Consider the following 57,671-nt stretch of genomic DNA (forward strand, 5'->3'; position numbering starts at 1 on the left):
AATGACAAACTATTTCCAATTATCCCAGTTTTCGTTAAAAATAGATGTATCTGGGAAGGCTGTAGGGTTGCCATTTTGTTGCAAAAGCCGTTTGAGTGCTTCTAGTTGTGGCTCTTGTTTAGGTAAATCATCAACTAGTTGGTAAGGTGCGATCGCATTTTTGAGTGCAAAACTAGCTACAGTTCCCGCAGCTGCGCCGGCCGACCATTCAAATGAGTGTACTCGATAGGCAGCAGCAGCAATATGACTAGTTGCAATACTTTTGCCACCTACGAGCAAATTATCAATTTTCTGGGGAATCATTGCCCTCAAAGCAATTTGGAAGGGGTAAGCTTGACCTGCGCCACGTCTTTCGCCGGGACGTTCTGTGTTTCCAGGGGCTTCTGCGGGACTATTCACCATGCAAGGATGGAAATCTATGGCGTAGTGACCAATACCCACAGCATCGGGGAAAATGGTAGAACGAGTCCGTCGCATTGCTTTGTCTGGTGGAATTTTACCGTCAATTACTGATATTGCTTCTAAACCTGCAACTGCTGCTCGTAGCCGACGATACATATCTGCTGGCAGAGTCTTTGAGTAATACTCATCATTATAATCTCGGCGGGAAATATCAATTTCCCCAATCCCAAAGCCTTCGGCTTGTCCCCAACTGGGGCGGCCAATAATCCGCCGTCCTTCTCGCATATAGGGATATTTTGATAAACCATGCGCTGTCCCCATTGGTGAATTTAAACCGGAAACAAAGCGGTTATTAGTTTGCGGCTTCTTAACACTATCCCCTAGTTGAGAATCTGTAGTCCCAGCTACCAGCCAGTAATAAAAAGATAAAGCATTTTCCTCAGCCTTGCGGAGAGTTTCTGTCCGCAGTCCTCCCATCCAACCCCCTGGTTCTAACTGTCCGGTACTTTGTAATTGTTGGCGGGTATAAATTAGGTTATCCTGGGCTGTTCCGGGGCGGTAGTCATTACCCCAAGTCCAGTTTTGCATCGAGATATCCCCTGGTGTAGGAGCATCAAAACTTACACCGCCGAATTTTTCTGGTTTCCCTTTATTTGGACTCCAGATGCGACGATAGGTAAAAACTAAATCAAAGCTAGCCAGTCGCGTTAATTCATAGCTGAAATATGGCGCATATTGGGGATAAAATGCAGGCATTGTCTGCGGTTGCGGTTCCTTGGTGGACTCCATTGCAAAGGTGTAGGTAAAACCTTGAGGGCAATAGGGGTCATTATTAGCGCTGGAAGCAGAAGGTTCTAGGTAAGAACGAGCATCAATACCTAATCGGTAAGGAACATCAGCAAGGGCGATAATTTCTCCGGTTTCGCTAGCGTCTACTACATACCATTTAGGAGCATTCTCTTCCGTTGCTTTGGGGATGAAACGGACAATCGTTTTAGTAAACCGAGACGAGTTTTCGTAGCTATAAGAATCTTCAATACTTTGAGATAACGTAAAAGTATTGAGAGGTGGTGCGCCTTTTGGTGGTTGATGTTGAATTGCGATCGCACTATTAATTATTTTGCCATCAGCAGCGATTTCCAAATCCTTAATTACTGTGTTGGGAAACCATTGCAATTTCCCTTTGCCCTGCTTTTCGGCATCTTTAAGCATCTGGGTCAAAATGGCGTGAGCATCATGCGGAAGAAAACACGATTCACTTACCCAGCAGTCACCTGGGTTAAGCTTACCGTATTTACGTCCAATCCGATTTCGTAATTCCAGATAGCCGCGAGAATAGAATTTTAAAGCTCGTTGAGTTGGGCGTTCGTCTAACGCAGATGTTCCTTGAGCAGAAATTTGTCCTCCCAGCCAGTCTGTAATTTCCGTCAGACAAACTGTTCGCCCTGCTAGCAAACCCTCATAAGCTGTGGCTACACCAGAAAGTCCACCACCCACAACTAAAATCTCACAATTTACACTTTTGTCTGGGGTTCTTGGTGGTGCAGCGTTCGCCTCATCAAATACAACTAAGCTAGAGATTAAATTAAGACCAATCAGCGATGTTAAGCTAAAAGCTACTTTATGTCTATGTTTCATAGTTAAAAAAACGCTCCAAATCCTGTGTCACCTGTAGACGTTAGCATTTAGGAAATGTCTAGCTCAAGAAATTTTTCTAGAGCAAAAGACGCGATGAATCGCCGTTTTGATATACAGACGCGATGAATCGCCGTCTCTACAATACGCGATGAATCGTGTCTTTGTGATGATTTATCACATTTTTGCGATCTATAATTTTCATCAAAAAACCTTAATCGAATCGTATTATAATCATTTCCCCTAACAGGGATGAAAACGAAAGTTGGCATAATAAAATCCCCCCTTCCTACACCCCTGAAAAGGGAGAATTGGTTTAGAGGAGAATGGCACTAATAAATATACAGCCCTTGCTCTAACTGGTTAAGAGCCTCTAGGCTCTTAACCCATTCTGTGAGGCTCCGCCTCTAGTAGGTTGACAAGAGGCAGAAGCCCACTTTAGATACATTCTCAAGCCTCTAGGCTGGGAACAAGACGACATAAGCTTTTGGGCTTTTGTTAGTGCCATTCGGGTTAGAGGAGATAACTCAAGGTAATAAACTGTTCCACATTTAACTTGCATATATTGGGCGGGCGAGACGCCCACCCCACAATAAATGTACAATTTCAGATTATGCAAACTAGATGTGGTTTAGCTTATTAGCTTTCGGAAGTTTCCTGAGAGAACTTCTTATGAATAGTTCTTGTGGATTCCCCATCAGCAGCTACCGTTATGAGATAGTCCATTAAACCATCTGAAAAGGGAAGACGTAGGTGGAAAGTACCATCAGGTTTGATTTTGATGGCATGGCCGCCAATGTTTACGTTGGTATTTGGTTGAGTTGCTCCGTGAATAATTAACTCAGCATCAGCCACGAACCAAAAATCTCCGTGGGGACGACTGAAAACCCGGACGTTAGCGGAACGGGCGATGAGTAACCAACGTAGTTCACCGCCGTAGGCATCGCCATCAGCAATATAGCCAATTTCAACCATGTAATCGCGATCGCTCACCGGAATCGCCACAAAGCGATCGCGTGCTACTTCTTCAGATTCATACTGCTGGACAAGTTGAGGACTTTGATAACTCAAGTCAATGCCAGTCACATCATAGAGCCGCACTGCTAATTGAGAACCGCCCTGTTGTTGTAGTGCTTCAGACTGAGCTTTGGAAATGTGCCAAGAGACATAAGCCCACTTGGGAGTGCGGGGTGTGAGGACAATACTACTTTCTTCTGGGGTAGTTTCTGCTTCTACATTTGCCGAGCCAATAGCGGTTTCGCTGACTAATGGTACAACATTTTCAACAGTGGAATCTGTTGTCGGCTCTGTAGGCACCGGACTAAAGACACGAACGATCGCAGAACGGGCAATAAATAACCAGCAATCGCCATCAGCGACATAGCCAATTTCAGCTATGTAATCGCGATCGCTGATGGGAATTTCTACAAAGCGATCGTGTGCTGTCTCTTCACATTCATACTGCTGGACAAACTCAGGATTTTGATAACTCAAGTCTATTCCAGTCACATCATACAGTCGCACTACCAATTGAGAGCCGCCCTGTTGTCTCAGTGCTGCTTTTTTAGCTTCGGAAATCTCCCAAGAGACTTCAGCCCATTGGAAAGTGCGGGGTGTGAGGACAATACTGCTTTCTTCTTCGACATCTACCAAATCAACATCTGTTTTATCAGCGATTGCGACATCATCAACTACGGGATCTGGATTCACAGGGCCGAAGACATGAAGGATCGCAGAACGGGCGATGAATAACCAGCGATCGCCATCAGCAAGATAGCCAATTTCAGCTATGTAGTCGCGATCGCTCTGGGGAATGTCCACCAATCCGTCGTTTTCTGTTTCTTCAGATTCATACAGCTTTACCAGCTGCGGAGTTTGATAACTCAAGTCAATGCCAGTTACATCATACAGTCGCACGATTAATTGAGAGCCGCCTTGTTGCCGCAGGGCTGCTTTCTTGGCTTCGGGAATCTTCCAAGCGACATGAGCCGATCCATCAGTATCTGGTGTGAGGACAATACTGCTTTCTTCTTGAGTATCTGCCAAACCAATAGCTGTTTCGCCTGCCATTGCCACATCATCAACTATGGGTTCTGGATTCACAGGACTGAAGACACGAACAATTGCAGAACGGGCGATGAGTAACCAGTGTTCGCCATAAGCGAGATAGCCAATTTCAGCTATGTAGTCGCGATCGCTCTGGGGAATTTCGACAACGCGATCGTGTGCTGTCTCTGCACATTCATACTGCTTCACCAGCTGCGGAGTTTGATAACTCAAATCAATGCCAGTCACATCATACAGCCGCACTGCCAATTGAGTACCGCCTTGTTGCCACAGTTCTGCTTTCTTGGCTGGGGAAATCTCCCAAGAGACATGAGCCGATGTATAAGTATGCGGTGTAAGCACAATACTACTTTCTTCATCAGCATCAATTGCAATCGTCTCATTTGGAGCATCCGCTCCAAAAGTGCTAGCCCAAGCGCCAACTCCCGCGCCTGCTGCTAAAGCTGCGGCTGCGGCCAAATCTGTGGAGTTAGCTTCTTCAACAGTCGGCTCGGCAGGAAGTTCTGACTCTGGCCAACTTAAAGTGGGTTCGGCTGCGTCCGCTACCACATTCAATGCATCTTTACTCAATACATCTTCTGGAAATTCTGGTAAATCGAGCAGTGAAGATGTATCTGTCTCTGATGCTTCCACATCGGCTGTCGTTTCGTCAGATTCCACTAAAGGCAATTCATCAACTGAGGCTGTATCTTCAGTTGAGGTGATACTCTCTAGCCAGTTCAATTCTGCCTGAAGTTCCTCGTCTGCCCGATCTTCACTAATTGCTGTGTCCCAGTATCCAAAATCAGATGATGCTTGTGGCACATCTGGTAATTCCGGGAGTGGGGCTGTCACCTCAGATGAAGGCAGTTCCACATCAGACAACTCTTCTGGAATATTACCTGGGTAAGGATATGAAGTATTTACTACAGCCGCCGGAGCTTCTATATCCCATGCAATTTCATCAGACTCAGGAGTGTATGTCTCCGTATAATTACTTAGTTCGGATGTCTCATCAGTTGCATTTGGTTCTCTTTCTTTGTTGTTAAAGGTAGACCAGGTAGCCGCCCCGATACCTGTTGCTATAGCCGCACCACCTAAAGCTGCGGCTCCCAAATTGTTATTTTCTGAGCCATTCGCTACGCTCGATGTCGCACCTTCATAGAGGTTAGAAGTACCATTACTTGTCTCTTGGACTAAATTTGCTGTCTCCTGAGTAGCATTTTGATCCAGATCGGATTGTGTTTGAGCGTAGATGTTGAAAGGAGTGCGATCGGGGTTTTCTTGCTCTTGAAAGTCCGGTACTGCTTGTTCCTCCAGCGTCGTTCCATTCAGGGAGGAAACTGTGCTGGGATCGAGCGCCGCCGTTTCTCCATTGGGTGGATGAGGATTTGATTCTGGTAAATTGTCTGTTTCCTCAGGGGGCAATGGGGGTTTTTTGAGAATCCACCATAGTACAGAGCCACCTACAGTTATAAAAAAGACAGGTAGCAGCAACCACAATGGTGTTTCTTTATTTACAATTGGAGCGCTTTGTGTAGGTGCAGCCACAAAGGGCTGTTCGCCAAATGCAGAACTAGTGGCACTAGGGGAAGGCGTAGGTGCTGGTGTCGTTTGGACACCTGGAGCAGCTGCAACAGGTTGTAAGACGCTGGCTGCGATCGCCTCGGCTTCGGCAGTTCTACCTTTTTCTATAGCCTGCTGTCCTGCGGGTGCTAGGGTAAAGCCAAGAAAATCTACTGTGGTTAAACTCTGATCTTTTTTGTAAACGTAAACTAAAGGTTGCGAGAAGGGATATCTCGCATCAGCTGGCAAGGCTTGATGTAATTGCAGAACTCGCACATCTTTCAACTTCGATACCTGATTAGCTAACACATAGCTGATACCGTCTTTGCCCAGTTGTTTGATGATTTCTGCGGTATTATCGTCACTTACTTGGGTAGCATTAGCACCTGTAGCAAATTCAGCAGTTTTGAAGGCTGGATAAGTACGAAAAGTATTGCGAGTTTCACTCGTGTTCGGGCGATCGATGAACCGAATCTTGGCTGAAGGCCCTCCCAGTTGTGACCAATTTGTAATTTGTCCCCGAAAAATCCGGGCGAATTGCCTACTAGTCAAGCTTCCTTTGAAAGGATTCTCTGCACCAACCACGATCGCAATCTTCTCACGCTGCAAACGAACTTGCTCTAGTCCTTGAGCTTTTTCTGCTGGCGTTAACCCGCGCCCCATTGCGACTATATCGATTTTGCCATCTAGCAAGTCTTTCAGCGCTTTCTCAGTGCCGTTAGCAGCAACTTCAACCTTTTTACCGACAAACTGTTTTTCAAAACTTTCTTTCAGGCTTTGGTTGATTGCACTCAAGCTACTGGAACCGTCAATCCGCACTATCGGTTCATTCTGCACTGTTTGTGGCAGTGGCGAAGAGGTAGCTTCAGGTGTAGATTGTGCCAGCATCGGAGCTGATACCACCAGAGATGCTGCCATCGGGGTTGTAGCTAAGGCAACCCATAATAACAGTCTGACTATCAAAGTATCTTTTTTTTCTTGTTGCCACATAAGCCCCTTAATTAAAGTAAAAAATAGAAAGCCTGCCAGTCCTAAATCGCGATCTTTATAAAGATTATGGAGGAGACGGGCTAATTATACATCTGAGTTATCTTTAGTTCTAATTACTTCAAAGCACTTATGCTGATTTATACTTCGCTCTAGCTTGGATAGCATGATAATTTATACTCTAATTGCCAAAGTCTGTTTACTATAAATTCTTCTAAGTTATATTGCAACTTAGAGGTTGTTTGAAAAGTGGTTGGCTGTGATTAAAATTACCCCCTTAATCCCCCCGATACATTGGGGGAAACCAAAAATCCACTTCCCTCCCCTTTACAAGGGGAGGGTTAGGGTGGGGTAAAAAATATTTAATACATCAATCATGACTTTTCAAACATCCTCTCATACACAAGTTGGTAGTTTATGACCGCGATTATGAATTATTGAATTACTAAAACTGGTAAAGTGTAGCAAATTCAATATTATTTAACAATATTATTTTCAGTAGTGCTGAGTCTGAGTTATGAGTGCTGAGTTATGAGTTATGAGTTATGAGTGCTGAGTTATGAGTTCTATGTGCTAAGTGTTGAGTGCTTTTTCATGCAAGGCTTTTGAAACTCGTTTCACTGAGACTGTCTTAAATGAATACTTATTGTTCAGCACTTATTTGAGATAACAATGACAATCTGGCTTATCTATTAGTGACTCCACCAAAGCATTTAGGGCAGTTGCAGCTAAAGCACCACCTCCCAAAGTCCCTTCAACTGTAATAAAAGGTATCCCTTGTTGCATCAGTTGTCGCTTGGCTGCGGGAGCATGACTAAAGCCAATGGGCATTCCAATTACTAATGCAGGCTGAATTTTTTGGTTAGCAATGGCTTTACAAGTTTCCAGAAGTACTGAGGGAGCATAACCAACTACCAACACACAACCATTACTTACTTGCAGCAATTTTGTTCGCCATTCTCGATCTTGCCAAAAGGCGAGTTCTGCTTCAGTGGCGGTGGTAATATGGGGGTTATCAATCAAGGTTTCGGTGCGGCATCCCAAGTGAAGTAATCGGGTTTGATCCAAAGCAGCAGCAACCGTTTGGGTATCGACAACAATTTCACAACTTGCAGATAAAGCTTCTCGACTAGCTGCGATCGCCTCTCGACTCAATTTCACAAACGATACTAAACTGACATCGCCACAAGCCAAAACCAACTGAGAAATTAAATGCTGTTCAATTTCCGAACGGTGAGACAAATTAGGTAGTAAGCGTTGTAGCGATTCAGTAAAAGCTTCCGAGTGGGTATGAATTTCGGCATCCAAACCACTCCAGAGATTTTCCAATCCTCCCAATCCAGCTTGAGTTTCAACATCGAGTAACTTCAGTTGCGCCAAAACTTCCGCCTGGATAATTTGACAATGGCGATCGCGCCCCAATAATCCTTCTAATGCTGATGCAGTTTGTCGCAGTTGAGAAATTTGTTGCATCACCGCCCGATATTGCTGCTGAAGTTGTCCCATGAGGTTAACCGTTGTGTCGGCTTCTGGTTCCACTTCCAAAATATTGCGGATATGATTTAGCTGAAACCCTTGCTGCTTAAGTGCGACAATCCGTTGCAACCTGAGAACATCTGTTTTGGTGTAGAGACGGTAATTGCTGCGCGATCGCACTGGTTGCGGTAGCAGCCCCAACTGATGGTAATGTCGCACCATTCGCGGAGTTAAACCTCCACCAACTGCATCAGTGAGTTCTTTAATAGTTAAGCTACCAGGGTTCATGATTTACTCCAACAACGGCAAAATTCTTTGTAACTCTTCACAAGCCGCCTGGAGAGATGGCGGTGCATTTTCATCCAAACCTTGATAATACTGATTTACCAAGTTTTCCACGTAGGGTTTACAAGCTGACTCCTTGTTTAATTTTGAATATTCTATTTCTTCATCAACAGTTTCACCTTGTAAATAATGTATCCAAGTTTCAATATTTCTTTTGGGGATAAATATTGCAATCGCTTCTTTAGACTGGCGAATCTGCTGTAAATCTTCTATCAGTGCATCATCTAATTGCTTCAGCCTTTCCTCTACCGTTTTTTTATCAGCATCAATCAAAACCACAAGCATTCCTACGCGATAATTTTTGCTACGGTATGCTTTCACTTCTGGGGTATAATGCGCTCTTACAAACTGTTCTCCTGCCCCTTTTGGACAGATTTTAATTCTGACGTTTCTATCTAAAATAAACCCTAGCTTTTTCAAAAAATGACGAGCAAAAACTTCTTGTTGTCTATCCTCACAGAGAATCACAATCTGTACTCTACGTTGGCTCATAAAGCCATCCCCGTGCAATTAGTTCTGAAATGGTTAATCCAGTATTTTCCGCTACTTCATTACTAATTTTTTTCACCCGTACAGAAGCATTACTTTGACGTTCAAACCAATAACCTATAGATGATGCTAAAAGATAATCAATTAGTTCAGGATGATGAGAAATTAGCAAAGCTTGTAATTTTCCTTCACTGCAAAAATCATATAGTTCAATTAGCCAAGGCTGAATTGCTGATAAGAATAAAAAATTTTCTGGTTCATCTATACATAATGTATAGTCTTCAGATTCAGTATAATACAGCAAAGTATAAAGAGCAAAAAGCGCTTTTTGTCCATTAGATAATTCACTTAAAGGATAATCAATAATTTGTGTTTTATCTTCATAATCTAAAAATTGTAATTTTAAAATTACGCAATCATCATTTATCTGTTCAAACTTAAACCCTATAAATCCATTAAACAACATTTTTAAGACCTTAGTAATTTCGACTAATTTATCTTTTTGATTACTAATATAACGATACCAAGAAACAAAATTATCCATTTTCCAATTTAATTTTACTTCTTCTTTTAGACTAGTATTTTGTATAAAGTTAGGAATAATTTGTACAATAATTAAACGTTCTATTCTATTTTTGAACCACTTCAGTTTTGTATTGGAACTTTCTATAAAAAATAATATTGCAGAATGAGAGGTAGAAAATGGAAAATCAGATAGATATGAATGATCGTCTTTAGCCAGGTTCCCCTTACCGTTTTCAATATTTAATAAAGTCTTATTATTGAAATAGAGACGCTCATATTTTACATGACAATTATGTTGAATATGATGTTCAATAGCAAGTTCATATTTATAATCGCCACCATTTCCAGAAATCTCTAACTCAAAACGTTGAATTCGTGAAGACTGCCAGCGTGTACAGTCAGAAGAATGAAAAACCTTTCCTACATCACAATAAATAGTTAAAAAGTCTTGAATTTTTCTCAAAAACTCAAAAACAGTTGATTTACCTGAACCATTTTCACCGATAAACAAATTAATTGAGTCAAAATTAAGTTCAAAATTTCCTAAGCCACGAAAGTTATCAATATAGATTCGCTTTAGCATCAAGTTTTATCCTTACAATGTATTGCCATAGATTACAAAAATTACAATTTACTAACAGTATGTAAGTTTTCATTCCTAACTCCTACACTATTGACATTAACATCAATGTCAAGGTTTAGCGTGAGAGAGTCCCTGTTAATTCACTTCTCATGCTCTACTCCCAACGTTTGAACCAATTCACCAGAGAACACGGAGATACCGTAGCCGCCCTTTTGTGTGGCTTACTGCTATTTTTCGGATGGTTCGCCTTACATCTCGGCGCTTTGGGATTAGCATTCCTGCTACTACCCGCCGCTTATGTAATTGGTGGTTACGAAAGTGCGCGGGAAGGATTGACTACTCTCTTCAAAGAAAAAGAACTCGATGTAGATTTGCTGATGATTGTCGCCGCCATAGGTGCTGCTAGTCTTGGCTTATGGCGAAGAGAATATCATCTAATTATTGATGGGGCAATTTTGATTCTGATCTTTGCCATCAGTGGCGCATTAGAAGGCTATGCAATGCAGCGAACTGAGCGGAGTATCCGCAGTTTGATGAGTTTAACACCAGATACAGCAAGGGTTTTACTTCAGGGAAGAGAAGAAGAAATTCCGATCGGTCAGTTAAAGGTGGGTGATGAAATTGTTGTCAAACCTGGAGAGCTAATTCCTACTGATGGGATAATTTTATCTGGTTACAGTACCCTCAATCAAGCTGCAATTACAGGCGAGTCTTTACCTGTAGAGAAAACAGTGGGCGCAGAAGTATTTGCCGGCACGCTCAACGGCTATGGTGCATTGCAGATTAAGGTACACAAACCAGCCCAAAGCAGTTTAATCCAGCGTGTAATTCGTTTAGTAGAACAAGCAAAGACTCAAGCACCTCCTTCGCAAGAGTTTATCGATCGCTTTGAGAAAGGATATGCCAAAGTCATTGTAGTAGCTGGGATATTACTGGCAACTTTACCGCCATTTCTTTGGAGTTGGGATTGGGAAACAACAATTTATCGGGCGCTTACTTTCCTTGTGGTGGCTTCTCCCTGTGCGCTGATGGCTGCAATTATGCCTACCCTGCTTTCAGGAATCGCCAACGGTGCAAGACAGGGAATTTTGTTTAAAAATGGGGCGCAGTTAGAGAAGATTGGCCAAGTCCGAGCGATCGCATTTGATAAAACTGGTACTCTGACAACAGGACAGGTGCAGGTATTCCAAGTATTTTCAATTAGTGAATACACGCAACAAGATGTGTTAAAAGCTGCCGCTAGCGTGGAATCCTATTCAGAACATTCCATCGGTAAGGCAATTGTACAAGCGGCTGGTGAAACAGTTCGAGTCTTCTCTGCGAGACGCTCCGCGTTCGCGAAGCGTTCCGTTGGCGCAGCCTCTCGAAGAGAAGGAAAGGCGGTTCCCGTCGAGTCGAAACTGTTGAACCCGAAGGGCGATTTGGATTTGGTTGATGCAATCCAAGTGCAAGCCATACCGGGACAAGGAATTGTGGGAATTGCTCAAGAACAACAAGTGATTGTGGGTAATGCTGTTTTTGTACAGCAGTATGTCACAAATTTACCTGAAGAACTGCGAAAAATGGCTCAATCTTGGGAGCAAGAAGGTAAAACTGTGGTTTGGGTAGCGAAGAACCCCACCCCCAACCCCTCCCCGCAAGCGAGGAGGGGAGCAGAGGTGATGGGTGTAATTGCTCTTGCAGATGAAGTAAGAGCGGAAGCCGCCGCAACCATTACCCGCTTGAAGAAATTGGGAGTTGAACAAATTGTCATGTTAACCGGCGATAATCAGGAAACTGCTCACAGTGTCGCCAAAGCAGTAGGAATCGATCGGGTATATGCCCAACTTCTACCAGAAGATAAGCTGAATATTATCCGCCGTTTACAGCAACAATATCAAACTGTGGCAATGGTAGGCGATGGCATTAATGATGCACCAGCTTTAGCGCAAGCATCTGTGGGTATAGCAATGGGAGTATCCGGTAGTGATGTGGCATTAGAAACCGCAGATATCGTACTGATGGCAGATAGGTTAGAAAAAATTGCTGTAGCGATAGATTTAGGCAGGCGATCGCAAGCCATAGTAAAACAAAATATAGTTGTAGCGTTGAGTTTCATTATGTTGCTTTTAGTCGGCAACTTTCTCGGAAATATTAACCTACCCATCGGCGTCATTGGCCATGAAGGTTCCACAGTATTAGTTACCCTCAGTGGACTAAGATTATTGAAATAAGATAGAACGCAATATAAGCCCAAAAGCCAGTTGTAGAAACGCGATTTATCGCGTCTTCAAAGATCAGAAATACCCAAAATCACTGAAATTGATGAATTATATCATGTCCGCTTGATTGCTTATTAAACCCGAAGAACCCCACCCCGCCAAAGCTGTGCTTTGTCTCCCCTCCCCGCAGGCGGGGAGGGGTTGGGGGTGGGGTTCTTTTATTATGGGTAATTTGGCGGACATGATATTAGAAACTCTCGTCGGTTTAAAAAAAACAAAATTAGAGTATGGAGTGTTACCAATACTTAATTCCTATTAGACGTAAATTATTATTTTGACTTCTTAACTCTTAACTCCTAACTCCTAACCCCTAACTCCTAACTCTTGCTCATGCAAACCGATCCAAAACCAGGAACACTTTACGTTGTCGGCACACCAATTGGCAACCTGGAAGATATCACCTTTCGGGCGGTACGAATTTTGCAAACTGTGGATATCATTGCTGCGGAAGACACGCGTCATACTGGGAAACTACTACAGCATTTTCAAGTTAAAACACCCCAGGTGAGTTACCACGAACACAATCGTACCAGCCGGATTCCAGAATTATTAGAGCATTTAGTTAATAATAAAGCGATCGCTCTGGTGAGTGATGCGGGGATGCCAGGTATTTCCGATCCTGGATATGAACTGGTGAAAGCTTGTATTGAAGCGGGAATTCCTGTAGTTCCCATTCCTGGCGCTAGTGCAGCAATTACCGCTTTGAGTGCAGCTGGATTACCAACAGATCGGTTTGTCTTTGAAGGCTTTCTCCCAGCGAAAACTCAACAGAGACAAGAACATTTAGAATCTCTGCAAACAGAATCTCGCACTTTGATTTTCTATGAATCGCCGCACCGTTTGCGAGATACTTTGCAAGACTTAGCTCTTGTTTGGGGAAGCGATCGCCAAATTGTGCTAGGACGGGAGTTAACTAAATTGTATGAAGAATTTTGGCGGGGGACAATTGCCGAAGCGATCGCTTACTACACTCAACGAGAACCCCAAGGTGAATATACATTAGTTGTAGCCGGAATTCCAGCCAGTCAGCCCCAACTGACAGAAGCAGAATTGATAGCCGAGTTGAAACAGTTAATTAGTCAAGGAATATCGCGATCGCAAGCTAGCCGTCAGTTAGCAAAATTTACTTCCCTTCCCCGTCGCCAACTATATCAACTAGCTCTTTCTATAGTCTCCAGTCCTGAACCTTGAACGGCTGATATCGCTTTTTTGAAAATTAAAAATCTAGATGTTAAATGTTTATATTTATTTATTTTTTCTTCCTTTTCTGTCCTTCTCTACGAAATACTACAGATTCTTGAAAAGTAACTTTTGCTTTCCGGTTGGGGTGCATGTTAAAGGGAAAGTAAAATTCCATACCGTTACCCTTTAACCCACTTCTGTAAGAAGTCCTATGCTTACCCATACAGGGAAGCAAGCTACACTAGTGTCTCATATAGAATGCGGTTAGCTTCCTTATCTACATCTTGTATGATGTCAAATAGGATTACTATATAAATAGTTGAATGTACAGAATGTGACTAATTTGTATATTCATCCTCAAAGATGACTTGGCAAATATTCAAATGATATCTAAAGATTTATGATATTAGTTCTTTAGATAGATCGGAAATTTTAGAAGCAAACTTTAATATGAAATAGTCAAATGCAAATAAAGCAGATTTTTAGTGAAGGAGAAATTCGATGACTAACATTATTGCTTGGTTGGTTTTGGGTTTAATCGCAGGTGCGTTAGCTAAGTTATTTTATCCTGGAACCCAAGGTGGCGGTATTATCTCTACAATTATATTAGGAATCCTTGGAGCCGTATTCGGTGGTTATTTGGGTCAAGTATTACTAGGAAGTGGTTCGGCAGCAGCTGCATCTGCCGGAGCTTTATCTCTAGGAAGTATTTTATTTGCTGTTATTGGTGCAATGATACTGATTTTCCTTTGGGGTTTACTGACTCGTCGCGCTGTGTAATTACCTCAAATTGAGGTAACAATCTTGGGAATCACTTCTAACTGCAATAAACCGATAAAATGACATTAGAGAAAGAGCGAAGAACTATAGGAGTTTTCGCTGGGTATTCCGATGCACAATTGGTACTTCAGGAACTAAAAGCTTCTAATTTTCCAATGGACAAAGTTTCTGTTATTGCACGGAATACAGAAGAAAGTGATATTGCTGGTGTTAGAATCATCGAAAACACTGGCAATACATCCTTAAAAGATGCTGCTGGAGCTGTTGCTAGTGATTATTTAGGAAATATTGCTGATTTATCAGTCGATCTAGTCCTCTTGGTAATTCCTGGTATAGGCCCAGTCATCTTAGCCGGAGCGGAAGTAACAGCGATCGCTACCACTTTAGCAGGTGGTTTATCCAGTTTGTTCCTAAGTTTAGGAATTACTGAAAAACAAGCACAGGGTTATAGCGATCTTGTCTGTAAAGGTTACTATTTGGTGATAGTAACCGGTATAGACATAGAACTTCGTCTTGCCAAGAGGATTTTTAATCGCCGCGATATTCAACAATGGGGAGTCTTTGAGCCATACTCGACCCCAAATAATCGCTACAAATATGCACTCGGTATTTTTTATCGATATCAAGATGCACAAGCAGCGGTTACTGAATTAAGAACCGCTGAATTCCCCATGAGTCAAATATCAATAGTTGTTAAAAATACAAGCAATCTGGGTGATATTTCTGGGGTGAATATCAGCAGTTTCCAAGATAAATATACTACTTTAGGAATTTCTGATGAGCTAACTAAATATTATGAGCATCATCTGACTCTTGGCCATTACTTATTAGTACTAAAAGGCACTGATATCTATGTAGCGGGTGCAAGAGCTATTTTAGAGAGTAACAAAGTTCAACATTTTAGTATTTATAGTCAATCCGAGCTTGATGCAGCTAGAAGCGATCGCCAGGTGATTAATAACTTCTAGTTAAATATTAAGTTGATATCAACAGATTTTTCGACACGCCATGATTGTGCGTGCATGTTCCTAAAATACTTTTGTACTATAAATTATATACTTCTATTGAAACCTTGACTTTGTTGTGGAATGGATGCTGCTGGCGATCGCTAAGGTTACGGTTTGTGTAGATTGATGTATAATGGCATAGATGTTGTATCCAATTGCGAAATACACTATATCTAGTGTCTAGATAAATTACGTTTTAATTAATTGAATTTTACCGATTAGGCTGTTTAATTTTACTATCCAGTCTTTTTATTAATTTCAAAGTTATTGAACCATTACAATATAAATTTAAAGATATCATTTTTTAGCTAATGTTAAATTTAGAATCTAAGCAAAAATTTTTACCTATACCCGGCAATATTAAATTCAAAATATAATCAAGTAATTGCTTCTTTTGAAAGAAGTTATACTATTGAATGGCTTCTTGTCGAAATCTTAGATAAAAATATTAGTATTTAGTTATATACTTATTTAAGTGCCTTACATTTGTAAAAAGTTAGGATACAAATGATAATAGTTGGGGTGCAAAAAATTAGGTATATCCTAGATAAACTAAATATCCCCCATTGATTTTGCACAGCCAAAACATAATCAAAATAGTCTCAAAAACAGAAATAATTTGAATACGTGCCTGGAGTAATGTTAAACCGTTTGAAGATTGGACCCAAGATTGGAGTGAGTTTTGCCTTGAGTTTGGCAACTCTGACCACCATTGGTTTCATCTCCTACCAAAGCACCAATGAGCTTATTCAAACTTCGCGCAAAGAAAGCCATACTTACCAGGTGTTAAGTCAGCTAGAAGACCTCAACTTGCAACTGACAAATGCTGAAACAGGCCAACGCGGTTACATTATTACTGGAGAACAGCGGTATTTAGAACCTTATAACGCTGCTATTCAAGTACTGAATCAAAAAGTTAAAGAACTTCAAAGGTTAACGGCAGATAACCCCAACCAACAAAATCGGCTTGATATTTTACAGCCACTACTAACCGAGAGAATGGCTGTAATGAAAGATGTCATAGAGCTACGGCAAAGCCAGGGCTTAGAAGCTTCTCAAAAAGCTGTTCTGACAGACCAGGGTAAACAACTGATGGATAATATCCAGAAAGTTATCCAGGCGATGAAAAATGAAGAGAATACACTGCTAAAACAGCGCTCTGAGAAGGCACAAGCAGCTGGTCAGCAAACGCTCGCCAGCATTTTCTATAGTATTCCCTTATTTTCTTTGCTCTTAGCTTTGATTGGATTCGCCTTGACCAGACATATCTCAGTACCGCTGAAGCGAGTTTCTGATTTGGCAGAAAAAATGGCGGATGGGGATTTATCGGTAAGTTTACCAGATAGCGATCGCCAAGATGAAATTGGCGTGTTGACGCGCACCTTCAACCAGATGATCGTTAATCTGCGAAACACAACTCAAAAAAATGAGGAGCAAAACTGGCTCAAATCTAACTTAGCTGAATTTACTCAGATGCTCCAAGGGCAGCGAAATCTGGAAAGCGTGTCTAGTATGATATTGTCGAATTTAGCACCACTAGTTGGGGCATCACAGGGCGTTTTTTATGTGATGGACTCCATCAACGACCAGCCTGTGCTGAAGTTGCTGAGTGGTTATGCTTATAAAGAGCGAAAAAACCTAGCAAATCAGTTTCGTTTGGGTGAGGGATTGGTGGGACAATGCGCCCTAGAAAAACAAAGAATCCTCCTCACAGAAGTACCCAGTGACTATATCCGGATCAGTTCCGGCTTGGGAGAAGCACCACCACTAAATATTATTGTATTGCCCATACTATTTGAGGAACAGGTAAATGCTGTAATTGAACTTGCCTCTTTTGGGCCTTTTAACCAGTTGCACCTAACATTTTTAGAACAATTGAGTGAAAATCTGGGTGTATTTTTAAATAACATCGCTTCACAATTGCAAACACAGCAACTACTTGAAGAGTCTGTTGCTTTAACAGAAGAACTGCAAACCCAGCAAGAAGAACTACAGCAAAGCAATCAACGCTTGGAAGAACAGGCGCACGAGTTAGAAGAATCACAATTCCTTGTCAAGCAATCTAACGAAGAATTGCAACAACTAAATGAGGAGCTAGAAGAAAAAGCAGAATTGTTAGAAGTTCAAAATCGGGAAGTGGGCCGCAAGAACCAGGAAGTCGAGCGAGCGAGGAAGTCTTTGGAAGAAAAAGCTGCACAACTGGCTCTGTCTTCCAAATATAAGTCAGAATTTCTGGCGAATATGTCTCACGAATTGCGGACACCGTTAAATAGCCTATTAATTTTAGCAAGGCTACTGGCAGATAACTCTCTTAACAACTTGACCGACAAACAGGTAGAGTACAGTCGGACTATTTACTCGGCTGGGACTGACTTGCTGGAATTGATCAATGACATTCTAGATTTGGCAAAAATTGAGTCGGGTACTATGTCGCTCGATATTGAGCAAATTGCTCTTGCAGATTTAGAGACATCTCTAGAGCAGACTTTCCGCCAAGTTGCCCACAATAAAGAAATCAGTTTTACCATTGAACGGGATGAGAAGTTACCCCCAACAATTTATAACGACTCCAAACGTCTGCAACAAGTGCTGAAAAATCTCCTCGCTAACGCCTTTAAATTTACAGAACAGGGAGGCGTGAAGTTACAAATATTTCAAGTTGATAATTCCACGATCGCTTTTGCCGTCAACGACACGGGCATCGGCATTCCAGCCGAAAAGCAGAAGATTATTTTCGAGGCATTTCAGCAAGCAGATGGTACCACCAGCCGCAAGTATGGCGGAACTGGTTTGGGCTTATCCATTAGCCGGGAATTAGCTCAACTGTTGGGAGGGAGAATTGAACTACTCAGCCATCCAGGACAGGGAAGCACCTTCACCCTTTACTTGCCCAAACAACAGGAAAAGCACGGTCAAAATATCACCACACCAATCCTTGAGCCAACCACCCCAAGCCGCACAGCATCGACCATAAAAGAACTGCCAATGGTGGAAAACAGACCCACAACTGTGGACATCTCTCCATCAGTGAAAGTACTTCCCAGCTTACCCCACGATATTCCAGATGACCGAGAAATAATTCAACCGGGCGATCGCATTTTGCTAATTATCGAAGATGACGATAAATTCGCCCGCATCTTACTAGATATGGCACGTCAGCAGGGTTTTAAAACTATTGTTGCTTTACAAAGCAAACAAGGTCTAGCACTGGCAGAACAGTTTAAACCTAATGCGATTATGCTAGATATCCACATGCCAGAGATGGATGGTTGGACGGTGCTGGATCGTCTCAAACATAAACCAGATACCAGACATATACCAGTACACATACTTTCTGTTGATGAAAGACAACAACGGGGATTACAGCTAGGAGCAATTACCTATCTCCAAAAACCCGTGTCTCCAGAAGCGCTAACTCAGGTATTGACTGAGATTAAAGGCTTTATTGAGCGTCAGGTAAGAAATCTCCTAATTGTAGAAGATGACCCCGTACAAGCCCAAAGTATTATCGAACTAATTGGTAACGGCGATGTCCAGAGTACAGCAGTAGGTACAGGGGCAGAAGCTCTCTCGATTTTGCGATCGCATCACTTTGATTGTATGGTACTCGATCTCGGTCTGCCCGATATGAGCGGGTTTGCCTTAATTGAGCAGATAAAACTTGAACCCAAACTTTTGAAACTGCCGATAATTGTTTACACTGGTAAAGAACTCAGCCGACAAGAAGAAACCCAGCTGCGGGGACTAGCAGAAACAATTATTATTAAAAATGTGCGATCGCCAGAGCGGTTGTTAGACGAAACTGCCCTATTTTTGCATCGGGTGCAAGCAAATTTGCCCACACCAAAGCGGCAAATGTTAGAGCAACTACATCAAACTGACCCGGTGCTGGCTAATCGGAAAATTTTGATTGTAGATGATGACCTCAGAAATATTTTTGCCCTAACCAGCTTTTTAGAAAGCTATCAAATGCAAGTGCTATTTGCCGAAAATGGCAGAGATGGCATAGAGAGGCTGCAAGCTAATCCTGAGATTAATATAGTTTTGATGGATATCATGATGCCAGAAATGGATGGTTACGAAACCACCCGCGCCATCCGCCAACAACAACAGTTTCGCTTACTACCAATCATTGCTTTAACTGCCAAAGCCATGCCAGGTGACAAAGAAAAGTGCATCGAAGCTGGAGCCTCTGACTACATCACCAAACCTGTAGATACCGAGCAGTTGCTTTCACTACTCCGGGTTTGGCTCTACCGTTAAGGAGTCATGTTTTTTATTAGCTTTTTCTAAGAGGGCTTTTCCATACTCATCACATTCTAAAGAATCCTCAAAAATAGGAACTCCCATCTATTCCCTATTTTCCATATTCTCATTTAACTTTTGCATAAATTCTTGATGTTCAGTGGCAGCTAAACCTGCTTGCAGGACAGATAACACTGTTGCCATTTCTCCTGAGAGTAAGGCAGATACGGCCAACCACAACCCCGGAAACACCTGAGAGCGAATAATTCCCTGCTCATCGGTTGGTAGCGAAACATACTCGTCCGCTTGCAGCCTAAACCAATCCAACTGATTATCTAATGTTCGCCAGACAATATACTCCTGTACTCCATTCCGCCGATAGGTGCGTTTTTTATCATGTAAATCGATGGCTGCACTGCTTGCTGCCACTTCTATTACCAGTTCGGGTGCGCCTTGGATATAATCATCCTCACTAATCAATGCCTGTCTGCCGGGAATGAATAGTACCGCGTCAGGCTGTGGTTCATTATCCGCATCTAAACGCACTGTGGGTTCAATTCCCAGAACAACGCCAGGGGTTGCAGTTTTATAGTTCCATAACCACCCGATCAAGTCTCCATGTGGTTCGCCATGACTTTTAATTCTCAGTGGCGATGCCATGATATACACAACTCCCTCAACCAGTTCAGCTTTTCTTAAATGTGGCATTGCCTGATAGCGCCGCTCAAATTCGTAGCGAGATAAGCGATCGCCATTTTCCAAAGGTAAAACTGAAATGACTTTTTTAGGAGTTGTAACCATTCCTTTGTCCTCTTTACCCAAATTGTTCAAACTGAATCAAAGTATTCTAATTTGACACTGCTGCATTTATTTTACTCCACACATGAAAAAGCTCCTTTGGACTGAAACAGGAGCGTAATAACTAAAAGCCCACACTGACCCCCAAACGGGTACAGTGTGGGTAATTTATGCCTATAACACTAATGGCAATCTTAGCGAAACATACTACTAACTGAAGTATCTTCATGAATTCGCCAGATAGTTTCTCCCAACAGATTAGCTACTGACAACACCACAAGTTGTGGAAAACGATTGTTTTCTGGTATGGGAATAGTATTGGTGACAATGACTTCCTCAAACAAGCCACTAGACAACCGCTCCATCGCTGGTGGAGAGAATACCGCATGAGTTGCACAGGCGTATACCTGACGCGCTCCTTCTTCACGCAGTAATCGCGCTCCTTCTGCGATCGTTCCCCCAGTGTCGATCATGTCATCTACTAACACTGCCGTTTTGCCTTTAACATCGCCGATGATATTTAACACTTCAGCAACATTATGTGCCTGACGACGTTTGTCAATAATTGCCAGTGGCGCATCATCCAGTTTTTTGGCAAATGCTCTGGCACGCGCTACACCGCCAACATCGGGGGAAACAACCACAAGATCGGGCAGTTCTTTGCTTGCTAGATAATCCAGCAATACTGGCGAACCGTAAACATGGTCAAAGGGGATATCGAAATAGCCTTGAATTTGAGCCGAGTGTAAATCCATTGCTAGAACGCGGTTGGCACCTGCTTCTACGATCAAGTTAGCAACCAGTTTAGCGGTTATTGACTCTCGTCCTGCCGTTTTGCGATCGGCACGAGCATAACCATAGTAGGGAATTACTGCCGTTACCTGTCGCGCAGAAGCTCGACGACAGGCGTCAACCATAATCAATAATTCCATCAAATGATCGTTGACGGGTTGACAACATGGCTGGATTAAATAAACATCACAACCTCGAATCGATTCTTGGATTTGAACGTAAAGTTCTCCATCCGCAAATCTTTTGCGAATCATTGGCCCCAAGTCCATGCCCAGATAACGAGCGACTTCTTGAGACAGTTGTAAATTGGCAGAGCCAGAAAACAGCCGCAGGCGATGATTATCGTTCAGTCCTGTTGCAGATGGTTGCACTTTGAAAGTTGCAGAACTGAGCACAGCAGATCCTCTATGTGCATTCATAGTAATATTATCATTAGAGATTTAATAGATTTAACCAAGAAATAGCCTAAAAAAACATCTGTAAGTTTTATTGAAGCTTCCATACAAAATTTAAACATTTTTCCATGAAATTATTATTCGCTACTTATCTAGTCTTCTTGGCAAACAAGCTATTCATAGCTTAACTGACATCAAGTCGATGCACTAGGTCTATAGTTCAATTTTTTGGTTGAGGTAAATAAGCCTAATTGCTTAAACATTATTGGTGTGCTAAGTTCTTCTAATTACCTCATTGATAGCTGACAGTAAAGCATTGACAACTTTAGTTGATATTAAAAAGTTTGTTCTCACACAGTATAGCACTTGTAACTAAGTAGTCAAAGAGTAGCTTATTACTCTATAACCTACGCATTGACAAAAGTGACAGTTATTATAAAGCCTAAAAAAAGCTGGCAGTGGACAAAATTTATCCACGCACTAGCAAGTTTTTAGATAAAGATTAAATAAATATGTTTTTTTGATACTTAAATATTTTTTAATAAAAGTAATTTTACTTAAGTTACGTGGTGTAAATATTTTTACTTAAAGATTTGTAGTTGAATATAGAAAAATTGTTCAATATCAATGATATTGAATTTGTCTGCGAACATTCTGTCAAGTATAAGCTACCAATCACATCTGAACTAGTTAGTGGCCGTATTATTGCTGAGATAAAATTAGGACTTTTGGGTATGCCTGATTTTTGAGTGGTTGCGATCGCTCTACTTGGGTGCAGCGAGAACTGCCTCTGCCCTGTGATTCAAACGAATCGTGATTTTGGATGTTGGGGCGATCGCCGAGCGAATAAATTCGGTAAATACCCCAATGGCATAATTTTGAGAACTTTGCAGATGAAAAATTTTAAAATTTTTTGATGCAGTAGCCCAAATTTAGGATCGAAGAGAAACGCCATCTAGCTTAAATAAGAATTGACAAAATCAAGATTTGTAGTGCTAAATAAATCATTATTGAGTGAGATATAGCGATTACCAGTTACGTGAGGTATAGATAATATTTTGAAACGCAAAGGGACGCAAAGTAAAGCGCAGAGGTACTCAGAGATTTGTACCTCAGCAGACTAGGAAACGCTATAACACTATTCTTTATAAAGATGATCGCTAGCTATTTTATTGTGCAGAAGCTTGGCTTACACAGGCACAGTTAGCCGATTGCAATTTTTATTTTTCCACAGGATTGATTGAAAAAGAGATGAGTGATTTGTATAACTTCGATTCTCAAGTTAATTTTGAATATTTCAAAATTTATCGTTTTCTCAGGCAGAGAAATTGAATTGAGGAGTTATGCAGTAGGAAACAACCTTGCTCTGGTAGAGTCTACTTGTTGAGTATAGTAGAATATTGCCGCAGGTAACTGTCCGTCGCCTCTTGGACTTAATCTTTGTGGGCGATCTCCTCAGTTGCTACTACACTCAATCAACCGATCATGCAACCACCGATTACAGTTGGCACTGTCTTGCAAAACCGTTACCGCATAATTCAAATTCTCGGACAAGGAGGATTTGGTAGAACCTATCTGGCAGAAGACCAGAGGCGCTTTAACGAACTTTGCGCGATCAAAGAATTGAATTCAACAGCAAGGTCGGCTTTGGATTGGGAGAGGGCACAAGAGCTTTTTCACCGAGAAGCTGCCATTTTATATCAAATCGAACACCCACAAGTGCCGAAATTTCGGGAAAGATTTGAGCAAGACCAACGCTTATTTTTGGTGGAGGACTACGTTGCAGGTCAGACGTACCGCACTCTGCTGGCTGAACGTCAAGCTGTGGGTAAAACTTTCACAGAGGCTGAAGTATTGCAGCTGATAGAGTTGTTGTTGCCTGTTTTAGAGCATATTCACAGTCGAGGAATTATTCACCGGGATATCTCGCCAGAAAACATTATTTTGCGAGATAGTGATGCGAAACCTGTGTTAATTGACTTTGGGGTAGTGAAAGAACTGGCAACGCGTTTACAATCACCAAATAATCCCCTGCCAGAAACCACCGTGGGAAAATTAGGCTACTCTCCCAGCGAACAAATGCAAACAGGGGGAGCTTATCCTAGTAGTGATTTGTATGCATTAGCGGTAAGCGCGATTGTTTTGCTGACTGGTAAAGAACCAAAGGATCTATTCGATCAAAACCAACTAACTTGGAATTGGCAGCGGTGGGTAAAAGTGAACCCGCGATTTGCTATAGTGTTGAATCGAATGTTGAATCATATACCGAGCGATCGCTATCAAAGTGCTACTAGTGTATCTCAAGCACTACAACCTTTACACGAAGTCAGTCCTCCGAATGGGAATGTGTCTAACTTACAGACAATGGCAGTTAGTCGCCGTCCTGACTTAGTAGCACCAGCAGCTTCGCCCAAGAAAACCGATCCTGTGATTCCACCAAGTCCCACTAACTCAATTTTGGATAATCCGTTAGCGATCGTCGCAATTGCCATTGGTGTAGTGATCGTAGCAGGATTTGGTTCTTGGGCATTAGTCAGTTCCATCCGCAGTCAGTCAAAAACATCAGATGAGACGCTTCCACAAAATTTCCCTTCACCAGTAATTTCTGGTGGTACTACATTCACACCAACACCGACACTAACACCGACACCAACACCCACACTCACACTTACACCTACTAACGAGCCACCTGTTATATCTACTAAGCGCCTCAACCTTACAACATCTAACCCGATTGCGGTTGAAGGTACTCTCAAAGCAAATCAAATTATCCAGTACAGCTTTTTTGGACGAGAAGGTACTAAATTAAATACGTCTATTGACCCAGGAAGCAGCATTTTGCTAACAGTCTTAAGTCCCAATGGACAACCAAGTGAGAATACTGCCCAACAAGTCACATTTTATCAAGGCACATTGTTGGTTACTGGTAGATATACTATTGAGTTAACTCTGCTTTCAGGTGTTGCCGAAAGCAATTACAATCTCAATGTTGCATTAGAAAAATCAGTCAAACCAATTCCCACAGAGACACCTTTGCCAATTCCCACAGAGACACCTTTGCCAATTCCCACAGAAACACCCTTGCCAATTCCCACAGAGACACCTTTGCCAATTCCCACAGAGACACCTTTGCCAATTCCCACAGAAACACCCTTGCCAATTCCGACGATTACTGAAGCGCCGACTTTGCCGCCGACTGATGGAACACAACCATTTTCTGGCCAAAGAAATTAATGTTAAACACACTACTGATTACTGGAACTGATACGGAAGCTGGTAAAACTGTTTTAACAACAGCGTTAGCAGCTTATTGGCAAAAATATTACCCGCAGCGTCGCTGGGGAATTATGAAACCGATTCAATCGGGGATTGGCGATCGCGAGTGGTATCAAAAGCTATTCGTGCTAGAACAATCTGCTGAAGAAATTACACCTTTATACTTTCAAGCACCTCTGGCTCCTCCCATAGCAGCAGCACGGGAAAATCGCCAAGTAGATTTAGCACTTGTGTGGCAAGCTTTGTCTAAGTTGCGATCGCAGCGTGATTTTGTACTTGTAGAAGCCTTGGGAGGGTTAGGTTCGCCAATAACTGAAGAATTAACGGTAGCTGATTTAGCGGGGGAATGGCGTTTACCAACAGTATTGGTAGTACCAGTGAGATTGGGTGCGATCGCTCAAGCAGTGGCGAATGTAGCATTAGCTAGACAATCGCGCGTCAATCTCAAAGGCATTGTTTTGAACTGCGTACAACCCCGAACGGATGCAGAAATAGCCGACTGGACACCATCTCAATTGATTCAATCACTCACTAACACGCCAGTTTTAGGCTGCTTACCCTATCTAGATAACCTGACTGATTTAGATAAACTTGCTCAAATAGCATCAGATTTAGATTGGGAAACACTAACACTTGAGAATGATTTAAATTGACATTACTGAAGGAAGGCAGGGGAGCAGGGGAGCAGAGGAGCAGGAGAGAAGTTGCAATAAGCTTTTCCCCTCCTGCCTCCATCCTAAATAGCCTTCATTGACAGACTGACAACGAATGTCGCCCCCTGTCCAATTCCTGGACTTTCGGCTAACACTGTACCACCGTGTAATTCTACTAAGTGACGGACGATCGCTAACCCTAATCCTAGTCCGCCATGCGATCGCGTGCTGGAACTGTCAGCTTGACGAAAGCGTTCAAATACATGGGGTAGGAATTCGGCAGCAATTCCCGCTCCCGTATCACTCACCCGAATTTGCACGTAAGATTCAATACACTCTAATTGCACATCAACCCTGCCGCCCTTGGGTGTAAACTTGACGGCGTTGGAGAGCAAATTCCACACAACCTGTTGCAAGCGGTTGGCATCACCCACAACTATCTCCACTTTCGGGTCGAATTTACATTTGATGCTAATCTCTTTAGCCTGGGCTGCTGGATACACAGTATCAATTGCCGCCTCTACAAGCGATACAAGTTCAACCTGCTCCCTCTTTAAATGGAGTGTGCCTCTAATAATTCGCGATACATCGAGAACATCTTCAATTAGTTGTGTCAGGGATCTAGTGTTACGTTCAATTGTCTCTAGTGCCCGGCCAGTAGTAGCTCGATCGAAGTTGCGAGTTATAAGTAGCTGTGTCCAGCCCAGTATAGCATTGAGGGGTGTACGGAGTTCGTGTGATAGTGTGGCGAGAAACTCATCCTTCATCCGGTTTGCAGTTTCGGCATCGGCACGTGCTGCTTGTTCGCGTTTTAGCAGTTCTTCGCGTTCTTGCTCTGCTTGCTTGCGATCGCTAATATCAATCATGAATCCATGCAGTAACTGTGGGCCATTTTCATCCCGCACTACATTTACAATGTCATATAGCCAGACAACTCTGCCATCAGCAGCTAACATTCTGTATTCAAATTCGTAATTATTTAGTGATAAAGAAGATTCTTGGCAATACTGAATAGCCCACTGCCGATCTTCTGAATGCATATTTTTTTCCCAGAAATTATCGGTGTACCAGTCTGACAATGGATAGCCTAGAATCTCAACAGTTTGCGGCCCTACGTAAGTAAAATTCCCAGTATTAGCATTTACCTCCCAAGGAATCACGCGGACTTTTTCAGTCAGCATCTTTAACCGTTTCTCGCTTTGTTTGAGAGCTGCTTCTGCTAACTTGTGAAGTGTAATATCTGTGACAAGGGCAACAAATCCTGCAACTTTCCCCTCCTGACTGAACTGGGGAATGTAAGTGACATTCACGTAACGGTTTGTGCCATCTTTATCGGGTAATTGGGTTTCGTAAGTTACTTGCTCTCCTGAAAGTACTGCTTCTACATAAGGAAGAATAGACTGATAAACCGACTCTCCCAAAATTTCTCTAATATGTTTACCAGAAATTTCGGAAGCAGGAAGCTCATACCAGTCTTCATATTCTTTATTATTAAAGCGATAACGCTGCTCGCTATCAACATAAGAAATTTTGACGGGCACAGCATTGGTAATTAGACGCAGTTCATCTTCTCGTTGACGGAGTGCTGCTTCGGCTCGTTTGCGTTCTGTGATGTCGCGTTGAGTTCCCCACGCTCTCACCAAAAACCCATTTTCGACAATTCCCACTAGATTATTCAAAAAATATTTAGAATTACCTTGCTTATCTATTTCATGAGACTCGGCATCAATTAGTCGGTAGTTAGAACGGATAAAGTTACGCAGGTATGCAATATTATGTGGATCGGAGGCAACAAGAAAGTCTCCTAATCTGACACCGATAATTTCTTCGGCACGAGAACAGCCATACATCTGTGCCATAACATTATTGCATTCTGCCAAGTAAACATATTGGTAAAAATGTTGAATTTGTTCATCTTCTGGACAATCTAGCGAAATTGGTACTTCCAGTTCGATGCACCAAATACCTTCTGAACTCTGCTCTAAAAAAGTGCGGTAGCGTTCTTCGCTTTTAGAAAGGGCAAGTTCTGCTTGTTTGCGTTTGCTTAAATCAATCACAAAAGAAATAATATGATTTTGGTTATTTTCTAATAAAGCAGAACCTAACAGAATAGGAACGCGGCTCTTATCTTTGCGGATGTATTCGTTTTCAAAAGGCTGACACACGCCTTTAGTTTTGAGTTCTGCGATTGCACTGTTGTTAGTTTCAATATATTCTGGTGGGATCATGTCGTGCCATCTGACTCGTCCTGCTAGTAAATCCTCCTGAGAATAACCTACCATTCGTAAAAAAGCATCATTAGCTTCTGCAATCGCCCCGTCCATATTGGCTACAATTACCCCAATAATGTTGGACTCTACCAACCTTTTAAATCTGGCTTCGCTCACCTGTAGTTTCTGCAAACTCGTTTGAAGATGTTGTTTGGCAGTGCGTAATTCTGAGTTCAGCAAGTTAATAATTGTTGTCACCAGCACAAACAAGCATAAGCGCAGTATGTTGTCAAGACTTACAACCAAGAGCGAAAACACTGGTTCTAAGAAAAAGTAGCTGACGGCTAAAGTAGACAAAGCAGTAGCCAGTAACCCTGCTTCCATACCGCCATACCAGGCACTAACCGCCACAACAGCAAAAAATAGCAGAAAAATACTTGGTTTAAGTAGTGGCTGTAGCAATAGTGTTAATAGCAATACGCTACCAACAGCCAATAGTGCCACAACATAAGGCGCTAGAAGGGAACGTGTTCCTCTCAATGTGGCTTCTCCTTTTATGCAGCTAGCTAAAAGATTATTCCCAAAATCAGCTAGAAAATGCGTAGGCGTAGCCCGTCATAGACAATTTTAAAAGCATATATTTTGCCTTCTAATTGTGAATTTACCCAAAGAAAAAAAGTAATAAAAGTCAACCCAGCTATTAATATAATCTGCGCCTGCAATTACAGATGTTTCAGCAAAAAGCTCTGTCGCTGTTCTTTGTAAAATTCAGACAGGTTATTGTTGGTTTGTCGATAGGACATTCCATGACTAATGAGCGCATCTAGTTGGGTTTTGTCGGAGTTAGTTGGATGAATCATGCACTTTTTGCGTTATTAGTAATCAATAGACTGGGGAATGGGGACTGGGGACTGGGGACTGGGGACTAGATACTAGATACTAGATACTAGATACCAAGTACTGAGGACTAGGAAAAACTTTCCCATCCCCAGTCCCTAATCCCCAGTCCCTAATCCCCAAAATGGCTCGTACCCCTACATTAAATTTCGATCGTGGCACATTAATTTTGCATCCACCACCACGCGGTAAAGGTTGGATGGACTATGCTACGTGGGATGATAGAGTTGAAAAATTCCGCATCCCAGCAATTAGATACCGATCGCTAGTGGAAGCACTACAAGCGGAAGATGTGAATTTTATCGATGAGGCCAAGCAATTTTATCCTGTAGATTTGGTTCCTACTCTGGAAATGGAACCCTATTCTCACCAGACTGAGGCGCTAGCAGCTTGGAAACTGGCGGGTAGGCAAGGGGTGGTTGTGCTTCCCACGGCGGCGGGAAAGACTTATTTGGCGCAAATGGCGATGCAGTCAACGCCGCGCACGACGCTGATTGTAGTACCAACTTTGGATTTGATGCATCAGTGGTATGCACATTTAGTAGCGGCTTTCCCCGATGCTGAGGTGGGATTACTGGGAGGTGGTTCGCGGGATCGAACGGCAATTTTAGTTGCAACTTATGATAGTGCCGCAATTCACGCTGAGACGTTGGGAAATCAATATGCGTTGATTGTTTTTGACGAATGTCATCATTTACCAACAGATTTTAATCGAGTAATTGCAGAATATGCGATCGCACCTTATCGCCTGGGACTCTCCGCGACACCGGAACGTACTGATGGCAAGCACGCTGACTTAAATATCCTCATTGGTCAAGAAGTATATCGCAAACGCGCTGAAGATTTGGCAGGGAAGGCGTTAGCAGAGCATGAAATTGTCCAAATTAAGGTAAAGTTATCGCAACTTGAACGGGAAAGATACAACCAGTTAATTCAAACTCGCAATGACTTTTTGAAGCAATCAAAGATTTCTTTGGGGAGTTTGCAAGGTTGGCAAATGTTCGTGAAAATGAGTGCGCGATCGCAATCTGGACGTAGGGCAATGTTAGCGCATCGAGAAGCGAAAGATATCGCTTTGGGTACTGATGGAAAGTTGCGAATTCTGATTAATTTATTAGCAGAACATTATCCATCACGAATTTTGATTTTTACTGCGGATAATGCGACGGTTTACCGCATTTCTCAAGAGTTACTAATTCCGGCAATTACTCATCAAACTCCTGTGAAAGAACGACATGAGATATTAACCAAGTTTCGCGAGGGTAAATATAATACTTTGGTTGCTTCTCATGTGTTAAATGAAGGTGTTGATGTACCTGCGGCAACTGTTGCAATTATTTTATCGGGCACTGGTTCGGCTAGGGAGTATACTCAGCGGTTGGGTAGGGTTTTACGAAAGGGGAATATTGAGAATAAGCAGGCGATTTTGTATGAGGTGGTGGCGGAGGATACGAGTGAGGAGGGGACTTCGGCTAGGCGGAGAGGGGAGAGAAGAGCAGGGGGAGCAGGGGAGGCAGGGGAAGCAGGGGGAGAAAAAGAAAAGAAAGGGAAGTTACAGGTTGTGTATGGGAGTGGGAAGGAAAGGAGTTTGAAGGCTGCGGAACAGTTAGAAATTAATTATTCAGTCCAAAATAGCTCGACTGAGCGAAGTCGAAATCCAAAATCTAAAATCCAAAATTCAGCAGATGTTACCGACAGATTTACTGATGCATCGCCAAAACGGGGAAGAGATCATTCCGAAGAGACTGAAGATTGATCGAGCAACTTCGGAGTTGGCGATTGAGTTAATTAATTCTTTTCAATCAGCAGTGGGGAAGACTCAAGGTGTGCTTGAGCGACAACTGACTGATTTTGAAGGAGATTCTACAGATTATCGGGTGAAGCGGGGGTTAGCTTATATTCTCAAAAGCAGTTTTTGCACTTTTGAGGTGGTTAGTCCTTTAGAACCACAAATGTTAAGAGAACGGGTGTTTTCGTTGGCTGCAAAGTCTGTTTCTAGTCGGGAATCAACACAAGTTACTTTGAGTAAAATTGCTGATGAGTTAACTCAAGAACTTGAGCGGGAAATTTTGTTAGAACAGGTTCGGAATGGACTATATGCTGATTTATCTGAGAATAAGATTTTGACAGTGTTTGATGCACCAACAGCGCCAGATTTATTAAATAGATATAACTTATCTCAAGTACAGGGTGTGTTTTATAAGGCCAGTCAACTGGTATTAAATGCTCACCGGAACGTTCCCGGAGAATATAAGTTGTTATTTCGCTATTTAAAGTTGTTTCAATTGATGGCTTATATTGAAGGTGATGCTGACCACGGGTTTACAATTACCATTGACGGCCCGACGAGTTTGTTTAATCCTAGTACGCGATATGGGTTAGCGATCGCTAAACTTATTCCGGCTTTACTTCACGTTACTAAATGGAGTCTTTCTTCGATTCTCCAAACTCGTGATGCTTATACAAATACCTGGAAAACTGGTCGTTTTACTCTCAATTCTGAATGTGGTTTAGTATCCCACTATCCACCAGGTAAGCCCTACGATAGTATGTTAGAAGCATCTTTTGCTGATAAATGGGATGCATTGAAAAGTGGTTGGGCACTAGAGCGAGAAGTTGATTTGATCCCAATTCCCGGTAGCGTAATGATTCCTGATTTTCGCTTGGTTCATCCTGATGGACGCACCTTCTTATTAGAAATTGTTGGTTATTGGCGACCAGAATATTTACAAAAGAAGTTTTCTCAGGTGCGGCGGGCTGGACGTGATGATTTGATTTTGGCAATTTCCGAGCGACTTAATTTAGAAAAGGCGGGAGTAAAATTAAATGATGTCCCTGCCAGAATTGTTTGGTTTAAAGATAAGTTATTGCCAAAAGCTGTGTTAGCTGTGATGGATTGAATAATGAAAAATGACTGGGGAAATCATAACTAATTTATACGGAGATGATATTATTTTTTAAACCCAAAATGTAACTTTTACCGATTGATTTGGCAAGAGACGCGGATCTTCTCCACGAGATATAGCTGCCATAATTGACTCGACAAATATATGAATTGTGTCCGCAGGCGTATTATAAAATTGTGTACCGTATTTAGCGATCGCTTCCCCTTGAATACCCAAAATTTCCACATCTTGGCGGATAATATGTTGAGCAGTCCACCGCACAAAGGGACGCGCTAATTTATTCCAAATACCGTAGTTATAGGTGACATCGGTGTAAACCAGAGTTGAATTATCAGTTTCTGGAATAGATTGACTGGTAATGAACAAATGGCGATTATGTGCCATTTTATATTCTACAGAGGTAATATTTGGCATATAAAAGCGATCGCTATGTTTAATCTCTGCACCCTGCAAATTCAGAAAACGGCTGTACCATCCCAAATTATTATTTTCGTTGCGATACTCCACCAAAACCGAACCATGACAGCGTTCTACAGTCATCTCTAACTTTTGTTGGCGGGAAGTACGGAAAACACCAGGATGAACAAAAGCTGTATGGGGAATATCAATAAAGTTCTCCGCACAATTAGTCACATTGTTAGCAAAACGGTTAATTACCCGCACCGTCTCCCATCCTGTTTGTCCGTAGTGAGGCATAGAAAAGGGTTCAATATTAAGATTTGGGGCAACACTTGGGGTATCGGCTAACCGCACATAAACATATCCATCTTGTTCTTTGGTAGCGTAACACTTGGCTCGACGCTGTGGGGAAGGTTTGAAATTATCTCCTTCGGCTGGAACAGCAATAACGTTTCCAACCGCGTCATATACCCAACCATGATAGGGACATTGTAAAGCACCGTTACAGATTTTACCTGATGATAGACGGCTATTGCGGTGTAAACAGCGATCGCGCAAAGCTACAGGTTGTCCATCTTCACCGCGAAATATCGCTAACCATTCTCCTAAAACGGTGCGTGATAATACCTTGCTAGGTTGTAACTGTTCGCTGAGTGCAACAATGTACCAGAAATCTGCAAATTGCATGGTGGGTGGGAGCGCTCGTATCTAAACTATTGCCTTACAGGGAATTTTAGGCTAAAAAGGATACGAGTTTAGCATTCAGTAACCCCAAGACTATCCAGTCCAATCTCCCGTATAGGGTTATTATACTGATAAGTTAGGAATATAATCCTTAAAATGACTATATTATATGAAGGTTATAAATACTACAAACTCTCTATAATATACCAATTGAGAAATATCCACAGTATGGGAAGAGTGTATAAACATCATCGACGTTTCTTAGTGAGATACGTTACTACTATATTACTTTTAATAAGTATTATTACAGCAGGTTCTTGGATGCTTTGGAGGCTGCCACAACTAAGAGTTAGTTCTGAAAAATCTTTCACTCCAAAGGAGAGAATAGAACTTGAGAATACTACTCGAACTTCACTTTCTCAAGCATTTGGAACTTTATCACAAACTGTAGGTGGTATAGTTCTTATCATTGGACTTTACTTTACTTGGCGTAATTTAATTGCCACAGAAGACAGGCAGATTACAGAGCGATTTACTAAAGCAATTGAGCAGTTCGGAAGTGATAAAGCTGAAGTTTGTATAGGTGGCATCTATGCCCTAGAAAGAATTGCAAATGACTCTGAAAGAGATCATTGGGTTATTATGGAAGTTCTTACTTGTTTTATTAAAAATAGATATTCATTAGAGAATAATCGTGGAAATCAAAAGATAATTCCTAGAGAAATTCAAGCGGCATTAACCGTTATAAAGCGTCGTGATATTGCTAAAGATCCAAAGCAGAAAGTTTTGGATCTAAGCTTTACATATTTAAAAGGAGCCGATCTCAGAGGAGAAAGCTTCAAAACTATAATTATAGGTAAAGAAAGTTTTACCATGTCTAATTTAAGAGGAATCAATTTTACAGGAGCAAATCTTGAAGATTCTGATTTTACAGGAGCAAATCTTATAGATACTTGTTTTGTTAAAGCGAATTTAAATAGCTGTGAATTTGTAAGAGCAAATCTTTCAAAAGCTGACTTTACTGAAGCTTCAACAGTGGGATGTATATTTACAGATGCTAACTTATGTAAAACAAAAGGTTTAAAGTCTTAGAAGTTAGGGCAATATTTTAACTCTAGATTTTTGATTTATGTATAGTTTAAATTAAAATACTTATGAAATTAGATTTTACAGAATCAACTATTCAAGGACTATTTGGTCATGAAGCAGCCGAAGATGAAGATCCAAAACGGCTGAAGGAATATTATTTCAAAGGCACTTCCTATAAACAAGTAAATGCAGATCAAGCTGTTCGCATTTTGGTAGGACATAAAGGAATTGGCAAATCAGCACTGTTTAAGGTTGCAATTGCAGAGGATGAAGAGCAAAATAATTTATCAGTTTTAGTTCAGCCCAATGACATTGGTGATCTTACAATCGATCAAAAAGACTTTTTAAGTAGAGTAAGAAGTTGGACTTCTGGCTTAAGTAGAGTAATTGTTCAAAAGAGCCTAAATTTGATTGGAATTAGAGGAAAATCTTTAAAAAATGCAATGGCTGATTTTGAGGATTATGATTTAAAAATAGGCGATTTTATCTTTGATTATTTCCAAGAGGTTATTAGTAACAACGGATATGACACATCCAAAAAAGAGTTTATAAAAAAATTCTTAGAAACAAGAAAAATCTCAGTTTATATCGATGATTTAGATAGAGGTTGGCAAGGAAAAGGAGAAGATATAATACAGATATCTTCGCTTCTTAATTCAGTTACAGACATTAGTAGAGACAGTCGTGGTGTTTCTTTTAAGGTATCTCTGAGAGCAGATGTTTACTATCTTGTTAGAACTTCAGATGAGTCAACAGACAAAATTGAAGGATCAGTGATCTGGCAGTCATGGACAAATCATGAAATTTTAGTTCTCCTTATCAAACGCATGGAGACATTCTTGGGCAGGAAGATTAATGAAGAAGTTTTATTAAAAACTTCTCAGATTGATTTGGCCAATCAATACTTTTCAAATATTATGGAATTACGCTTTACTGGTGTTGGAAAGTGGCATAATGCTCCAATTCATAGAGTTTTAATGTCATTAATTAGGAAAAGACCTCGGGATCTCGTTAAACTATGTACCTTGGCTGCAAGAAAAGCTTATGAAAGAAAATCATCATTAATTCAGACAGTAGATTTTAAGTCTGTTTTTGAGGAATATTCACAAGGAAGAATTCAAGATACTATTAATGAATATCGTTCTGAACTCCCAGATATTGATAAACTCTTGATGAACATGAAACCAACTCAAAAGGAAAGGACAACGCAACAAAGTTACGTATATAAAACAGATGAACTGCTTAAGAAAATCCAATCTATCAGCCAAAATCATGTTTTGAGATTTGCTAATAGTAGAACAGCAGTAGCTAACCCAAAAGAATTAGCAGCTTTTCTCTATAAAATCAATTTTCTTACTGCAAGACGTGAAACAGAAGATGGACAAATTGTCAGAAAATATTTTGAAGAAAATAGATACTTAAGTTCTACGTTTGTTGATTTTGGTTTTAATTGGGAAATTCATCCTGCATATAGATGGGTATTACAACCGAGCGATTTAGATTCAATTTTTAGGATTCTTGACCTGAGCAGTGATGACTAGTACTGTTATAGCAGCCTCTCAATATTAGCTATTACACAGCTAAAGATATTAGATGCTTTTACTATCGGGAATTCATGAGATATCATCACTGATTAACTACATTTACATTTATCATTATAGCCTCCAAATTTCGACATTGGTTATAAGGTCAACCTGACAAGCTAACCGCGCATAAGGATTATTAGGTGCTAATGTCTCCAACATTTCCTGTTCATCAGCTTCAGGAGGCGGAATATCACCAATAACCTCAACCAAACAAGTTCCACAAATACCAGTCCGACAACCAAATAAAACAGGTGAATTCTGAATCGTGAGATGTTCAGATAAACTTTGATGACATTCTAGACTGATAGGAAGAAAATCACTTCCTGGAAACGATATCTTACAAAAATCAGCCATAATACGCAATAATTTTGCCTAAACAACGCTCTTCCATTCTTCTGTGCGCCTCTGCGTCTCTGGGTGAAGTAAAAATAAATTACTTTGGTGTTCAAAACCTTGAAAAGCCCTTTGTTGAGTCGCCAAATATCGAGAAATTGAATTAGTAGCCATCAGTGACATATCCCGATTACGTTGCCAAAGATAATCGAGTTTTTCAATATACACTTGATAAGATTTCATCGCCTCCTGATGAGTTGAAAAACTGCGCTGTAATCCTTCCGACTCTTCGGTAAAACAACGCCGCATCATTTCTTTAGTATCCTTATCACTCATGGCAAAAATAGGCGATCGCAACACTTGATAAATCTTGCTATACAGCGCCGGATCGTACCAAAATATCCCGTTAATCGCCGCCGAAAAATGAAAATGATCGCGCTGACATCCCCACAAGCCTAAATTAGCAACCAGTCGCTCAAAAGCAGTCGGTGGCTTAATGCAAGTGATAATATCGTGAGATATAATAGTCGAACTATTGAAGTGAAAACTTTCATCCATGAAGTGATAATAGGAAACTTTAGCAGGAATTGGAGCAGCTTCAGGATGGGGATGTTTTTGATAATAATTGCTGAGTTTGTGCTGTACTAACTTGCCATTTAGTGTCCGCACTCCCCGGACAGTGAAATACTGACAAGCCAAAAAAGTATTATTCGCAGAAATCAGCCCAAAGTATTGAAGTTGAATTTTTTTCCACCAAGTTTTTAGGGCATTGGTGTCAGCATAAACCATCGTTTCTGTAAAGGGGCCGCGCATGGGGTAAGTAAAGATAAGTTCCCCAAATAACGCTTGTTCAACCTGTTTGGCAATTGTGCGGAAAGCGTTAATGTGCGATCGCTCTTGGGCGGATTCCAAATCTAAGGTATCGCAGATTAAGCGAAAATCTTCTTGGGCGTAAAGTCCGGCTGCACTGGTTTGATTGAAAAAGATAGTAGCAATTTCGGCAGAAACAATTTGTGAGTAATAAGCTACCCAGTAAAGTTGGTTCAAAATTATACGCTGATGTTGGCTGGATTGTTCCCATAAAGGTGTACCATATAGCAGCGAAAACTCCTCTGGGTTCCAGTACTCGTTTTGGCAATCTTTATAGCGAAACTTGGTGACAGCTTCATCCATTAAAGCAGTATGGTCTTGCTGTTTGTTGCGGGTGTGGTTAATTTGTAATTTGCGATGAATAGTTTTTTCCATATCCGTTTTGATTTCACGCAGAGATAAGATTGATATTTATTACACGCATTGATGGGCGGGGAGTGGTTCAAAAACTCCGCGTTCTTCTAAATTTTGCAGGATAGACTGGGCTGATGTTCCCCCCATGAGCGATCGCAATATTTGTAATCGCATTCCACTGTGGGTTTCTGTATCTAGTTCTTGTAAAATTTGGATTTTTTGCGAGCGCGTCAGATGTCCTTTCACTCGTTCAACTGCTGTTAGTACACTTTGTGGCCCCACTTGTACCATAAACAAAAACTGTGCCAATACATCAAGAATTGTTGTTTGACTGAATGCTGAAACAGTAATTTGATTAAATAAGGTGGTTCCTGTGGCGTGATGACGGGATTCAGATTGTAAAAAACTGGCAAAAAGTTCTGCTAAAACTGGATAGCGGCATTCCTTCGCTAAACGCCGATAATGGCTTAAACCCCATCCTTCTAAAACGACTTGCAGCACAAACAACAAAACTGTTTTATCTGCACTTTCAACCACTTCTGATAGTAAGCGCAAAAACGGATCGTCTGTGCTAGTTAATTCCATGTCTGGTAAAAAATGGCTAATTTGGTGAAGGTGGGTAGCTTCATCAGCCGTAAACAGTCCATAAAGCATTCGTTCTTCAACTGTTTCTGCTAACAGTACCATTTTTGCCATATAGCCAACGCCCGCTTTCTCAATGAAATATGATTCTTCTAACAGGCTGCGGTTCGTAAGTTCCAGAATAGTAGATTGTTCATTAATATTAGATTGTTGAAAAATTTTGACTTTATGTAAATTAAAAAATTCCGCATCCCAATAATTTAATTGTGGGTAATTAGCATCATTATTCTGATTGGGTAATGCTGCTGTTAATATCCGTCGCAAACGGTCATTAGAATCTGTGTGTGGTAAATCAAAACCAACAATGTTATATTTTAAATCCATTTTTTCTGTTCAATTAAAGTGAATTCATGGTCATACCAATTCTCCGTAAGTTTACACTTAATAATTACTCTTTCTCTCTCTTGGCGTACTTGGCAGTTCGTTTAATAATTAATTGCATCTTCATAGCGAATTACTATTAGGTGTTGATATTTGAATATTTGGATAATTAACAGTTTCCCAAGTTCCCCAGCTTAAAGCTTTCTGTTGATTAACGTGCTGAATAAATTCCAGAATAGATTGATCTGCTTTAGTAGGAGTCTTTAAATCAAACTGAATTGTCTGAAATACCTGTGTATCCCCTTGTGCGAAGTAATTACCAACCTGCTGAGTTAACCATAACAAACCACGATTTAAAACCCATCCCCAAAATCCCGGACGCTTGGGAGTGACGAGAATTGTTTGCCCTTCAGTTTTACCACCTTCTATCATTCGCAATGTAAATATAATGTAGAAGTGCAGAAAATCCGGGCCTAGCGTCACAGTGCCAGTGCTACCATACCAGTAACACATACTATAAGTAACTTCGTTGCGATATAAAGGACGAATCAGGCGGATTAACCAGGAATCATCCCCTCCGCGTGTAGTGTTGCTGAAGGTAATAGCGTTAGGATTAAGGTTTTGAGAATCAAATATAATCTCTAAAGGCAAATTGTGTACTGTATTGAAATGGTGAGCATCAATCGCGTTAATTAGTAAAACATTGGGATGGCAGTTTTTGACAAAGCGAGTCCCCAATATGTGATCGCAATCTGCCTGTTCTAGTTCTGGTACGAAGGGCAGCGAACTTGGCTTTTCTTCTCCTACCCAAACCCAAATCATGCCGTACTTTTCCGCTGTATGCCACGTTTTAATACACACAGGTAGCGGTTTTCCCAGAGAAGGAACATCTACACAAATTCCGCGACTGTCATACTTCCAATTATGAAAAAAGCAGCGAATTCCGTCACCTTCTACCTTACCTTCTGCTAAATGAGCGCCCATGTGTGGACAATAAGCATCTATAGCTACTACCCGATCGCTAACTCCCCGATAAATTGCCAGATTTCTACCTAGCAAAGTTATAGCTTTTACCTTGCCAATTTTTAATTTTTTTGATGCTAATGCCCAGTACCATCCTTCTATAAATTGTGTTGGGTTGTTAAAGTTTGATTGTGGGTTTGTAGATACCATAAAAGTTAAATGACGACACAATCTTGCACAACTTGTAACGATGATTCTGACTCCCACATCCGTTTTCCAGCACGAGTGAGATTGTCATAGTTAATTTCAGTTAAACAAACTAATTCATCACCTAATCTATAGCCGGGGTTTTTGTCTTCAAAAAACTGGATATGGGGGTTAGTCTGTCTTCCTGTGGGAATTTCAATTAACTCCTCACAGAGAATTTGGGGATGCGGAAAATTGACGATACCAGTTGATTCTTGGTATAAACTACCATAGTATTCGCGTGCTAAACTCACCATTATATTTGTAATATTGGCAGGTGTTGTAACATCATAACGCGGGTAGAAATCTTGCCAAAAAGTAGGGAGAAAACGATAAGTGCGAAAACCGGAGCAAATTAGCAACCAGTAAAGTTTATTTTCTGCATAGTGTTGACGCAGAAAATTGATGGCGGCAATCCAACTACGTGGTAGTGTTGTACTCGACCAAGCACTAGGATCAACAATAGTGTCGCCAGAATACACCACACTAATTTTTTCTCCCAAAAAAGTCGTTTGGCATAACATCAGAGTTGAAAATCCTTTGAGTGCGTTGGATGTTTCATCTCTCAACAACAAAACCCAGTTTTTGCGCTCTAGATCGGCTAGAAACCCATCCCAGGTTATACCTTGAAAGTGATTTTGCAGCAACGCATACATGGCGATGCGATCGCTTTGTTGCAAATTTTCAACAGGAATCAGCAAACTCTTCATTATTCGTAAATTACTTAAATTTGATTTGTATTATATTTAACTAAAACTTTATCGACCATTATGGTAAATTTACGGTGTAATGTGACAGATTCCAGAATGGTTATTTACGTTACAATTCCGTATTCACATCTTGCACCCTCTCAATAAGAGTTAATGGGAATCGCCTACTCTACAAAATAATTAAGATGTATTTAGATTGAGAAACAAAACGCAACATTATCAAAGCTTTTGTTGGGTTACGCGATCGCTAACCCAGTCTACTATTATTTTACACCCCTATTTTTTGACCATCGAGACGGTTCTAGCTGATTTACATACTCCATATATTCAGCTAATGGCCGATCGATACTAAGGAGTAAATTCGGATTAAAGCGAATATTATCGTAAATTTTGCCATCTTCATCTCTGAGCATATAGTAAGCTAACCGAGTACAGAATAACAAAAATTGACTTTGCAGATACCCTAGAATACCTTGACGTTTTTCAGTTACATAAATCGGTTGAATTATCGTTTTTCCAGGTGAAATTGGAGTATAAGCATATATCATATACAGTGGCGGAAAAAGCCTGACATCTTTCATCATTGTTAACAAACCAATGCAACCATGAGCATAACGCATTGAATACTGATATGTAGAACCAAGGAATCTTTGACCTAACTTTTCTCTCCAAGTAGTTTGAGGGAATTGTCCCCGCATCGTAAAGTCAATTTGCGTCCCTAATTCGCTGCGATGTAGCGATAAATCCATTTTGATGTCTAAATGATGAATTGTTTTTAAATGTTGAGCATCAATCCCGTTCATCATACAGATATGGTGATGGCAACTTCTGGCAAATGCAATATCAGCTTTTGCAACAATTTCTTTACCCTTCAACTCATCAAAATCAGCCACTCCCTCTGGTGCTTTAGCATCTGGATAAATCCAGATAAATCCATACTTTTCCTCTGTTGCATAAGCTTGCAATTTAGCTTGACTAGGAATTTCTGATTGACAGGGAATATTTTGACAAAACCCTGTTTCATCAAATGCCCAATGATGAAATGCACAACGAATCCAATTACCATCAACCTTCCCAATTCCTAAATCTGTTCCCAAATGAGGACAATAAGCATCCAAAGCCCGTACTTGCCCATCTTCACCTCTAAAAATGGCAATTTTATGACCGCATACTTCTACAGATTTTGCTGTTTTTTTAGGTATTTTATGACTAGAACAGGCAATATACCAACCCTTTGCAATTACATTCCAGTTATTAAATATTTGCATAATTGTTTGATAGATAATTATTTAATATTTCTTGTCGTTGGCGAATATCATCTTGATATTTACCCATCAAAATTCTAAATAACATTTTACCTAAACAATAAGATGCCCGCCAAGAAAATACAGCATCTTGTAAATCAATATGGCTACGCTCAAATAAAAAATGTCCAGTTAATCCCAATAATTGAGTTAACGGTAATCCTAAGAGTAACCAAAAATTTTGCAATTTCCAAGTATAAAAGAGTAAACTGTAAAAAAATAATATTCCTAGAATGTGTAGAGTAATATTAATTGGATGTTGATGTTTAAGAATAAAAATATCCCAATAGTCTGTAAAAGGATGATCTTTAATTTTATTATTAATACGATTTTTTAAATTTACTTGAGGAATAAAATTGATATTACTCATAAGATAATGTATGACCAAGCAATAGAATTTATATATTAATAATCATTGTCAGCTACACAAATCCCTTTACATTTAATGCCGTTCGTAGCAGTACGCTGACAATGAGGACATAGAACTTTTTCATTTTCTGTTTCTTGATTTGTCTTTATACTAGTGCTTGCCTGTAGCTTGTCTTTTTCGGTCTGGACTTTTTCACTCATAAGAATGGAGGAACTTTTTGGTGTTTAAATTTTACACTTCATTAAAGAGTGATTATTGTTGACGCACTATCTAATATAGCAAAATGATACTTCTGCTGAATAAAGCGATCGCTCCATCTGCCGTAGGTATCACACTATGTTGTAAAATAGGCGAAAGCTCAACCCTAACTCTGTACTCATGAGTCTCCATCCCCTCTTGAAATTTGATATTTCTGAACTCAGCATTGCAGAACGTATCCAACTGGCTGAAGATTTATGGGACAGTATCTTAGAACAGCAAGAGGAACTGCCCTTGAGTTCAACACAACAACAGGAATTAGATCGACGGTTAGAAAATTACAAAAAAAACCCTACAACTGGTTCTAGTTGGGAAGAGGTTAAAAAACGGTTAAGATTCTCCTAATGAACTATAACCTGATTATTCAGCCAGAAGCAGAATATGATATTCAGGATGCTTTTGAGTGGTACGAATCTCAAAATCCAGGTTTAGGTTCTGAATTCGTCCGTGCTGTTGATGCTTGTTTATCGGGAATTGGACGACAACCCCTTGCTTCCCAAGTCATCCACAAACAGGTAAGAAGAGCATTAATCCGCCGATTTCCATACATAATTCTCTACGTTTTTGACCAAGATACAGTTTTTGTAATTGCTTGCTTCCATGCAAAACGCAATCCAAAACAGTGGTTGGATAGAATTGAATAAAATTTCTCTTCACAGCGATAATATTAGTGTTGGGTTGCCTTACTTAACCCAAGCTACAAGAATAGCGATCGCACTGGCAACTAACCTTGTCTACAACCTTGATAAGTGGGCAAAAACTTTTTCCTGCCAGAAATTAATCCGATTTTCTCGTGTTGCTCGTTTACCCATTAGTCTAGCCCAAGTACCATTTGCCGCACCACTAGGATGGTGAATCCCTTGGGCTGCCACATTCACGCCCTATGCCAAGTATAGGAATTCACTGTCATGAATTACGTATATAAATTGTATTTTATTTCTTAAAAAGATTAAAAGATAATACGGAGGCAGAGTTTTGTCTAACAGCGAACAATGATAAACCAGCATCTACAAGCGAAAATCGGCGAACTACAAGAATTTATAGATCATCGGCCAGTTCTTTTTTATTAAAAATTGTTATATTAAAACGAATTGAAGAAAGTATATATTTATCTTCCTTGAATCAGCCTGATGACACTAATTAAAGAAAATTTCAAGCGAATTTGGGATTGTTTAGTAAAAAAAGCACCTGAAATTATCCCATTATTCCAACCAGGATTAAAGCCAGAAGAAATTGATGACATAATAAAAGATTTACCTGGGAAATTACCAGAAGAAATTTATGAAATTTATCAATGGCGAAATGGCTTGTTAAAAGAAGTTGGTTTATCTGGTTGGCCAATTAACGAATCATCTATTGTTTTTCATTCTTTACAAGCTGCAATTCAAAATATTCAAAAAGTAATTATAGCTGGTCAGCCTACTTATTTTCTAACAATTTTTTCTCTGTTGCATGAAAATGGGGGAGATTATTTTACTGTACCTATCGGTCAAGATATATGTTCTGTTATTGTTTTTTATGATGATGATCATTTTATTGAATTTGTTGATTATCAGAAAGAATTTGTCCCCAAGCTAAATAGCACTTTAATAGAAAATGTAAACTCTTCAGCAAATTTTAGTTCAGAAGTTGAAGAAAATATTATTAATTTAGAATTCTCAGAAAAATATTTGGAAGAGTATGAAGAATCGGCAGATGATTTTTTAGATGATATAGGTAATTTATTTCAAATCCGAAAAGCTTATAACAGTCTGAAAAATCTTCTTAGAGAAATAGCAGACTGTTGTGAACAAGGATTTAACAGATTAGAAGTAAATGAATATAATTTTATTAATGTTTATTTAGATAAAGAGAAGTGTAACTTTATTCATTACAGACATAGAGCCGCAAAGAAATACATATACTGTTTAACTTTAGAACAGGAAGCACAACTTTATGAAATAAAGCAAAGTTGGCTAGATGTAATCAATGCCTCTCTAAACCATCAATCAGCCACTAAAGTTATTCGAGACTTATATGCTTATGCAGGGGAGGATATACCAGATATCATTTTTGTGCCTAGTTTTTACACTGCACATTTAGGAATACTAAAAGAATCTAGTTTTTTAGAACAAATTCAAAACAATTATCTTGCTCAAAAACTAAAATCTCTATATTGGAATTTGTTACTAACTCCTTTTGATTATGTTTTGGCACAACCTGTAATTCCTTCAATTTTAAATTGTTTAGAATCAGAATTATCAGAGTTTCTAAGCAGTTTTATAGAAGATGATTTAAAGTTTTATCTGCGAGAGTTTTTTTCAGATAAAATCAGTCCGTTTTTTCAGCAAATAATTAAAATATTATATTCTGGACTGAAATATGACTTAAAAAATATTTTGGGAAACAATTTTATTCAATCGCATCTTAGTTATAAATATATTGTGAGTAATGAAGACTTTATTAGTTCAGCAGCATTATTTGAATTTGCTAAAATTTTAGGAGTTAAATTTGACGAGCAAAAATTAAACTTGTTTATTTCATACTGTCGAGAAATTTGGTGTATTATTCCTTTCGATCAAGCTATTATAGTTTCTGAAAAACCTCAAATAACATGGCAGAACGACTGTTCAACGAAGTTTATACAACAACCCTCTCTCACCTTTCCAGATGGTTATAGCATTTAGAAAGTCAATTAATACTAGTTGATAATAAATTTTTGTTCAAAAACTAATATAAAAACTTAAAATGTCTTCCAAAATAAATATTGTTTAAATTAACTATGTTATTAGTTGAATAGGGTATTTGACCGAGATGTCAACAAATATTAATGCGACTTTGTTATATAATTGCATCTATACATTTTTATCAAAAATTAGTTAATTATCTATTCGAGATGCAGATAAAAACTGGAGAATCATTTATCGAATTGATGACGATGCAATCTTGATTGTTGAAGTCTTTAATAAAACAACAAGAACAACATCCAAAAACGTAATTGAGGTTTGCAAAAAGCGCCTGAGCAAATATGATACCGAACAATAGGAGTAATGCGATGGATCGAGCTAAGAGAGAACGTTTGGAATCTAAAGGCTGGAAAATTGGCACAGTTTCAGATTTTTTGGAGTTAACACCTGATGAAACTATGTTTGTTGAAATTAAGCTAGCTCTCAGCCAAAACTTGAAGAAGCGCCGACAAAAACTGATGACTCAAAGTGAACTCGCTGCTAAAATTAGTTCTAGCCAACCTCGAATTGCTAAAGCTGAAAATGGCGATGCTTCAGTATCAATTGAATTGTTGATCCGGGCAATGTTAGCAACAGGTGCAACTCCTCAAGATATTGGACAGGTGATTGCTGGTGTGGAGTAAAAGCAATTCAATGGTACAATCTCAAACTTTTCTTTGTGCCTGCCTCTGCGTGAGATAATTCAACAAGGAAACAAAACCGTTCCCAACTTTTCACGCCCCAAGCGATCGCTCACTTCACCCCGACAAACAACCCGAACCCCGTTAATATAAACTGCTTGCACAATTTCATCTGAACCGCGTTTAACCATCCGAGGTTCACCATCTAAAACGGTATCTGATATCTGCACTTGTGGGCTAATTGGCTGATTTAAAGCATTAGGATCGAGTAAAACTATATCCGCTTTTGCACCAACTTTCAGAACTCCCGTATCCAGACGAAACCAACCAGCAGGTTCTCCGGTAACGCGGCAAATCGCAGCTTCCGGTGAAAGGAATTTCGTTGCCACAGCTTGTTTGAGCAAAGACAAAGCTCCATCATAGTAGCCCAGGTTACGGACGTGAGCGCCAGCATCGGTAAAACCAGGCAAAATATGCGGATGCTGCATCATCGCTAAACGGGGTTTTAGGCGATCGTTCGCTCCTGTCGCCACCCAGCGTAAATCTGTATCGTATTTTTGTAATGCGTAGATAAATAAATCTACTGGTTCTTGTTGCTTTTGACGAGCAATTTGGGCAAAACTTAACCCTTGCCAACTTGCTTCGGGACAGTGAATAACTTCCATCAAATCCAAGCGGCGATGGAATGATTTACGCCGTTTACTCAGCCATTCTTGGCGAAACTGACGACGAAAAACTTCCGATGCCCATAGTTGTTGTCTTTCTTCTCGTGACTGACAGTTATTGAGTTGTGCGCCTGTGGAGAATTCTTCAAATAAGGGAGTTACAGATCCATCAGAGTAAATGGTGAAAGGTTCAGTTAAGGTTTGAAAGCGGACATTCCCATTTAGAAGCCGATTCCAAATAAAAAGTAGGGGAGAAAATATTCGCCATAGTTTGCGATCGTGTACGGCATCTAAGGCTGAGAGGACAGTTAGCCGCAGTGGTTTTTGTCCAATTCCTGAACCCATACGCAGAATTTCTACAAAGGAAGCAAATCGTTGTAAGTTGGGCGTGACTTGAAAAACACGTTGGCTACGCCGGCACAAATCCGCCAACATTGCATATTCTTTAAATTTGGCGTGTTGAGAGGGAATTGTACAACCTTGCCATTCTCCACTCATCCGATGCCAAGGAAACATATCAATAGAAATGCCAATAAAGCCAGCATCTATTGCATCTCTGGCTATGCGCTGCATAAGTTTTAGTTCAAATTTTGTCGGCTGAACGGTTAAACTGCGTTCTAATCCCATCACATGAGCGCGTAAAGCACTGTGTCCAAACATTGGGGCAACATTGGGGCCAAGGGGTAACTGTTGCAAATGCTGTAAATATTCTGCTGGTGTCTGCCATGAAACCGACTTTTTCAACCATTTTGCAATCAGTCGATGGGAAAGTGTCTCTACTCTCTGAAAAATATCAGCCAGGATTTGGGGTTGGGCGATCGCAACAGACAAGCTACAGTTACCAATAACAACGCTGGTAACACCATGACGCACTGATTCGCTCAATCCTGGTGCAATTTCTAACTCTAAATCGTAATGAGTATGAATATCGATGAATCCAGGTGTCACCCATAACCCAGAAGCATCAACCACTTCACGCGCTGGGGTAGTTAAGGAGGGTGTGAGGGTGACAATGTGGCCGTTTTGAATGCCGATATCTCTGCGAACAGGTGGAGAGCCTAAGCCATCGAAAATTAAGCCGTTTTGAATCAGCAAATCTAACATGATTGTTTGTTTTCCTTTGATGTCGCCACCGGAAAGGGCGGGTACGCCATCGCACTACAGTATGACGCAAATATTCATTGCTACATCTTATACTACATAATCAATAACCCCTTCAAGCGATCGCTTGGAGGGTGTCTAAGAAGTCTCAAATATTTGTTGATTCCCCCTAATTCCTTTAAAAAAGGGAGAATAATAGTTTTAAAATCCCTCGATAAATTGGGGGATTTAGGGGGATCTCCAAAGGTAGGTGTATACAAAAAAACTTTTTAGACATCCTCTTAAAGTCACAGACGTTACTTAGCTTTTACATACATCGAAACAGGCATTTTTGTAACTAGCAATTTCAGTTATCTCTATCTGTCTTATGTAATAAGTCCTATACCTGTCCTAAGTAGGGTTATCTATCTATATTTGTTCGTTAAGTTGTATGAAGCAATGAAAGCAGAATACCTTTAACTTAGTTGGAGTTTTTTATGACTTACACAATTGATGAAGCAACAAGACCAGCTTTAGAAAGTTTTCAACGCTTTGATGTAGATACTCAGCTAGCCCTACTTTGGTTCGGTTATCTCGATCTTAAAGAGCAGCTACAACCAGCACCTCCTCCAAGCGTTGAAGCGCCTGCCAAAGCAGTGTTTGACAAATTCCTGGACTTGTCTAAAGAAGAGCAACTGCAAGCACAACGCGACATTATTAATGGTGCAGCTAACGATATCAGCCAAACCTATAATAGTCTAAGTCCCAATGCCAAATTAGACGTTTGGTTTCTGTTGGCACAAGGAATGGAGGATGGAAGCATAATTCAAGTGCCCTCCGACTACCAACTACCTGGTGAAACGGATGAATTTGTCGCATCGATCAAAAATCTAGAGTTTGAGCAACGGATTAATTTCATGTTGAGTGTAGTGGAAACAATGGGTTAGTCAAGTCCAACAAACCTCAAACTTTCTAGAATTAAGGATAACTCAAAGTACCAAATTAAGCTAGACTTGGCTATTTTTGCTTTACTTTAATAGACCTTAACTTAGAACTACCGCAGAGATGCTCATCTTTGCGGTAGTTTTGATGCAAATTTTATCAAGTCCGCTTGATTATACGAACTCAATTAATGATTGTAATGATTGGAACACATCCTTGGGTAAAGACGCGATTCATCGCGTCTCTACAAATGCTCTATTTGTCGCATTTTTTTCCAAGCGCACGATCGCATTATAATCAGGTACACTTCGAGCGATCTTTTTAAGCTTTCAACACTTTCAACATAAAATATTTTATAAATCTTTAAAGCAGTAGTTGAAATAAAAATCCCTGTCACAGACAGTTGACAGGGATAGCAGTTTTGAGATATTGCTTGTCTTTTAGCTAACAAAATCTTTATGGGCAGCGACAAGCATCTGAGCTTGCCTTAAAACGTTTCCGAATAAATAAAAAGGAATCTGCCAAGCTGCAACGGTAACTTCTTTGACTATATCTTGTACGCTAACTGCGATTAATTCATGCTCTGGCGGCTCTCCCTCAACTGTACCAGACCAAGTAAAAGCTAATAAGAAATCATCGTCTCCAGGCAAGGATGCAATCAAACATTCTTCTGGTGTTGGTTCGCAAATAATTCCATAATCATTTGCAAGTTCTACTAATCTTTGAAATTTGTTTCCGTTTGTCATTTGTTCTTAGGATGTAATTGAATCTCAGTTTTAGAAGAAATCATATTTTGAACTCCAGAACTCAAGTGAGTTGCTACATAGCAGAAATTACGAATTATTAATTATTCGTTGAAAATTATGAGTTATTGGAGTTGGATCGGGCTTAAGTCCAAAATCTTACCGCGATCGCTTGGTTGTATCAGCAACAATTGTTACTGTTTTAGAAAAAGCTAAACTACTTACTTTTTCGGTTTACCCTATTTACACACACCTCCATTTGTTACCATTTCAAGATTGATGCTTTAATCTCACCTTAGCTGACGCAGTGCATTGAGAATTGCGTCAGCTTTTGGGGGAACTGCTGTAAACCGAAGCAGAAAAAGATGCTCATCAACATTAGACTGTTCGATCATCTTGGCATAGATATCTTCTTCTGTAGCCATTTCTGCCTCAATCAATAACTGGAGTTTGAGATTACTCAAGAGTTCTAAAGAATGTGGCGATCGCAGCTGCGCTCCTTTTTCTGAGAGGCTAATCAATTCCCCCATAAATACTGTTCCAACTGCATGTTTTCCCTGCAAAATGGAGTATTTTACAGGTACTTTTTGAGTCAGAACGATCGTTTCTTCATCATGTTTAGGCAAGAATAAATTATATTTACCACCAATGCCACGAATTTCACAAATTGTCACAGGGTGTTTTATGCCTTTGGGTTCTATTTGTAATTGCCCAGCAATTTGTAAGTCAATATTGGCATCCTTACAGGTATTTTCGGAAATTAAAATTTGTCCTCCCACTGTATAAGATTCAATTCGAGCAGCCAAATTAACATGACTGCCAATAACTGTATATTGAGCGCGTTTTTGAGAACCAACATTTCCCGCTACGGCTTCGCCTGTATTAATTCCAATTCCCATTTCGAGGATTGGAAAATTCATTTGCTGATTTTGTTTGTTCACTTGCTGCATTGCTAATTGCATGGCAATAGCACAGGCGATCGCTCGTTGAGAATCATCCTTGCGACTAATTGGCGCACCAAATATCACAAAAATCCCATCACCCATAAACTCATTAATCGTGCCTTTATACTGGTTGATTACATCTGTCATTGTTCCCAAATAAAGATTCAAAATCTTTACTACTTCTTCTGGGGGCAATTGTTCGGAAATAGCCGAGAATCCTCTTAAATCAGATACGAGAACTGTAACCTTTCGGCGTTCTCCTCCTAGCTTTAACCCAGAAGGAGTTTCGAGGATATTGGCGACGATTTCATCAGTTAGATAGCGGCCGAGGGTTTTTCGCATCTCGGTAGCACTTTGGGCAATATACTGAGTAAGTGCGATCGCAGAACCTCCAAAAGCCAGCAATGAAGGTATAACGGGAATCCACCAACCAAGCAAAAACGCCAGAAAACTACCACCAATTAAACCGCCACCTGCCAACAAAACACTAATAGCCATGAGGGTTTTCTGGTTGCTACTGTGGCGTTGCAGCCAACACAAGCTAGCACCAATTATTGACCAGATTAAAATTAATAGCCATTCTAGCGGCTCAGGTAAACACTTAATCAATGGACGGCCTTCCATCGCCGTACTTAAAATTTGACTAATCAAATTAGCATGAATTGTCACACCCGCCATCCGTTCCGGATCAGTCAACACATTACTGCTGTAAGGTGTATAGAATAGATCCTTTAAACTTTCAGCAGTAGCACCAATTAGTACCACCTTATTTCGCATTAAATCTCTTGGAATAAGATTCTCTTGCACTTCGGTAAGAGATACTTTAGTAAACTGCTGTATCCGTCCTCGGTAGTTCAACAGCACTTGATAACTCCCGGCATCAGCTCGGACGTAACCTCCATCATTAGGTTCAAAAATTGGGAAAATACCCCGATTTAACTGCAAGTAATTAGAGTTAGTTGCCGATGGCTTGGCAGTAATACCTTCAGGTTTCAAGTACAACAATGCCAGTTTTAACCCAAAACTTTCCAGAATCTCGTCATTATTTAAATTTACGTACAATAATGCTCGTCGAATTTTGCCATCTCCATCTATGGGTAAATCATTCGACCCAATTTGATTAAGTTTCTTCAGTTCTGGAGATGAATCAACCGCCGAACTATCAATAGTATCAGAGACTTTTTGGACTCCAATCAAATTAGGAGTAGACTTAAACACCTTAAGTAAGTCTTGATGACCGGGATTTACAGGTAAATCACGATAAATATCTAAACCAATCGCTCTAGGTTTTTGCTGTTTGATTTTTTCTAACAAACTAGCAAGTTTTCCATCAGGCATAGGCCACTGTCCCTGCTTGCGGACATCTGCCTCATTAATCTCAACTATGACAATGCGGGTATCAGCCGATTCTCCTGGACGAAGGAGAAAAAATTGATCTAGTGCTGCCAATTCCAACAATTGCAGTAATCCAGTCAAGCGTATTGCAATCACCAGGGCTGTAATATTGGGAACAGCAAGTAAAACACCCCGCCATTGCCAAATGTGCGGTTTCAGCTTTGTCCACATAATATTTAGTGCTGAGTGCTGAGTTAGGAGTTAGGAGTTAGGAGTTAAGAGTTAAGAATTTTTCCTCAGCTTAATGCCCTCTGCCCAATGCGCCGTGCCCTTGTTTCGTAAATGTGCAACAATCAATCAATGGTTCGGAAGCGATCGCACTCAAACCTACAGACTTGAAAAATTGTTTCCAATCCAACCTCGCTTTGAAATTATTCGGCTCAGTCCGGCGTAGCTGCACCAAACTAGTCAGCGCTTCATGCCAAATCCCAGCTTCTGCATAGATAGTGGGCAACTTGTACAAATTCGCCTTTGCTAATGCCTCTGACAAAGTTGCTCCTGGTTGAGTGCGTTCCACCCAACCATCTACAGTCGGATTTTCACTCTTGTCTTGATTATCACAAATAATTGTTAGATACCAATGATAAGTTTTACCTACAGCGAGTGCAGGGGCACTGTCAGGAAGTTTAAAGCTAATAATTCCCGATTTATTTGGAAGTGTAAAAGAGGTTTCATAAAATACGTTCTGGTCTTCAGTCAAGAGCAGAAACTTGGCTGTTTTGAGTTGAGATGGAGGTATATACCAGAAAAATGTTGGATGTTGAGCAAATGTCAGCCCTAATTTATCTGGAGGTATTAAGGGAGTTATTAGTTGTTTGCCTTTTAGGCAAGAACTACCACGGGTAGAACCACCAGCACTTGCGGGAAGTTTTCCCCGCTGTGGTGGTTTAAATGTTTGACTAATTTGCCAAGTTTTATTGGCATGGTACGACTGAGCTTGTACCTGTGCTGTTAAAGCAGAAAGCAAATACAAAGGTAAGGAAAAGGGTACAAAATATAGAGATGGTTTAATCCCTTTCATATTGATAATGCCTGAGTTCTAGATTAGTCAGGTGAATAAATCAAGTATTCCCAAAAGCAGAGTTAGATTTTTCACTCAACTACAGAACTATTTATTAGGCATTGGGCATTGGGCATTGGGCATTGGGCACTTGTACTGAGCGGAGTCGAAGTATTGGGCATTGGGCATTGGGCACTTGTACTGAGCGGAGTCGAAGTATTGGGCATTGGGCATTGGGCACTTGTACTGAGCGGAGTCGAAGTATTGGGCATTGGGCAGAGGAGAAAGAGGTAATTTTTTATTCTCCCCCTTGTCCCCTGCTCCCCTGCTCCCCTCTCCCTACTCAAATATATGGCGATACATCTTCACCGCATTTATCTGCTAAATAGGAGAGGGCGCGGAAACGTAAGCCTACCAGTTGCTCATATAACGGGTTAATTTTACACATCGGTGGAATATGCACAATCTTGCGTCCAAATAGGGTGACATCCCGTTCAAAGGGACACTGGGCGGGAATCATTTTACACAAAAAGCGGGCTACTCTTGGGTCTTGGATATCTAGCCCATCAAGCCAGTCTTGCAGAGAGTGTAGGGCATTGATTTGACGCTTTGTCAGCCCTGTGCTGGCGATAGTGGGGGTAATTTGCTCTGGGTATTCCAGAGTGGGGCGAAGGGCTTCGAGTAACTTCTCTGGCTGTTCCAAAGCTTGACAGAACTGTTGCAGAACCTCATCTTCGCTGGGAGAATAAGTACCATCTGCGATCGCTACCATTATCGCTGTCCTTAAGAAATTTTCGGCAGCTGGTGTACCTTTACCCAACGCTGCGGCTAATTCCTCTGGCGTAATTACCTCTAGTGAGTCAAATTTAATCTTAGGAGCTAATTCATTTTCGGTGATGCTGGCAATTAATTCCTGTTCTCGATCGTCAAAATTACCATCAGCCCAAGCAATAGTAAGCAGTCCACGCAACCAAGCGGCAATCTGTTCGCTGCTGTATGGGGATTGAACGGTACTTGTCATAAACTCTATGTCTCAAGCTTTCCTCAGTCACTACTACGCTACCCTAACCAGTGACTATGAAGATAGTGGAAGCAGCACAGAAAAATAAATCAGAGAAGTTTTCAAATCGCAATAGTCGGTCTTAAGGTAAAATTCATTTGTACCATTATTGAGAATTTTTCTACTTAAAGTAAATTTAATTGGAGTATCTCAAATATTCATCAGGTTAAAGACTGTAATTTACGCTACAGAATGATGGAGTTTTCTAAGTATGCGAATCTGCCAGCTAAATATCGCCGACGCTTTTCTCTAATGAATCGTTTACTGATGTTACTTACTTCTCTATGGAATTGCGATCGCTTGGCATTAGTGAAATTAGGTTAACTCTAAAAAATTAAGGTATATAATGTTTTTCTTTGGCATTGAACATGAAGTTGCGTTTTTGAACAATGAGGGAAAATTTGCTGATTTCTCCCACACAAAATTTGCTGATTTCAATCAAATTATTGCAAGGCTACCTACATACCCCAGTGATTATCCTCAACTCCGCGTTGGCGATGCGGGTATTAAGATGAAGAGATGGTACATTGAGGGATTTGAAAGATTTGCGGATTCTGATGAAGTCATAGACTGTCATGTTAAAGGTATTGAAATTAGAACAACTATCCATTCTAATATTCTAGGCGCTATTACTGAATTATCAGAAAGTTTTAACTTGCTACGTAAGGTTGCCGCTGACTTTGGCTTATCACCAGTTTTGGTGAGTTTTAATCCCTACAATCCAGCTTTTGAGCCTCAACCCCCATTAAACAATTATGAAATTAAACAGCTAGAAGCTTATCCTGAGGAACAAACTGCTAATATTCACATGGTATCTTATGGGCCAGATTTAAATATTTCTGTGGCAGATTTGCCAACTGAAGATGTAATTGATATTGGCAGAAAGTTAACTTATTACAGTCCCTATATCGTTCCTTTTAGTTATAGCTCTCCCTTTTATAATGGAGGTTTATGGGATGGACTATCGGTACGAACATTTATCAGAACTGGCAAAAGACCAGCTACTCTGGTTTTTGTCCAAAAAGAAGAACAACTTATTAATAGCATACCTGCCTTAACAAAAATTGCTCGGATTCCGGCGGAAGTGGGACGCATCGAATTTAAGGCTTGTGATAGTTGTGATAATTTTTTAATCTATGCGGCTTTGCTGGTATTATTGAAAGGTTTGGTGTTAGATAAAACCTTACTGGGTAGAGCAACTGTACCCGATGCAGCGTTACACCAACTTTCTGCAAAAGAAGCGTTTGAAAACGAAGATATTTTTGAAAATGCGACAAAAATCTTCCAAGCAGCCGAAGTTGCTTTAGGAGATGACCCAGATGTTCGTTATTTAACGCCCTTAAAAATGCTGCTGGAAAAGCGAAAAACAAGATCCCATGAATTAATAGAAATATTTCATCACGTAAATTCAATAGAAGAGGTTATAAGGCAGACTTATCAAATTTAAAAAAAAGATTTATTTTTCTCCTTTTATTTATTAAAGGGGATTAAGCACAGTATTTATATAAATTGATACTTTACAAATGTCCTCTAAGGTGCATCTTCCTTCAATTACTTTAATTTGATAAAGTCCAGCTAACTGAACATAAATAGTATAGCTATTAGCTTGAAAAAACTAGATTAAGTCGATATACCTAGAGACTGATTTTATTATAACTAAAGATGTAGTAAACTTCATTCTAGAGATTGATGCATACCCTAGCTTTTTCAAAGTACAAGTGTAAACAGGGAACTGAAATGAAGGATTTCAATTATGAAATCTAATAATTTTGCTAAAGAATTAAGGTGGTATTTGCTTATTATCCCTTACTAATTCGATGCAGAAATACAAAAAATCTCTTCGTCAGGTTCGTTTTTCAAGAACTTCTAAATTGAAGCGGAGCTTTGCAGTTTTATTATTGCTTAAAATTGCTGAGTAAATAAAGTTATATGCTTCGCTCCTTCACTAAAAGTTCTGCGTTGTTAAAGCTGTTATCGAGGATTTCAAATGAAGATGATTACTTCTGTTTTATCTATTTTCCGTCCAGTACGTTTTTTAGTAGTAGCTTTTACTTGTGCTCTAGTATTATTCTCTAATGCTTTTCCTGCTTTTGCAATCGATAGCTACCAAAGTAATCCCACAGAAGGTACTACACAACTGCTTGACATTCAGCGCAAAACTGACGAAGCCGGTAAAGAACCACCAATAGGATTGGAAAAGACTCAAAAGGAGACTAACGAAGGACTTAATGAGGTTCAGGGAGCCGCTGATATCGACAAGCAGAAGCGTCCAGAAAATTCACAGGGTGCTACCTCTGTAGAAGAAAAAGCAAAGAGTTTCTTAGAAAAAGTTACAGGTAAGTAACAGAGTTAATACCTTGGTAATTTTTTGGTAGTAATGGGTCACTGCTTTCATGCAATGACCCATTACTACTTTTTAATGTGACGATCGCAACTGAAATTAAATATAAAAATATGTTCATCCCTATTAAGGTGTAAGTATAGCTATGAAATGTGATGATTAATCTAAACTCAATAATGTTTCCTTTGGTTGATGCGGATTATATGGAAAATTTGGCAAGTTAATAAATAAGTTTGCTTAGGGATGGAAAATAATGCGTGCGATAAACATTGGTTTGACAGACGAACAGCGTCAAGGTGTAATTAATCTGTTGAATCAGGATTTGGCAGATGCCTATTTACTGTTGGTGAAAACCAAAAAGTATCACTGGGATGTCGTTGGCCCTCAGTTCCGCTCTTTGCACCAGCTTTGGGAAGAACACTACCAAACGCTGACTCTAAATATTGATGCTTTGGCAGAGCGGGTTCGCGCTTTGGGCGGTTATCCAGTTGGTACATTGGAAGGATTTCTCAATCTTGCTACCCTCAAGGAACATGGTGGTAATGTGCCCACAGCAACAGGGATGGTAGCTAATTTAGTGGACGATCACGAGCAGGTTATTCGTAATTTGAGAGACCATGTAGATCAGTCTAGTGAAAACTTCCACGATCAAGGAACTGCTGACTTTTTGACTGGACTACTCGAACAGCATGAAGAAATAGCTTGGATGCTGCGTTCATTTATTGAAGGCGAGGCACTAGATGCAGATGGCAGACAGCCAGCAGCAGGGGCTAAGACTCCCGTAGGTGTATAGCTCATAACATCTGAGTTCAGGAAGGCTGTATGTGAAATCAATTGAGGGAGGAGCGATTCCTCCCTCAATTGATGTGAAAGAATTAATCTGCCTGGATCTACTCATTCACCTTGCCAATTTGGGAATTGAAAATTGGTTCATGCGCCAATCCCACTTAACGCCAGTCCGCTCAAGTCGGAAATTCCGCCTACGCGGCTGGTTCATTTATGTATGCTGGGGAATCTGTCTAGTGCAGTGCTCTTGGGGGCTGCTAGTGGAGCGATCGCAGGTAGTGCTGGTGCCGGTCTAGTATCGGTTCTGACTACTTTGGGAATGCCAAAAGATAAAGCGGCTATCTACCAAACTCGCTTACAAGCTGGCGAATTTTTCGTGATGGCAGAAGTTCCGAGCGATCGCACTGGCGAATTTCAATTGCTGCTCGAAAGTGCTGGTGGCGAAGAAATTAACACAATTGAGAAAACTCTGGATCGTTCTTGTTCAGGACAGTGTAACAGTCCAGCAGACTTGTCTTTTGAAGTTCGCGCTCATCTTTCTGATGAAGCTCAGAGTACATTCATTGAACGATATAATGCTGTACTCAATGAAAAAAGTGACGAGTTCACAGCCGAACAAGCTGCTTGGGAGACTATTCACCAACAATATGAAGAAGATGAAAATGGTGTCTGGTCTAAAGCTAAGGTTAAAGCGTGAACAAGGCAGGAGTCGAAACACTGACTTTTGCCTTTCTTGTTAAACTACTGTGCAAGACTAGATATCAGGGATTTATAACAAATAAATTATCCAATATTGTGGGGTGGGTTTTGTGGCTTACCCCACAAAAAGTAAGTATATTGGCAATAATCTGAGAATAATTGTAGATATTTATACGTATTATGGCAGGCGATCGCACTTAGATAGAAATTGCCTACTCTGGGTCTGGTTTGCATAATTTTGGGTACATTACCGCAAATGCGCTGATACTTTAATTTTCCCTCTTCATAAATTCCGCAAAAACACCGTTACGCTATTTGTGTTTGCGATCAAAACTTAGAGCATCCAGTTTATGAGGGCGGATTTATGACCAACCCTGTAAAGACGGTTATCCAAGTCAATCTGGAGATGGCTCTAGAAGTAGCTCAAGAATTAGAGCAAGCTCCATACACTCAACTCGGTGCTTATTGTTTGGAAATTTTACGGGAAATCGGATGTGCTGGTACTGAACTCCCAGTTAACTTACAAACTCGCGATCAGCAGCTAAATTTCATTACAGGCTTTGCATCTTATGCTTTTGGGGAGGTACAAAGTGTATAAAGCATTAATTGATGATATATTTTCTGATTCTGAAGATACAGAAGAAACTACCTTTCCTGCCACAGATGAAGATTTATTAATCTTAACAGAAAAATATTTAGGGTTTGAAATTCCCTCAAAGGTTTTCTTGCAAGCTATAGCCATTGCTGATTACGACGGTGCAGCTGCTTTTCGCTACGTTGATAATTATTTGATTACTCTCAAAAATAAGAAGAAGCGTAAGCAGAAGAAATTACTTGTGTTAGGTTGTTCGACTAGATTTGAAAATAATTGACGTGTTTATTCACCAGCTAACTAAAAACCAATACGATTTAGATAAGATAATTTGCACGGCTGATGTAGAGGCGTTGTATTACAACGTCTCCGCACATTTGTTTCAAAAAGACAATAAACAACAATAACAATTTATCTAGAGTTAGTGGCAGGGCAAACGCATTTTATTTACTAATAAAAAATAAAAAGGATTCTCAAGTTATCTAATTGAAGA

Annotated in this window: 47 protein-coding genes and 1 pseudogene; 25 read left to right on the forward strand and 23 right to left on the reverse strand. The window is 40.4% G+C overall.

Features of this window, described 5'->3' with window-relative positions; genetic code table 11:
- Positions 1-9 precede the first annotated feature (9 nt).
- The 5 genes from RM049_RS15980 to RM049_RS16000 form a co-directional block, all read right to left on the reverse strand.
- Entirely contained in the window at positions 10-2,040 is a 2,031-nt protein-coding gene (locus tag RM049_RS15980; RefSeq protein ID WP_322704877.1) for an FAD-dependent oxidoreductase, read from the reverse strand.
- Between the two features lie 636 nt (positions 2,041-2,676).
- On the reverse strand, positions 2,677-6,639 hold the full coding sequence (locus RM049_RS15985) for a DUF4912 domain-containing protein (protein WP_322704878.1): 3,963 nt from the start codon (positions 6,637-6,639) through the stop codon (positions 2,677-2,679).
- Positions 6,640-7,293: 654 nt separating this feature from the next.
- Positions 7,294-8,400 (reverse strand): precorrin-8X methylmutase, encoded by a 1,107-nt coding sequence (locus RM049_RS15990; RefSeq protein ID WP_322704879.1) that lies wholly within the window; start codon positions 8,398-8,400, stop codon positions 7,294-7,296.
- 3 nt (positions 8,401-8,403) lie between these two features.
- Positions 8,404-8,949, reverse strand: a complete 546-nt coding sequence (locus RM049_RS15995) for a hypothetical protein (protein ID WP_322683331.1) — start codon at positions 8,947-8,949, stop codon at positions 8,404-8,406.
- Positions 8,936-10,054, reverse strand: coding sequence for an AAA family ATPase (locus RM049_RS16000; protein WP_322704880.1), 1,119 nt, complete (start codon positions 10,052-10,054; stop codon positions 8,936-8,938). Before RM049_RS16000 ends, RM049_RS15995 begins: the two co-directional genes overlap by 14 nt.
- Positions 10,055-10,203: 149 nt before the next feature.
- Between RM049_RS16000 and RM049_RS16005 the strand changes: the two genes are divergently transcribed.
- From RM049_RS16005 to RM049_RS16025, 5 genes are all read left to right on the forward strand, one after another.
- Positions 10,204-12,267: a heavy metal translocating P-type ATPase gene (locus RM049_RS16005; RefSeq protein ID WP_322704881.1), complete on the forward strand. Its 2,064-nt coding sequence runs from the start codon at positions 10,204-10,206 to the stop codon at positions 12,265-12,267.
- Positions 12,268-12,645: 378 nt separating this feature from the next.
- Complete coding sequence (rsmI, locus tag RM049_RS16010; RefSeq protein WP_322673641.1) at positions 12,646-13,506, forward strand: 16S rRNA (cytidine(1402)-2'-O)-methyltransferase; 861 nt, start codon at positions 12,646-12,648, stop codon at positions 13,504-13,506.
- 492 nt (positions 13,507-13,998) lie between these two features.
- Positions 13,999-14,277 carry a GlsB/YeaQ/YmgE family stress response membrane protein gene (locus tag RM049_RS16015; RefSeq protein WP_322673642.1) on the forward strand — a complete coding sequence of 93 codons (279 nt, stop codon included), beginning with the start codon at positions 13,999-14,001 and terminating at the stop codon, positions 14,275-14,277.
- A gap of 59 nt (positions 14,278-14,336) precedes the next feature.
- Positions 14,337-15,245, forward strand: coding sequence for a hypothetical protein (locus RM049_RS16020; protein WP_322704882.1), 909 nt, complete (start codon positions 14,337-14,339; stop codon positions 15,243-15,245).
- Positions 15,246-15,923: 678 nt separating this feature from the next.
- Positions 15,924-19,547 carry a response regulator gene (locus tag RM049_RS16025; RefSeq protein WP_322704883.1) on the forward strand — a complete coding sequence of 1,208 codons (3,624 nt, stop codon included), beginning with the start codon at positions 15,924-15,926 and terminating at the stop codon, positions 19,545-19,547.
- An 87-nt stretch (positions 19,548-19,634) separates the two neighbouring features.
- On the opposite strand, the gene RM049_RS16030 is transcribed toward RM049_RS16025, so the two are convergent.
- Together RM049_RS16030 and RM049_RS16035 are read right to left on the reverse strand one after the other, a co-directional pair.
- Positions 19,635-20,330 (reverse strand): Uma2 family endonuclease, encoded by a 696-nt coding sequence (locus tag RM049_RS16030; RefSeq protein WP_322704884.1) that lies wholly within the window; start codon positions 20,328-20,330, stop codon positions 19,635-19,637.
- A 191-nt stretch (positions 20,331-20,521) separates the two neighbouring features.
- Positions 20,522-21,538, reverse strand: a complete 1,017-nt coding sequence (locus tag RM049_RS16035; RefSeq protein ID WP_322673646.1) for a ribose-phosphate pyrophosphokinase — start codon at positions 21,536-21,538, stop codon at positions 20,522-20,524.
- 1,461 nt (positions 21,539-22,999) lie between these two features.
- On the opposite strand from RM049_RS16035, the gene RM049_RS16040 reads away from it, so the two are divergent.
- Together RM049_RS16040 and bioD are read left to right on the forward strand one after the other, a co-directional pair.
- The gene (locus tag RM049_RS16040; RefSeq protein ID WP_322704885.1) at positions 23,000-24,748 is read left to right on the forward strand and encodes a protein kinase domain-containing protein; all 1,749 of its coding nucleotides are present in this window, start codon (positions 23,000-23,002) and stop codon (positions 24,746-24,748) included.
- Positions 24,748-25,443 (forward strand): dethiobiotin synthase, encoded by a 696-nt coding sequence (bioD, locus tag RM049_RS16045; RefSeq protein WP_322704886.1) that lies wholly within the window; start codon positions 24,748-24,750, stop codon positions 25,441-25,443. Before RM049_RS16040 ends, bioD begins: the two co-directional genes overlap by 1 nt.
- Positions 25,444-25,526: 83 nt before the next feature.
- Here bioD and RM049_RS16050 read toward each other — a convergent pair whose 3' ends face one another.
- Together RM049_RS16050 and RM049_RS16055 are read right to left on the reverse strand one after the other, a co-directional pair.
- Positions 25,527-28,193 carry a PAS domain S-box protein gene (locus RM049_RS16050; protein WP_322704887.1) on the reverse strand — a complete coding sequence of 889 codons (2,667 nt, stop codon included), beginning with the start codon at positions 28,191-28,193 and terminating at the stop codon, positions 25,527-25,529.
- Positions 28,194-28,375: 182 nt separating this feature from the next.
- On the reverse strand, positions 28,376-28,513 hold the full coding sequence (locus RM049_RS16055) for a hypothetical protein (protein ID WP_322689841.1): 138 nt from the start codon (positions 28,511-28,513) through the stop codon (positions 28,376-28,378).
- A 161-nt stretch (positions 28,514-28,674) separates the two neighbouring features.
- Between RM049_RS16055 and RM049_RS16060 the strand changes: the two genes are divergently transcribed.
- Entirely contained in the window at positions 28,675-30,306 is a 1,632-nt protein-coding gene (locus RM049_RS16060; RefSeq protein WP_322704888.1) for a DEAD/DEAH box helicase, read from the forward strand.
- Entirely contained in the window at positions 30,236-31,450 is a 1,215-nt protein-coding gene (locus tag RM049_RS16065) for a DUF790 family protein (RefSeq protein ID WP_322704889.1), read from the forward strand. Before RM049_RS16060 ends, RM049_RS16065 begins: the two co-directional genes overlap by 71 nt.
- Positions 31,451-31,507: 57 nt before the next feature.
- Here RM049_RS16065 and RM049_RS16070 read toward each other — a convergent pair whose 3' ends face one another.
- Positions 31,508-32,542 carry an aromatic ring-hydroxylating dioxygenase subunit alpha gene (locus RM049_RS16070; RefSeq protein ID WP_322704890.1) on the reverse strand — a complete coding sequence of 345 codons (1,035 nt, stop codon included), beginning with the start codon at positions 32,540-32,542 and terminating at the stop codon, positions 31,508-31,510.
- Between the two features lie 153 nt (positions 32,543-32,695).
- Between RM049_RS16070 and RM049_RS16075 the strand changes: the two genes are divergently transcribed.
- Positions 32,696-33,631: a pentapeptide repeat-containing protein gene (locus RM049_RS16075; RefSeq protein WP_322704891.1), complete on the forward strand. Its 936-nt coding sequence runs from the start codon at positions 32,696-32,698 to the stop codon at positions 33,629-33,631.
- Positions 33,632-33,693: 62 nt separating this feature from the next.
- Positions 33,694-35,169, forward strand: a complete 1,476-nt coding sequence (locus tag RM049_RS16080; RefSeq protein WP_322704892.1) for a P-loop ATPase, Sll1717 family — start codon at positions 33,694-33,696, stop codon at positions 35,167-35,169.
- Between the two features lie 114 nt (positions 35,170-35,283).
- Here RM049_RS16080 and RM049_RS16085 read toward each other — a convergent pair whose 3' ends face one another.
- The 7 genes from RM049_RS16085 to RM049_RS16115 form a co-directional block, all read right to left on the reverse strand.
- Complete coding sequence (locus tag RM049_RS16085) at positions 35,284-35,568, reverse strand: 2Fe-2S iron-sulfur cluster-binding protein (RefSeq protein ID WP_322704893.1); 285 nt, start codon at positions 35,566-35,568, stop codon at positions 35,284-35,286.
- A gap of 18 nt (positions 35,569-35,586) precedes the next feature.
- Positions 35,587-36,792, reverse strand: a complete 1,206-nt coding sequence (locus RM049_RS16090) for a P-aminobenzoate N-oxygenase AurF (protein WP_322704894.1) — start codon at positions 36,790-36,792, stop codon at positions 35,587-35,589.
- 39 nt (positions 36,793-36,831) lie between these two features.
- Positions 36,832-37,737 carry a ferritin-like domain-containing protein gene (locus RM049_RS16095; RefSeq protein ID WP_322704895.1) on the reverse strand — a complete coding sequence of 302 codons (906 nt, stop codon included), beginning with the start codon at positions 37,735-37,737 and terminating at the stop codon, positions 36,832-36,834.
- Positions 37,738-37,857: 120 nt separating this feature from the next.
- The gene (locus RM049_RS16100; RefSeq protein WP_322704896.1) at positions 37,858-38,907 is read right to left on the reverse strand and encodes an aromatic ring-hydroxylating dioxygenase subunit alpha; all 1,050 of its coding nucleotides are present in this window, start codon (positions 38,905-38,907) and stop codon (positions 37,858-37,860) included.
- Between the two features lie 5 nt (positions 38,908-38,912).
- Positions 38,913-39,653 carry a hypothetical protein gene (locus RM049_RS16105; protein ID WP_322704897.1) on the reverse strand — a complete coding sequence of 247 codons (741 nt, stop codon included), beginning with the start codon at positions 39,651-39,653 and terminating at the stop codon, positions 38,913-38,915.
- Between the two features lie 263 nt (positions 39,654-39,916).
- Positions 39,917-40,921, reverse strand: coding sequence for an aromatic ring-hydroxylating dioxygenase subunit alpha (locus RM049_RS16110; protein WP_322704898.1), 1,005 nt, complete (start codon positions 40,919-40,921; stop codon positions 39,917-39,919).
- Positions 40,908-41,327 (reverse strand): Mpo1-like protein, encoded by a 420-nt coding sequence (locus tag RM049_RS16115; RefSeq protein ID WP_322704899.1) that lies wholly within the window; start codon positions 41,325-41,327, stop codon positions 40,908-40,910. Before RM049_RS16115 ends, RM049_RS16110 begins: the two co-directional genes overlap by 14 nt.
- 378 nt (positions 41,328-41,705) lie before the next feature.
- Between RM049_RS16115 and RM049_RS16120 the strand changes: the two genes are divergently transcribed.
- The 5 genes from RM049_RS16120 (at position 41,706) to RM049_RS16140 (ending at position 44,934) form a co-directional block, all read left to right on the forward strand.
- Entirely contained in the window at positions 41,706-41,930 is a 225-nt protein-coding gene (locus tag RM049_RS16120; RefSeq protein WP_322683353.1) for an addiction module protein, read from the forward strand.
- Positions 41,930-42,229 carry a type II toxin-antitoxin system RelE/ParE family toxin gene (locus tag RM049_RS16125; RefSeq protein ID WP_322704900.1) on the forward strand — a complete coding sequence of 100 codons (300 nt, stop codon included), beginning with the start codon at positions 41,930-41,932 and terminating at the stop codon, positions 42,227-42,229. The genes RM049_RS16120 and RM049_RS16125 overlap by 1 nt, the downstream gene beginning before the upstream one ends.
- Positions 42,222-42,440, forward strand: coding sequence for a hypothetical protein (locus RM049_RS16130; protein ID WP_322704901.1), 219 nt, complete (start codon positions 42,222-42,224; stop codon positions 42,438-42,440). The genes RM049_RS16125 and RM049_RS16130 overlap by 8 nt, the downstream gene beginning before the upstream one ends.
- A 275-nt stretch (positions 42,441-42,715) precedes the next feature.
- A complete protein-coding gene (locus RM049_RS16135) occupies positions 42,716-44,251 on the forward strand; it encodes a hypothetical protein (RefSeq protein ID WP_322704902.1) in 1,536 nt (511 codons plus the stop codon).
- Between the two features lie 368 nt (positions 44,252-44,619).
- Positions 44,620-44,934, forward strand: a complete 315-nt coding sequence (locus tag RM049_RS16140) for a helix-turn-helix transcriptional regulator (protein WP_322704903.1) — start codon at positions 44,620-44,622, stop codon at positions 44,932-44,934.
- Between the two features lie 59 nt (positions 44,935-44,993).
- Here the strand turns inward: RM049_RS16140 and RM049_RS16145 are convergent, their stop codons facing one another.
- Positions 44,994-46,700 carry a D-aminoacylase gene (locus RM049_RS16145; protein ID WP_322704904.1) on the reverse strand — a complete coding sequence of 569 codons (1,707 nt, stop codon included), beginning with the start codon at positions 46,698-46,700 and terminating at the stop codon, positions 44,994-44,996.
- A gap of 473 nt (positions 46,701-47,173) precedes the next feature.
- Between RM049_RS16145 and RM049_RS16150 the strand changes: the two genes are divergently transcribed.
- Positions 47,174-47,623 carry an orange carotenoid protein N-terminal domain-containing protein gene (locus tag RM049_RS16150; RefSeq protein WP_322704905.1) on the forward strand — a complete coding sequence of 150 codons (450 nt, stop codon included), beginning with the start codon at positions 47,174-47,176 and terminating at the stop codon, positions 47,621-47,623.
- Between the two features lie 142 nt (positions 47,624-47,765).
- A complete protein-coding gene (locus RM049_RS16155; RefSeq protein WP_322701196.1) occupies positions 47,766-47,915 on the forward strand; it encodes a hypothetical protein in 150 nt (49 codons plus the stop codon).
- A gap of 143 nt (positions 47,916-48,058) precedes the next feature.
- Here RM049_RS16155 and RM049_RS16160 read toward each other — a convergent pair whose 3' ends face one another.
- The 5 genes from RM049_RS16160 to RM049_RS16180 all read right to left on the reverse strand — a co-directional run bounded on the left by RM049_RS16160 (position 48,059) and on the right by RM049_RS16180 (position 52,721).
- A complete protein-coding gene (locus RM049_RS16160; RefSeq protein WP_322673668.1) occupies positions 48,059-48,364 on the reverse strand; it encodes a hypothetical protein in 306 nt (101 codons plus the stop codon).
- A 287-nt stretch (positions 48,365-48,651) separates the two neighbouring features.
- On the reverse strand, positions 48,652-50,871 hold the full coding sequence (locus RM049_RS16165) for an adenylate/guanylate cyclase domain-containing protein (protein ID WP_322704906.1): 2,220 nt from the start codon (positions 50,869-50,871) through the stop codon (positions 48,652-48,654).
- Positions 50,872-50,941: 70 nt separating this feature from the next.
- Positions 50,942-51,721 carry a DUF928 domain-containing protein gene (locus RM049_RS16170; RefSeq protein WP_322673670.1) on the reverse strand — a complete coding sequence of 260 codons (780 nt, stop codon included), beginning with the start codon at positions 51,719-51,721 and terminating at the stop codon, positions 50,942-50,944.
- Positions 51,722-51,792: 71 nt separating this feature from the next.
- Positions 51,793-51,927, reverse strand: a complete 135-nt coding sequence (locus RM049_RS16175; protein WP_322704907.1) for a hypothetical protein — start codon at positions 51,925-51,927, stop codon at positions 51,793-51,795.
- Between the two features lie 116 nt (positions 51,928-52,043).
- Entirely contained in the window at positions 52,044-52,721 is a 678-nt protein-coding gene (locus RM049_RS16180) for a Mo-dependent nitrogenase C-terminal domain-containing protein (RefSeq protein ID WP_322673671.1), read from the reverse strand.
- 231 nt (positions 52,722-52,952) lie between these two features.
- On the opposite strand from RM049_RS16180, the gene RM049_RS16185 reads away from it, so the two are divergent.
- The 7 genes and pseudogenes from RM049_RS16185 to RM049_RS16215 all read left to right on the forward strand — a co-directional run bounded on the left by RM049_RS16185 (position 52,953) and on the right by RM049_RS16215 (position 57,458).
- Complete coding sequence (locus tag RM049_RS16185; protein WP_322701199.1) at positions 52,953-53,084, forward strand: hypothetical protein; 132 nt, start codon at positions 52,953-52,955, stop codon at positions 53,082-53,084.
- Between the two features lie 22 nt (positions 53,085-53,106).
- On the forward strand, positions 53,107-54,207 hold the full coding sequence (locus RM049_RS16190; protein ID WP_322704908.1) for a glutamate-cysteine ligase family protein: 1,101 nt from the start codon (positions 53,107-53,109) through the stop codon (positions 54,205-54,207).
- A gap of 540 nt (positions 54,208-54,747) precedes the next feature.
- Positions 54,748-55,104 carry a hypothetical protein gene (locus RM049_RS16195; RefSeq protein WP_322673674.1) on the forward strand — a complete coding sequence of 119 codons (357 nt, stop codon included), beginning with the start codon at positions 54,748-54,750 and terminating at the stop codon, positions 55,102-55,104.
- A 250-nt stretch (positions 55,105-55,354) separates the two neighbouring features.
- The gene (locus tag RM049_RS16200) at positions 55,355-55,894 is read left to right on the forward strand and encodes a Dps family protein (RefSeq protein ID WP_322673675.1); all 540 of its coding nucleotides are present in this window, start codon (positions 55,355-55,357) and stop codon (positions 55,892-55,894) included.
- 231 nt (positions 55,895-56,125) lie between these two features.
- Positions 56,126-56,584 (forward strand): annotated as a pseudogene (locus RM049_RS16205) (ChaB family protein); the annotation flags it as partial.
- Positions 56,585-56,950: 366 nt separating this feature from the next.
- Positions 56,951-57,184: a hypothetical protein gene (locus RM049_RS16210; RefSeq protein WP_094352841.1), complete on the forward strand. Its 234-nt coding sequence runs from the start codon at positions 56,951-56,953 to the stop codon at positions 57,182-57,184.
- On the forward strand, positions 57,177-57,458 hold the full coding sequence (locus tag RM049_RS16215; RefSeq protein WP_322673676.1) for a hypothetical protein: 282 nt from the start codon (positions 57,177-57,179) through the stop codon (positions 57,456-57,458). The genes RM049_RS16210 and RM049_RS16215 overlap by 8 nt, the downstream gene beginning before the upstream one ends.
- Positions 57,459-57,671: the final 213 nt, after the last annotated feature.

The sequence above is a fragment of the Nostoc sp. DedQUE04 genome, assembly GCF_034530995.1.
Taxonomy (GTDB): domain Bacteria; phylum Cyanobacteriota; class Cyanobacteriia; order Cyanobacteriales; family Nostocaceae; genus Nostoc.

What these genes read in the sequence shown, in the direction of transcription:
- RM049_RS15995 (WP_322683331.1), bottom strand. Translation starts at nt 8,949, where the DNA reads ATGAGCCAACGTAGAGTACAGATTGTGATTCTCTGTGAGGATAGACAA.
- RM049_RS16155 (WP_322701196.1), top strand. Translation starts at nt 47,766, where the DNA reads ATGCAAATTTTATCAAGTCCGCTTGATTATACGAACTCAATTAATGAT.
- RM049_RS15980 (WP_322704877.1), bottom strand. Translation starts at nt 2,040, where the DNA reads ATGAAACATAGACATAAAGTAGCTTTTAGCTTAACATCGCTGATTGGT.
- RM049_RS16105 (WP_322704897.1), bottom strand. Translation starts at nt 39,653, where the DNA reads ATGAAGAGTTTGCTGATTCCTGTTGAAAATTTGCAACAAAGCGATCGC.
- RM049_RS16060 (WP_322704888.1), top strand. Translation starts at nt 28,675, where the DNA reads ATGGCTCGTACCCCTACATTAAATTTCGATCGTGGCACATTAATTTTG.
- RM049_RS16115 (WP_322704899.1), bottom strand. Translation starts at nt 41,327, where the DNA reads ATGAGTAATATCAATTTTATTCCTCAAGTAAATTTAAAAAATCGTATT.
- RM049_RS16020 (WP_322704882.1), top strand. Translation starts at nt 14,337, where the DNA reads ATGACATTAGAGAAAGAGCGAAGAACTATAGGAGTTTTCGCTGGGTAT.
- RM049_RS16005 (WP_322704881.1), top strand. Translation starts at nt 10,204, where the DNA reads ATGCTCTACTCCCAACGTTTGAACCAATTCACCAGAGAACACGGAGAT.
- RM049_RS16070 (WP_322704890.1), bottom strand. Translation starts at nt 32,542, where the DNA reads ATGCAATTTGCAGATTTCTGGTACATTGTTGCACTCAGCGAACAGTTA.
- RM049_RS16160 (WP_322673668.1), bottom strand. Translation starts at nt 48,364, where the DNA reads ATGACAAACGGAAACAAATTTCAAAGATTAGTAGAACTTGCAAATGAT.
- RM049_RS16140 (WP_322704903.1), top strand. Translation starts at nt 44,620, where the DNA reads ATGGATCGAGCTAAGAGAGAACGTTTGGAATCTAAAGGCTGGAAAATT.
- RM049_RS16040 (WP_322704885.1), top strand. Translation starts at nt 23,000, where the DNA reads ATGCAACCACCGATTACAGTTGGCACTGTCTTGCAAAACCGTTACCGC.
- RM049_RS16165 (WP_322704906.1), bottom strand. Translation starts at nt 50,871, where the DNA reads ATGTGGACAAAGCTGAAACCGCACATTTGGCAATGGCGGGGTGTTTTA.
- RM049_RS15990 (WP_322704879.1), bottom strand. Translation starts at nt 8,400, where the DNA reads ATGAACCCTGGTAGCTTAACTATTAAAGAACTCACTGATGCAGTTGGT.
- RM049_RS16065 (WP_322704889.1), top strand. Translation starts at nt 30,236, where the DNA reads ATGTTACCGACAGATTTACTGATGCATCGCCAAAACGGGGAAGAGATC.
- RM049_RS16090 (WP_322704894.1), bottom strand. Translation starts at nt 36,792, where the DNA reads ATGGAAAAAACTATTCATCGCAAATTACAAATTAACCACACCCGCAAC.
- RM049_RS16145 (WP_322704904.1), bottom strand. Translation starts at nt 46,700, where the DNA reads ATGTTAGATTTGCTGATTCAAAACGGCTTAATTTTCGATGGCTTAGGC.
- RM049_RS16170 (WP_322673670.1), bottom strand. Translation starts at nt 51,721, where the DNA reads ATGAAAGGGATTAAACCATCTCTATATTTTGTACCCTTTTCCTTACCT.
- RM049_RS16035 (WP_322673646.1), bottom strand. Translation starts at nt 21,538, where the DNA reads ATGAATGCACATAGAGGATCTGCTGTGCTCAGTTCTGCAACTTTCAAA.
- RM049_RS16175 (WP_322704907.1), bottom strand. Translation starts at nt 51,927, where the DNA reads ATGCCCAATACTTCGACTCCGCTCAGTACAAGTGCCCAATGCCCAATG.
- RM049_RS16025 (WP_322704883.1), top strand. Translation starts at nt 15,924, where the DNA reads ATGTTAAACCGTTTGAAGATTGGACCCAAGATTGGAGTGAGTTTTGCC.
- rsmI (WP_322673641.1), top strand. Translation starts at nt 12,646, where the DNA reads ATGCAAACCGATCCAAAACCAGGAACACTTTACGTTGTCGGCACACCA.
- RM049_RS16110 (WP_322704898.1), bottom strand. Translation starts at nt 40,921, where the DNA reads ATGCAAATATTTAATAACTGGAATGTAATTGCAAAGGGTTGGTATATT.
- RM049_RS15985 (WP_322704878.1), bottom strand. Translation starts at nt 6,639, where the DNA reads ATGTGGCAACAAGAAAAAAAAGATACTTTGATAGTCAGACTGTTATTA.
- RM049_RS16120 (WP_322683353.1), top strand. Translation starts at nt 41,706, where the DNA reads ATGAGTCTCCATCCCCTCTTGAAATTTGATATTTCTGAACTCAGCATT.
- RM049_RS16210 (WP_094352841.1), top strand. Translation starts at nt 56,951, where the DNA reads ATGACCAACCCTGTAAAGACGGTTATCCAAGTCAATCTGGAGATGGCT.
- RM049_RS16185 (WP_322701199.1), top strand. Translation starts at nt 52,953, where the DNA reads ATGATGGAGTTTTCTAAGTATGCGAATCTGCCAGCTAAATATCGCCGA.
- RM049_RS16125 (WP_322704900.1), top strand. Translation starts at nt 41,930, where the DNA reads ATGAACTATAACCTGATTATTCAGCCAGAAGCAGAATATGATATTCAG.
- RM049_RS16080 (WP_322704892.1), top strand. Translation starts at nt 33,694, where the DNA reads ATGAAATTAGATTTTACAGAATCAACTATTCAAGGACTATTTGGTCAT.
- RM049_RS16075 (WP_322704891.1), top strand. Translation starts at nt 32,696, where the DNA reads ATGACTATATTATATGAAGGTTATAAATACTACAAACTCTCTATAATA.
- RM049_RS16095 (WP_322704895.1), bottom strand. Translation starts at nt 37,737, where the DNA reads ATGGATTTAAAATATAACATTGTTGGTTTTGATTTACCACACACAGAT.
- RM049_RS16200 (WP_322673675.1), top strand. Translation starts at nt 55,355, where the DNA reads ATGCGTGCGATAAACATTGGTTTGACAGACGAACAGCGTCAAGGTGTA.
- RM049_RS16180 (WP_322673671.1), bottom strand. Translation starts at nt 52,721, where the DNA reads ATGACAAGTACCGTTCAATCCCCATACAGCAGCGAACAGATTGCCGCT.
- RM049_RS16100 (WP_322704896.1), bottom strand. Translation starts at nt 38,907, where the DNA reads ATGGTATCTACAAACCCACAATCAAACTTTAACAACCCAACACAATTT.
- RM049_RS16150 (WP_322704905.1), top strand. Translation starts at nt 47,174, where the DNA reads ATGACTTACACAATTGATGAAGCAACAAGACCAGCTTTAGAAAGTTTT.
- bioD (WP_322704886.1), top strand. Translation starts at nt 24,748, where the DNA reads ATGTTAAACACACTACTGATTACTGGAACTGATACGGAAGCTGGTAAA.
- RM049_RS16190 (WP_322704908.1), top strand. Translation starts at nt 53,107, where the DNA reads ATGTTTTTCTTTGGCATTGAACATGAAGTTGCGTTTTTGAACAATGAG.
- RM049_RS16000 (WP_322704880.1), bottom strand. Translation starts at nt 10,054, where the DNA reads ATGCTAAAGCGAATCTATATTGATAACTTTCGTGGCTTAGGAAATTTT.
- RM049_RS16030 (WP_322704884.1), bottom strand. Translation starts at nt 20,330, where the DNA reads ATGGTTACAACTCCTAAAAAAGTCATTTCAGTTTTACCTTTGGAAAAT.
- RM049_RS16055 (WP_322689841.1), bottom strand. Translation starts at nt 28,513, where the DNA reads ATGATTCATCCAACTAACTCCGACAAAACCCAACTAGATGCGCTCATT.
- RM049_RS16015 (WP_322673642.1), top strand. Translation starts at nt 13,999, where the DNA reads ATGACTAACATTATTGCTTGGTTGGTTTTGGGTTTAATCGCAGGTGCG.
- RM049_RS16195 (WP_322673674.1), top strand. Translation starts at nt 54,748, where the DNA reads ATGAAGATGATTACTTCTGTTTTATCTATTTTCCGTCCAGTACGTTTT.
- RM049_RS16085 (WP_322704893.1), bottom strand. Translation starts at nt 35,568, where the DNA reads ATGGCTGATTTTTGTAAGATATCGTTTCCAGGAAGTGATTTTCTTCCT.
- RM049_RS16135 (WP_322704902.1), top strand. Translation starts at nt 42,716, where the DNA reads ATGACACTAATTAAAGAAAATTTCAAGCGAATTTGGGATTGTTTAGTA.